Here is a 46,514-nt window from a genome sequence, read left to right as displayed (position 1 = left end):
TATTGATCCTATTACACCATTAATTATGACTAAATCTAATCAGAATTTGTATAAGAATATAAGTAATTATTTTCAAGATTTTTCATATACTCGTAAGAATATGAGTGCAAATGAAGAAAAAACTATTGAGTTATATGGTAATATTTTGGTATATCATGAATTAATCTCGGGAGAATCTATTTTAAAATACAATTATATTAATGCTGAAGATAATGGAGTTCATCATTTAAGGAAATTAAAAAAAGAAATTATAGTACCTTCTGATATAGTCGCGTCAAATATTGATATTAATATAAAAAGTCAGAATATGATTCTGAAGGATGATAGTAACTATATGCCTGAAAATACAGATTACGAAGGCTGTTTAAGGTTGCTAAATATTTTATATGAGAAATATAATTGGGATAAGACCGAGTCTAAAGGCAAAACGGCATTAGTTAAAAGTAAAGAGCAATTACAATATTATGCAGTATTAATGAGTGCGTGGATTGCAACAAAACCATTAAAAGTTATATTACAAGCGTGTATGAATCATTTTTGGCATAATGGTAGACCATTGAAAATTGAACTTCTTGATTTTGATGGAAAGAGAAAAATTGTTGATTTTGATATAAAAAATCCGCTGCATATTAATACGGTGATTAATAATATTGTTAAGGATATAGAAAATAAAATAAAATACAAAATCAAAAATTATGTTTCAAACTATATGGATTTATATTCTTATAAAAATCAGAAAAAGGTGCCTGACTGGGAAGCCTATTTAGAGTATGGAACTAAAGATCCGATAATAATTGAATTACAGAACTGGGGTTTTTCAAGAACAGTTGCTAGTCTTTTGAAGAAGGAATTTGCAGAGTTCCTAAAAAAAGATTGCTTTGGTGAGTTAAATATTAATGAGGCGGGGCTAAAAAAGGCGTTAGCTAATAGTAGATACAAGGAGGAATATTTAGAAGTATCTATGCTTTATGGCTGGTAGATAAAAAATCAAATTTGGTTGTATTAAGCCAATTTGTAAGCCATTTCTTTATGATTAGATAAATTTTTTTGAGGAAATGAATTCTTATAAGACGTAAATAGAAGATTAATATAGTTCCATTAATACGTATATATAGTGTTTTTTAGTGTATAATGAAAAAATATTTTATGTGGAGTTTTATAGGGTCAAAATTCCTAAACTGCGTGTCACTGGTTCGATTCCGGTTAGGCGCACCAAAAAAATAATTAATGAGCATATGTTTTTTAGTATTATGCCTTTTTAGGAGCCAAGATTTAATTCTTGGCTCTTTTTAGGTTTTGAAATTTAAAACACCGTTTCTATAGAGCAGAATAGGTTTGAAAACCTGCTTTTATCAAAAATTATTCATATGCTAATTAAACATAAGCTTTATGATAAGTATTCCTTAATAATGATATAATTAAGATATATATTCAGTTACATATTTAGTTACATATTCAGTTAAACATTATATGGAAGCAACAGTGTATAGTGGAGAGTCTATATGAGTATTTACAATTGGATTCAAGAAAAACTATTTGATGATTACGAAGAATGGCGTTTGAGGTGCCCTGATTATAATCGAAATGGTTTTAATATAGTAGGAATAGATAATACCCTAAAGGCTATGCATGATGGATTTTTCATGTATATAGAATTGTATCCACCTTATGCCATCGATGGTTGCACTGCGATGAAAGCGCGTGTAGGAAAAACACCAGATGCAGTAGATATATTCTTAGACATAGATGGTAAGACGTATCGTATGGCTGATGTAAGTTATCCTGATGCAGTGAAGATGATGCGGGCCTTTGTGAAAAAACGCAGAGCACCTGATTGTAGTTTGTGTGTAGAAGCAGCGTATCTAGATATCAATCAGATGCGACCTACATTTACAGAGTTAGCAACGTTGTTGCTAGGCGATGCTAAACAAGCTAAATCGTTTATGACCAAGGCTAAGTTGCGCTCCATGGAAGAATTAGAAGATAGTTGGTGGAATTTCTATGAGAAACTAGTAGCTAAAGGATATGCTGTAGAGCTAAGCTGTAAATGTGAATTAGAGGATTTTATTTATTATGTACAGAAATTAATACGTAACAAGTCTTTAGATACCGGCGAAGATCTAACTATTGACCTATCAGCATTAGATGAAGATCAAGTTATTATGGACTGGTGTGCTGATCTTAATTCTAAATGGGAAAACTATACGTTAGCAGGCATGGACATCGGAACCGATAGCTTTGTACTTATGGTGCTTTCAAATGAGGAATTCAAAACAGCCCAAGAACTAGCGAAAGAATTATTACATAGAATCGATGTAGCTGAACGCTCATGATATAACAGAAATTATGATGAGTAGCGTGATTATAATGTAGGAGAGAGTCATATGAGTATTGTACGTCTACCAGAATATGAAGCAGAGTTTGAATCTGAAGTATTTGAAATCTATGCATTGCCACGCAGTGATGCGAATGGGGCTAGTCCTTATTTAGATAAGTACCATAGACCACTAGTGTCTACCGATGCTATTTTAGATACTCGAACTGGCGTGCTTGACCGTAGCGAAGGCATTTTGACGTGGATTATTGAGGGTCTTGACGATAGATGGGGGTATTCTTTTGAGCCTCATGGGGTCTATAAATTGTTAGTTAAGAAAGCGAAACCCTTAGAGGACTTGGGCTATATGCGCCCGTCTTGGAATAATCGCTATTATGTGCTTGAGGTGTTAGAGGAACATGCTAAACATAGCGAGTTGGAGGTGTTGTCAGCTTATTTGAAAACTCCTAAATACCTTCATACCGATAGGGGCGACTTCCTCTTAAATCGAGAGTATCAATATTATACAGCGAGAATTGGTGATTATGCATTCACTCTTGATGTGGATGAGGGCTCTGATGAAAGCTGCACCGTAGCATTGGCTGCTTTCAATACAATCGATAATTTCAAAGCATTTGAACAACGAATTAGTACATATATTAGTGAGACCTTGTTAGAACTCGCTAATTACTGGCTCGACAATGACGATCAAGATCCGATTACATCAGACGTATTTGCTAAGCGTATTACGATGGGCGAATTGGCGTTTCGTAACGATGGCTCCATAGAGGTCTATTATGACGATGACGATATCTTCTGGGGGCACTGTATCATAGCTCATATTGATGCGGATGGGACCCCTGTTGATGCAGATATTGCAGGATAATATTATAACGGCGAGAGACCATGGAAGACATGTATAATCTAGTCAAAGATTTCTTTAGTCATGATATGGATTTAGATGATTTATTTGATTCTGAGGCTATTATCTGGATTGACTGGCGCGAGGATGACGAAGATGTGGTGCGTTATTTTAATGATATGATGGATGCGCCTATCGACATTCAAACCGTTAGCAATGGAAAGCAGTATGGTGACGATATTGTACTACAAAAGGGCAATAAAAAATTGCTAATTCCCTACGGTGATGAGAAAGACCGGGATGTGACTATCAAATATTTCAACGACTTCGTTAAACCTGATTATGAGGTGCGCTGGTTTGCTGAAAGCCTTGGCGATGATACGCTCGGATTTACTGTGCTTTCAGGGACAGAATGGCTAAAGCTAGAAGATGAGTTTGGTGCAGATATAGTTTGTTATTATTTTGTACCTATTGATTTAGAAAGCAATATGTTTAATCTCAGTATGAGCGAGGTTTCTGCGTTGTTAGAATTACGAGAAAATAAGAGATGAAATAGAGAGAATAGGCGAATCTATAAGAGGTAACAATATGGATTATTTAAAAATATTACATGAAGATTCTAACTTGGCAGCAGATTTTGATGCACTATTTGATTTCTTTCTGCTTGATGAACCTACAAAACGTGATGAGGTAGAGGGGCGATGTACCTTTTCCGTGGATGGAGTAGCCTTTGCTCGTGATGGTGCAGGCGGTGAATATCATCAACTAGAGGATGGATCAATTGGATATATGAGTAGCGAAGGTGAATGCGGTCGCATAGCTGAAAGTATAGACGATTTAATTTGTTTATTGGTGTATAGCATTTGCTGGCATGACTATTGTGACTCTAGCCAATATACGGATGTAGGAATTCTTGAATCGTATGCTAAGGAGCGATATGCTCAAATTACATCTTATACAGAAATGGACGAATGGGAAACAGTTGTTAAGGCGCTAGGCATGCCTTCTGAAGCAAACTTGGCTGCTGTACTGCAAAAGTTTTACGATGCGGCACATCGAGAACCTGTATACCAAGGCTTTTACCATGAAGAAGATGGTAGTATTACGGCTTATGAAGGTCTATTCTTTTAATATGTAAAATGGGAAAATAATCAGCAATAAAAGAGTGTTTCAAGAGGTTTTGTGTTGTAATAGGAGAATCGTATGGCAATTGATGGAGTAAAGATCATAGACAGCGATGACGGTCATGATATTTATAATGCTATTGTTGAGCGGTACAAGGATGGTATCAGTGTCGATACTATAATTTCTGAAATCTTAGGTGAGGAACAAAATTTTTGTACTGATGAGTTTTACACAGAAATTTATTGGACTGCGGTGGCCTATTCTTTATGGAAGATAGGGCATCTGTCTGAGGATATCAAAGAGAAAACCTTAGACATAATCGCTCAGGGCCCTCATGAGTTTTGGCTAGACATTGATAGTAAGGCACTTAAACAGCGCCAAAAGGTATTAGATAAGTTAGCAGTACAGCTACAAAGTGAAAATCCAAAGCCTATTAAGGTTCGTAAATCTAAAACGAGGAGAGAAACTCATTTTAAGGTGGGCGACGTATTAGCTGTTAAGTTTGAAAACGACTATGGTGCCGTCTTTGTATCTGACGTGGATCAATCACCGCGGAAAATCGAATATCATTTAGCCTGTACGCGGCTTTTACAAAAAGAAAAACCTACAATGGAACAGTTTCTAAACAGCAAAATTGCCTGCCGGAAAGATAATACAAATTTCGGTATCGATACAGATTGCTGGTTTAACCATAAGGATTTAGGTTTGTTACTGAATAATTTGGAAATTATTGGGACCGTTGAACTATATCCGTGCAAACTATGGAAACTAGCACCAGAGGGAACGCTAGAGGATATCTATGAGGAGATTACAGATGAGCCAAGAATAGGTAGACTTCGCCTTATAGAAACGTATGAATTGGTGAAAGACATTGTTCATCAATAATTACTGTGTCAATAAGAGGGAGTAGATGTGATGGATGTAGCCACTCAAATATATATAGAAACTGTACAAGTCAGTGATATACCGTGGCATCGGTTAACCACAACTTACGGTCGTGCCACAGATTTTCCTACAGAGCTTGATGTGTTGTGGAGCATGAAAAGTATTGATGCTGTTGATGCGGCTGGTGAAGAGCTAGCACAGAATATTGAGCATCAATCGACGTTGTGGCATGCTACACCATTTGCTATGATTTTCTTGCTTCGTATTTTTAAGAAAGCCCTAGAAGAGAGAACTCAGAATGAAGTAGCTCATTATTTAGCAGAACAATTGGTAGACCTATTTACTGTGATTGCTGAGTGCATCCGAGATGGTCTCGTGCTAGAGCATGCAGATCCATTACCTCATTTTGTGGATATGCTTAACGAAGAATACCTTTGGTCTGAAGAATACGATGAAGACGAAGATGTTCTTAGATATGAGGAAGAAGACGTATTTCCTGATGATTTATTCTTTAGCTTCTATTACTACTCCCTGGAAGTGCTTTTATTAGCTATTCCGTTATTAGATAAATCTCATGAAGGAGAAGCTAATTTACTAGACTTACTGACAGAGATAGAGTACTAAATGAGAGATAGAGTACTAAATATCTAAAGGGATAGCAGATTATTACATATCTACTGAGATTACAGGATTAGGAGGTTATGGGCTATGGGATTAATTGCAAATTATAACTGTTTAAGCGATGCGAATTTAAAAGAACTTAAGGCGATGGGCTCAGAAGAAGAGGGAATCCTTGATAGCGTTGAAGAGTGGGGAGAAAATGATGAGTTATTGCTTGATATCGACAAGATGTGGGATGTACTCCATTTCGTGCTTACCGGAGTAGGAACTGACCATAAGGACGATAATAACCCTCTTAGCCAAGCGGTATTAGGCGTAACGGCTGTGGAGGATGTATCAGACTATGTAGCATATACAGAACACAATCATTTAGCCAATATCGTGGTGGCCTTAGAGAAGTTTGATATTGAAAATGCTCTGGAATCTTTTGATATGAAAGCCTGCAAAGAGGCAGAATTATATCCAAATATCTGGGACTACGATGAGGAAGAGGAAGAAATCAGAGACGAACTTCTTCATGATTTCGAGCAAATGAAACGCTTTTATAAACAAGTGCTTGAAGCTAATAGACATGTGCTTGTATCGATTTGTTAAGTTCATAAAAGGAAATTATTATCATGGATAAAGCACGTAAAAAAGAGTTGCTGAAAGCTTATGCAGACGAGCAAAAGCAATCGTTTAAAGATAGTTTACCTATGGATGAAGAGTTGTTTTGGAATCTCTTTGATTATGTAGACGAGAAATTAGAGGAAAATGACGGTTGCGATCATAGTTTGACTTTCACTAGGGAATTCTTGGAAAAACAAAAGGTAGATGTAGAAATCGTATTAGACTGGATCGTCAACGAAGGTGGCGGTTGTGACTGCGAGGTTCTCTACAATGTAGAAGAGAGATTTGAAGAGTAATATCTATGTAATTGGGAAGGTTTTCGTATACAGCTTGTTTTTGACTTAGAGCAAACTGTAAGCAGTCTAATGTAAATTTATTTGTGATTTTGGTAACCAAGTAATCTTTGGTAAAAAATCATAGTATACTAGAAATGTTAAATACTGCCGGCGATATTAGCGATTTTGTCTAAGAAGCGCCGGCGTTTTTCGTCTGAGCTATTTTCTGTGCCAGCCAACTGGGTATGTGTAACCGGTTTAATGCCACAGGATTTCAGAACTTGATTTTTTAACACCTTGCCATAGTCCTGAATAAACGGCGTCAAAAAGGCGGGAGTATTGTGGGTGGTGATGATCCAGGCGGATTTTCCCTGTAAATGACCTATAAGCCCTCTTTTTCCATATGAATAGGCAAAGCCCGCTGTAAATACGCGATCAATAAAGCCTTTGAGCATTGCCGGCATACCACTCCACCAAATTGGGTAGATAAAGATGATTTGGTCTGCCCAAGTAATTAAGTTGCGATACTTTTCCATGTCCGGCACAGTGCTTAAATCTCGACGTTTGTGCGTATCATCAAATCGCAATATGGGATCGAACTGCTCCTCATATAAATCCAAGGTGTTCACATTGTGGTCTTTTGAAAGATTCTGTTGCACTACTTTCAGAATAGCGTCATTAAAACTTTGATGATTAGGATAGGTGTAAATGATTAAAATATTCATGGCTAGTTCCTTTCTTGTTAATCATCGTCAGGTTGAAAGAATCTGTATAGTAAAATGGTATCTATATTAAGTTAAAGTCTAGTGAAGAGCACCTATTCTAAACGTAAATAACGATAAATGTTGGGAAGAGTGTATTGTTAATTCCTTTTGTTTGCGGGTGTTGTTATAAAGGTATATAGTATAGATATGTGGTGTATTTTATCGCATATCTATTTTTCTTTATAAGGAGGACGCTATGCAACACGTTCAAACCCGCAGTACTACGTCCGCGTTAGTACTCACAGCCGTATTGATTGCCCTCGCAACATTGTTTACCATGTACACGAAAATTCCAGTACCTGGCATTCGCGGCTATTTCAATGTAGGAGATGTCGTTATTATGACGTCAGCTCTATTATTAGGTCGAAAATATGGCGCCTATATTGGTGCTATCGGCCCGGCGCTAGCTGATTTATTTCTCGGCTATGTAGTCTTTGTACCCATCACCTTCGTGGTGAAAGGACTTGAAGGCTATCTTGTCGGTACTGTCTATAAGAATAAGACAACTACCTCTGCCTTGGTAGCAACTATCGTAGGCGGTATTGTTATCGTAGCCGGCTACTTTATCGCCGAATACTTTGTATTCGACCCAGGCGTAGCCATTGCCAGTATTTTAACTAATACTATTCAAGCTGTTATGAGCGTTATTATTAGCATGATACTCTATGCGATCTTGCGTAAAAGACTTGGATAGTAAATTGACAGTCTTTAGAATTCAGACTATACTATAAGTACAAAAGAGCCAATTAACGTGTTCTAGGCGTTAGGCTCATCAAAGAATTGTGAATTTGATAAACCTAACGTGTCTAAGTATTGCCGTACTTAGTCTTAAACGTTAGGTTTATCTTATTTTATAATCAATATATTGATTATTTCTTAAGAATTAACACTACGAGGGTAGCGAATAAAAGGGAGACTCTATCAAGAGTCTCCCTTTGTTAGTTATAAATAGACTAATATTTATTAATAGATTTTTTATTGCATAGAACATAAGTTCGGTTTATAATGAACGTAAGATAGTCGAACGAGGTTGGGCCACCCTTTTTCTTTGAAGGGGGTGAAAGCCTATGAATGCTTATGAAGTCATTATGATTGTCCTCGGGATCTTAACTGTCGTTATTTCCTTTGGAGCATTGATAGTGCTGATTTGTCGTAATAACGACAAATAGCCCTTCGTTACCAACTGGTAGCTGAAAACGAAAGGCCATTTTTGCATGCTTTATAATGTTTTGGGATGAGCCTGACGGAACCACTCGTCGACTATCTCTTTATTACATTATAATGAGATTGGCGTATATCGTCAATCTGGAGTCAATGGTCATCATATTAATATAGAGCCCGGTTTCCAAGGTATGGTATAATACTTTCATTATGTAATAAACAAAGGAGATCTAAATGGCAAATTTACCTAACTGCCCTAAGTGTGGCGACGAGTACACATACGAAGACGGTCATATGTTTATCTGCCCTATGTGTGGCAACGAATGGACAGCGGCCGATGCGCAAGCTGCAGCTGAAGCGGGTATCATTCGCGATGCTAACGGCAATGAGCTCGCTGATGGCGATACAGTGGTTGTTGTAAAAGACCTCAAAGTAAAAGGCGCTGGCGTATTAAAACAAGGTACGCGTGTAAAAAATATTCGCCTCATCACCGATGCAAGTGATGGTCACGATATCGATTGTAAAATTGATGGCTTCGGTGCGATGGCATTAAAATCTGAAATGGTTAAGAAAATCTAATCTAAGAAATCCCTACCGATAAAAATTCGGTAGGGATTTTTTCGTGGTATAATCAACTTATAATGCATATAGTATGAGAGTATTTAGATGAGAGGAAACTATGTTTAACCGTGTTATATTGTTGGCTTTATTAGTGTCTGCGATGAGTCCTATTAGTTCTATAGCTGCAGATATAAAGCCTGCGGACAAGCGTAATTATGAATTGCAACAACAGATTTCTTATAATGTGATCATTCCACCAGAGGCTTTTGAAACGAGTGCAGATGGAACATTAATCGTTCCTATAGAGATTAAGACGGATGATAAGGGTAATATTGTAGCTGTTGAAGCAGGTCCTAATAATTGGAAACTAGATCGTGAAGCGTACCCTATCTTTGAGGAGGCTGCTAAAGAAGCGGCTTGGAATACTAAACATGTTGATACTGATGAAGCGCTTGTTGTAACGATTCCCGTTAGTATTGTCATGCTACCTGATACTAATTCTAAGAAACGATAAAGGAGGGCTTATGGAAACTACGAAAGATTTAGAGAAATATACTTATGATCTTCTCGCTGAGCGTGGTGTCACATTAGATGACATTGCAGAGCTTGTTTTTTACGTACAAAAACCGTATATGCCGAATTTAAAACTAGAAGAGTGTCGCACAAGTGTGGCTTCTGTACTATCTAAACGCGAGGTGCATAATGCGATTATTACGGGTGTAGAGCTTGATAAGTTAACGGAGCAGAATAAATTATCTCAGCCATTGCAACGCATTGTTGCTAATGATGAAAGCCTGTATGGGATTGATGAAATTTTAGCCTTTTCCATCGTTAATTTATATGGGTCCATTGGCTTTACAAACTATGGCTATTTAGACAAGGTGAAGCCAGGTATCATCAAAAAACTAGATAGCGAAGAAGGGGGACGCTGTAATACATTCCTCGATGATTTAGTAGGTGCTGTAGCGGCAGCAGCGGCAGGAAAATTGGCACATAATGAACCAAATCGCGTGCAACATGCTATAGCAGAAGAATAGAAGTCCGTCATATATCTACTTGTCGATAAAGTATGAGGTGGGCTTCGATGACTCATTGATAACACTTTCACAATAACTTGATGACACTTTCACAACAACATGATAACAATGTATAGAGTTGCTAGATACTATTGATGGTATAAATAATAAAGAGTATAAATAATAAAGAGTATAAATAATATTGATTGGAAATAAGTACTTTGTTTTGTAGCTATATACAGGAGGAGCTATGCAAAAGGTTCTAGTAGTAATCGATATGCAAAATGATTTTGTAGATGGTGCCCTTGGTTCATTGCAAGCACAGTTAATCGTAGATAATGTGCGTAAGAAAATTGAAAGCTTTGATGGTCCTATTATTTTTACGCGTGACACGCATGATAGAGATTACTTAGAACACCAAGAAGGAAAGCTTTTACCAGTGCCACATTGCGTTAAAAATACCGAGGGCTGGCATATTGTGGATGGCTTGATTGAGGCTGCAGAAGGTCGATCAATTATGAGTCCTGTGTCCTTTGTAGATAAACCAAACTTTGCCTCCTTTGAGTTGCTTACACGGCTAGAGGGCATGGATAAAGTAAATCCTATTGAGTCTATTACGCTCATCGGATTATGTACAGATATTTGTGTTGTGTCCAATGCGATTATGCTGAAAGCAGGCTTGCCAGAGATTCCGATTCACGTCGATTCAAGCTGTTGTGCTGGCGTAACAGAGGAGTCCCATCAAGCGGCATTAACAACTATGAAAATGTGTCAGTGCATTGTCGAATAATTTGTATATATCTGTATATGTTTTTATGTAGAACTATGTGTTATTGCTGAGTAAAAGTCACTTAACAATCAACTAATGAAAGGCTGTGGGAGCTCCCATGGCCTTTTTATGTTAGTGTTTTATATTGACGTTTTTCTATATAATGTGTACAATTAGATAAAGAATGATAATTCATATCAATTTATTGGTTAAAAAATATATCTTAACTTCTGGTTGAAGTTAGGATAATACGTCTCTTCTTGAAGTATATATGCTATGCTAGTAGATTGATTCTATAATACCGATGCAGGTGCATCGAATCGCTTTCACAAGAACGATGATACGAAATAATTAGCATTGTTCTATGCCCTAATTATAAGGAGGACTACTATGAAACCTTTCGAACTCGCACCATTACCGTATGCTTATGATTATCTTGAGCCTGTTATCGACGCTGAAACAATGAAATTGCATCATGACAAGCATCACCAAGCGTATGTTAATAATTTGAACGCGGCCATCGCGAAATATCCGGATCTTGCGTATGGTTGTGTAGACTGCATTCTCGGCGATATTGCTAATGTGCCAGAAGATATCCGTCAAGCAGTTATCAATAATGGTGGTGGTCACAAGAACCACACTATGTTCTGGGAAATTATGACAAAACCAGATACTTCTAAATTGCAAGGTCCTTTGAAAGAGGCTATTGACGCTGAACTTGGTGGCTACGATGCGTTTGTTGAAAGCTTCTCTACTGCGGCAGCCACACGCTTTGGCTCTGGTTGGGCTTGGCTTGTAGTTAATAAAGATGGCAAGTTAGAAGTGACATCCTCTGCAAACCAAGATAATCCTTTATTGGAAGGTAAAAAAGCAATTTTATGTTTAGACGTTTGGGAACATGCATACTACTTGCACTACCAAAACCGTCGCCCAGACTATATCAAGGAATTCTTCCGCGTTATTAACTGGGACAAAGTTTCTGAAAATTACGAAAAAGCATTGAAACCACATCATGATTAAGTGGTACACTTGTTAGAAACAGAAACAGAAACAGAAACAGAAACAGAAACAGAAACAGAAACAGAAACAGAAACAGGCATAATAATATAATATAATGTAACGTAAATACCGGATAGTTGGTCTACATGATCGATTATCCGGTGTTTTATTACTGTTATTTCATCTTATAAATAACTTTCAAAAGTATAGCCACGGATACAGATTTTCTAATCGATATCGTTTATCATAGAACCATAGGTCATTACATATAGACCTTTTACAGTAAATAGATAGCCTTGTATACGAGATTTTTACGTATAGGGGCTCATTAATATCAGTAAGTATATTATAAAGATTTTGACACGAGGGGAACAAAATGGAAAAGAAATTAGATTTATCCAAATCGGTATATGATTTGGTAAAAGAATATCCTGAAGTAACAGATATTATGAAGGAATTAGGATTCAGCGAAATCACAAATAAGGTGATGTTGAATTCTGTTGGCAAAATCATGACTATCCCAAAAGGGGCTAAGATGAAAGGTGTATCCATGATTGATATCGTGGGTGCTTTTATGAAAGCTGGTTTTACCTTAGAAGGTGAAATGCCAAACCTATCGGGTGATGATGCGGAATCTACGGGTCATCCTGGCGTGGCACCTACTGCAGCGGTTACAAAGTCTAATGTTACGGATGCATCTGCTAAGGTAGCTTCTAGTACAGTTGCAGCAGACGCAGTAGAAACAAATGCAGCAGCATCTACTACAGCGAAAGCTAACACGGAAGAAAATTCCGAAGCTAAGGCTGAAGATGCTGTTCAAGATAGCGAACGTGTAGAGCAACTTAAAGGATTCCTGAAACGTTTAGGCACAGGCGAAGACCTGGGTGCCGTTCGTGAAGATTTTGCTAGTCAATTCGCCCATGTTGAGGCTAGTGAAATTATGAAAGCTGAGCAAGGTCTCATGCGTGAAGGTACACCGTTAGCTGAGGTGCAACAATTATGTGACCTTCACTCCGCCTTGTTCCACGGTTCTACCATTCATGAACAAATGGAGTCAGAACATGCTAAGGTTGAGGCTGTGCTAGAGGCTCAAGAGAAGAGCAAAAGTGTGGTATCCTTGATTGAAACTGTAGGACATCCACTCCATCAATTAACAGAGGAAAACAAGGCTCTTGATGCGTTAATTGAATCCATTCGACCTAAGGTGGCAGATAAAACGGCAACCGTTGATGATGTAAATGCAGTGCGTCAAGTATCTGTTCACTATGCTAAGAAGGGTGACCTTTTGTATCCGCATTTGAAAGTAGCCTATGATATTTCTGGTCCATCTATGGTTATGTGGACTGTTGATGGTGATATTCGGGACCAACTAGGTGATTTAGCTAAGTCTAGCCAAAGTGTAGATGATTGGTATAGACGTTTTGATGAGCTTCTTACACGTGCACAAGAAATGATCTATAAAGAACAAAATATTTTGTTCCCAATCTGTGCAGAAAACTTCAGCACTGAAGAGTGGTACCAAATCTACAAAGATACAGCACAGTATGAAGAAATTTTTGGGGTAAAACGCACTGCTTGGCCAGAGGCTGAAACCGCATTAGCAACACAAACAACAAAAGCAAGTGGCGATGATAATACCATTGCTCTAATCGGTGGTAGCTTGACTGTGGATCAATTAAATGCCATGCTTAATACAATGCCAATGGAAGTAACCTTCGTTGATCACGAAGACATTAACCGTTACTTCAACGATGGTGAAAAGGTCTTCAAACGCCCTACGACAGCTATTGGTCGCGATGTGTATTCCTGCCATCCACCAAAGGTAGAACCAATCGTACGTGGTGTTATTGATTCCTTCCGTAAAGGTGATCGTGATAATGTAGCAGTATGGCTTGAAAAACAAGGCCGTCCATTCTATGTTAATTACATGGCTGTTCGTGACCAAAACAATAACTATATTGGTACATTGGAACTCGTACAAGACATGCAATTTGCAAAAGATCATTTCGCTAGAACTAAATAAGACCCTATATATGTGGTAACCTGAATAGGTAACATATATGAGACATATATAGAAAAGTAAGACATATATAGAAAAGAGGCTGCTCTACACGATTTGATGGTAGAGTAGCCTTTTTCTATGCCTTATAGTTTACCGCACATACATCGCTGTATGTACTAAGTTTGTGTAGGGAATAGTATGATTGTATACAATTACTATGCTTAATATAGCTGATATGTTAAATATTTCTAATAATGCTGTAGGTAGCGGTTTTTATGTTTTCTAGGCTCGTAGCTAAGTTCAGACGTACAAATGTTGCGTAGTCCTCGCCTCCGAACCATTCGCCAAAGCTAGGTGCGAGGCGGCATTTGTTTTCGAATAGGTCGTGCATATCTTCGGCCCTTATATAGGCACCAAAATCAATCCACGCTAAATAGGTGCTATCCATAGGGCTGATGCGGATTTTTGGTAATGCCGTACAAAGCTCTCGGCACAGATATTCATAGTTTTCACGAACGACGGCCAGTACATCTGTTAACCATACTTCGGCCTCTGGGTGAGTGTAGGCTGCTGTGATGGCAGTTTCGGCAATAACGTCTGAGTCTGTATGGTATACATGAGCCTTATAGGTGTTGAATTGGCTTCGTAGCTTTTCATTAGGAATGATAACCTCTGCGTGGTGCAAGCTAGCCATATTGAATGACTTGGACAAGGAGGACATGGCAATCATGTTATCTGTATAGGCTCCGTTCTTTACGGTCAAGGCTGATGTAAAGGCTGTTGGGCCTGTAATAAGGTCTTGATGGATTTCGTCGCTTATGATGAGCACATGGTGGCGCTTACAGATGCCAAATAATTGGCCCATTTCCTCTTCAGTCCATACATGTCCGATAGGATTATGCGGATTGCAGTGAATGAACAGCTTCACATCATGCTCGGTGATAGCCTTTTCAAATGCATCGTAATCCACGGTGTAGCGATTATCTTTGTTACGCATCATAGGAACAGCGATGATTTGACGTTGTGCATCGCTAGCGCTCGTATCAAAGGCGCCGTATACAGGACTTAGAACTACGATGGCGTCGTTTAGTTTTGTGAAAGCCCCAATACACCACATAATACCGGTAATTACATTGGGGGCGCTAGCGAGCCAGTCCTGTTCAATACCGCAGTTGTGACGTCGTTTGTACCAATTTATGACGGCCTCTATATAATTTGGATTTGTCATAGTATAACCTAACGGATTGGCTTTCACATAGTTACAGATGGCATTTTGGATGCACTGAGGTGGCATAAAGTCCATATCTGCCACCCATAATGGTAATAGGTCGGTGCGACTGAATTTTAAATGCTCACCGTCCCATTTTCGGGAATGAGAACCGCGGCGGTCTATATAGTATTTGCTAGTGAATTCTGCTGTGTTCATAAGAAACCTCATATAAGGATATACCTTGGCTTTTATATCTTTAATTCTTATATGTATGTATATATTCAATTACGAAATAGATATTTCTATTCTGTAAGGTGTATCTCTAATTCTTATTACTGTATCTATTATCAGTATACATGCATCCTATTATATGTAAATGGACTTGTATAAAATCTATGCAATCCTTGCATGAATAGGGGCTATATTCGTATACAAAAGGTGCTATATTTGCTTGACTGTTGGGACTTTCACAATTTAGAATATACTATAGAATAGTGTGAGTCTGACCAGTGACCACACGTCTATCGAATGGTTACAAAAGATAAATGTTAGCAGCATGTGGCGGCGTCCCTATGTGAGAGGGCTCATCGGAATGCTTAGGTGCATGCAACGCTGTAAGTATAGTATACTGGATCCTTGTTAGGAGGCATGTGCCATGAGTAACGAATTAAAACCACTACATTTTGATGCGGATTATACGATGGAGGAAGCGCTCGCGGAGGCGAAACGTTGTCTAAATTGTCCAAAACCTTTATGCCGTATGGGTTGTCCTATTGAAAACGAAATACCTCGTTTCATCCAAGCTATCGCACGTGGTAATTTTGGTGAAGCTAATGATATCTTAGCGGAACGAACAAATTTACCGTCTATTTGCGGTCGCGTATGTCCACGTGAAAATCAATGCGAAGGCAACTGTATTATGAATAAGGCGAAAAAACCGCCTATTAACATCGGTAAATTAGAACGCTTTGCTGCTGACTTTGAAAGTATCAATGAACTTCGCAAACCTAAGAAGATTAAACAAGATCTTGGTAAGGTAGCGGTAGTAGGGTCTGGTCCTGCAGGTTTGTCCGTAGCAGGTGATGTGGCTAAACTCGGTTATGAAGTAACTGTCTTTGAAGGTCAATCTGAACCAGGGGGCGTACTCTTATTTGGTATTCCGGAATTCCGCTTGTCTAAAGCCGTTGTACGTCGTGAAATCGCTCGCCTTGAAGGGTTAGGCGTTAAGTTCGTATGCAATACATTTATCGGCCAAGATAAAACTTTGGACGATCTCTTTGCTGAAGGATATGATTCTATCTTCATCGGTACTGGTACGCATATTCCTCAAGACGTGCGCATGGAAAACGATGAAGTACCTGGTGTATTCCAAGCAATGTACTTGTTGACGAATGTACAATTGGTAGAAAATGGGGAACTTGATGAAAATCAAATTCCTGTTAAAAAAGGTGACCGTGTTATCATCATCGGCGGTGGTAACGTAGCGATGGATGCAGCTCGTACATGCGTACGTTTAGGCTGCGAAGCGGTAACAGTAGCATATCGTCGTAGCCAAGAACAAATGCCAGCCTTGTTGTCTGAATACGAAGAAGCCCGTGCTGAAGGCGTTCAATTCCAATGGTTCGCTTCTCCAGTAGGCGTAGAAGGTACAGATAAGGTTGAAGGCTTCAAATATGAAGTGATGGCGCTTAATGAAGATGGTGCAGGTATCCACGGTACTGGTAACTTCCAAGTCATGCCTGTTGATAAAATCATTATCGCCGCAGGTCATAAACCAAATGCTCGTCTTGTAGGTGAAGGTAATAACTTAAAAGTAGATGAAAAAGGTTATATTATTACATCTGAAGATCCATATGGTATGACTAGTCGCGAAGGCGTATTTGCAGGTGGTGACGTTGTTCATAAACCTGCTACCGTAGTATTGGCTATGCGTGAAGCTAAAAAAGCCGTTGATGGTATGGTTAAATACATGGAAATCAAAAAAGCACAAGAAAGCGCAAATCAATAATTTTATATAAATACATAGAAAGGACTATACAGTTCAGCTGTATAGTCCTTTTGTATTGTTAATAGACTTATTATTTCTAAATGTATTTTAACAATATTGCGTATTTACTATATATCGCATTTACTATATATCGCATTTACTTTATATCGTATAGTCTTCTTGTATTATAAATAAAACTAGGTAATTTTATAAATCAAGTGTATGCATAATGTATGAATACTGTAAAAGAATTGCAATATATAGATAATACCTGTATTTTTGATTTACTATCTGTATTTTTAATGATAATAACTTTTATATATACTAAAATTCCACGAAATGATGAAATCCTACGCAATGAAATCTGCATAGAACAAAAGCCTTAATTAAAATGATTTACACATTAGTTTTTGTTAAGGCTTTTGTGTTATCGCTTTTCAACCACTACTAGGAAATGATTGAGCCCAGATTTATAGTAAAGGCATAAATATGTGTTGAGGGAGAAAGTAGATAGAGGTTGGCATGAATCCTATCGTATGTTGTCAAGATCTACAAGTTCGACAAGAAGTTCACAAGCTTGGTGTATTGATTTTACTTTGGCGCAGACAATTGGGAATGACTCAATATCAATTGGCAGATAAATCTGGTTTAGCCCAATCTTATATTAGTGACCTTGAAAGTGGTGCCGTAGATCCTCGGTGGTCCACAATTTACAGAGTCGTGTATGGACTTGGAGAAATGAATATACAAGATTTTTTGAATGGGCCGCAAACCATTAGAAGCCTAAAGATTCATTAATGATGATGACTTCCATGGTTTGCATATTGCGCATCTTTTTATAGTAAATCGTTAATGCATTGCATATACGATCTGGAGAACCACAGTCATAGCATTTTTCTTCTAATCTAGCACATGGATTGAGAGAGCTCTTTTTATTCTTTTTGCTGTTGAGCGGAGCGGCCACATTGCGTGCACGATAGATGGCGGAAGCTAAATCCGGCGTGATTTTGTTGATGCCTAGCACAAAAAACACCTCTTGAGAGCCAAAGAGTGAGGCGGCAACACGATTACCCGTACCATCAATATTGACCATTTCCCCCGTTTGAGCAAGAGCATTGACTGAGGTAAGGAATACATCACGTCCCATGGTGCGCAATGCGGTGTCGCGGAAGCTTTCACCAGGAAGGGGACGTTGGATATCCGTTACATCTTTGTTGACTTCGGATAGGGCTTCATAAGCATTGAGTTTTAGTAACGTGCGAGAGTCCCCGATGGCTACATGTTTGTTTTGAATACGATCTTTTAAATAGGAAATAGCTTCAGTACCAGTTTCGAAATAATGGACTACAAAATTATTGCGTTCCAAGGCTTTAATTGTTTTCTCTATGTCTATAGGTGTGTCATTGTATTTTGGATGTATAACAGCGTTGATTGTTGTCTCTGTATTCGCCATAAGACCTCCTAAATGGGTGTATAAGGAATATAAATTGGCATTTGGCTATCCGTATTTTGTTTTTATTATTGTAGCGTATTATGTGTAAAGAGTTCAATTATTGGTATGTAGTTCATAGATAAACATTAATTGAAGTGCTGTATGTTTAAATTTAAAGTAAAACTTTAGGAATCTAATCCAATTTTATGCTTAAAATAATAAAAATTTGGAGTGAAATCCAACTTTATGATAAAATTAATATAAAGTTGGAATGGAATCCAAATTTATTAGGTAAGTGATATGATATCTGATATTACTAATACATGGGTTCCATCTATGAGAAGGTACATAGATGAGGAGGCCCTTATGAAGTTAATTCAGCGCCAAGGATATCTAGATTTTTTACGGCGTAATCGAGAGCGGCCTATTATTAAGGTCGTTTCAGGCATACGCCGTTGTGGTAAATCTACATTGTTTAGGCTGTTTAAAGATAAGTTATTGGCAGATAATGTGAAGCCTGAACAGATTATTTCCATTAATTTTGAAGAATTGGAATACGAGCATTTGCGAGATTACCATGCGTTGTATCAATATATTTTAGAACGTATGCAGCCTAATGAAACGAATTACATTTTTCTTGATGAAATTCAGCATGTAGATCAATTTCATCGTGTCGTAGATAGCTTGTTTGTAAAAGAGAACACAGATTTATATATTACGGGCTCCAATGCATACTTTATGTCTTCTGATATCGCCACATTATTGACTGGACGATATGTGGAAATTCAGATGTTGCCATTGTCCTTCAGTGAGTTTTACCATAGCAAGTATGAGGGTAATCAGTATTCTTTGATTCCTGCCTATGAGGCCTATCTTCGTGAAAGTTCCTTCCCTTATACTCAGCAATTAGGGGGCGAAGACTTTGATATTCAAGAATATTTACGTGGATTATATAATACTTTGTTATTGCATGATGTTGTGGCTCGATTGAAAATTAATGATGTCACAATTTTACAAGATATAGTGCGGTATATTATGGCGAATGTTGGTAGTTTACTTTCACCAAATAAAATAGCCAACTCTCTCGTTAGTGCAGGTCGAAAAATCGATAATAAAACTGTAGAACGGTATTTACAAGGATTACAGGATAGCTTGTTGTTATATAAGGTAAATCGCTATGACGTACGAGGTAAAGAATTACTACGTATCAATGCAAAGTATTATAGTGTTGATGTAACATTACGAAATTTGCTAGTGGGGAATGCGAGTCGTGATACAGGTCATATTCTAGAAAATATCGTTTTTCTAGAGCTCATTAGACGAGGATACACTGTATATGTAGGGCAACTTGCTAAGGGTGAAATAGATTTTGTAGCACAAAAAGGGGGGATTACCGAATATTATCAAGTTAGTGAGACCGTACTTGACTCTAATACTTTGAGCCAAGAACTAGCACCGCTTGAGGCGGTACAAGACCAATACTCTAAGTTTTTGCTCACCTTAGATGAACTAAATAAAAATGCCAACTACGATGGAATTCAACAACGAAATGTTTTAGAATGGTTGTTAGAGAGTCGTTAACTTGCTATAATAATAGTATTGATATGGCGTAAAGCCAATGTTAAGGAGGCAAAAATCGTGGATTTAATTCAAAAATTAAAAGACCAAGTAAAACCATTAGGTAAAAAAATCGTGTTGCCAGAATACAAAGATGAACGCGTATTGAAAGCAACTGAAATTATTTTGAAAGAAGGTTTCGTAACACCTGTACTCGTTGGTAATCCTGCTGAAATCGCTGAAGCTGCTAAAGCTGTTGGTGTATCCATCGAAGGTGCTGAAATCATTGATCCTGCTAACTATGATCGTTACCAAGAAATGGTTGATACATTCGTAGAATTGCGCGCTAAAAAAGGTATGACTCCTGAAAAAGCTGACGCAACTATGAAAGGCGATTGCTTGTTCTTCGGCGCTATGCTTGTTCGCCTTGGCGCAGTAGATGGCATGGTTGCTGGTTCCGCTTGCCCAACTGCAAACGTATTGCGCGCTGCATTGCAAGTTGTAGGTACTAAACCAGGTCTTAAAACTGTATCTTCTTCCATGTTCATGTTTACAAGCAAAAAAGAATATGGCGACGACGGTATGCTAGTATTCTCTGACTGCGGCGTATTGCCTAATCCAACTAGCGAACAATTGGCTGATATTGCAGAATCCACTGTAGAAAAAGCTCGCAAAGTTGTTGGCATGGCTGACCCTCGCGTATCCATGTTGTCCTTCTCCACAAAAGGCTCCGCTTCCACTCCAGAAGTAGATAAAGTGGTTGAAGCTGTTAACATCTTGAAAGAACGCAAGGTTGATTTCAAATTCGATGGCGAATTGCAATTGGACGCTTCCATCGTTCCTTCCGTAGCAGAAAAGAAAGCTCCTGGCTCCAACGTAGCTGGTAAAGCTAACATCTTGATCTTCCCTGATCTTCAAGCTGCTAACATTGGTTACAAATTGGTACAACGCTTCTCCGGCGCTGACGCTCTTGGCCCATTGATTCAAGGTTTGGCTAAACCAGTTCATGACCTTTCCCGTGGCTGCTCCGCTCAAGACGTTGTAGACGTTGCTGCTATCGCTGCTGTTGAAAGCATCTAATAGCTGCATAATTTCATATATAAACATATGTCATATATGTTTTGATATGCTGAAAGCTGGCTCTATAGGGCCAGCTTTTTGTATGTTCAACATATACCCATATATTTTATATTCATCACGCCATGTTATTTCCTACAGCATTATCATTATTGTTATGTTACTTTCAAATTCGTAGCCACTGCGACAGACAGAATCCATGGTTGGTCGTATAGTATAACTATAAGAAAACAGATCGGCGTAAACCATTGGAGGTGTATCTTATGAGTTTTGGGACTATTAATAAATCCATGACCGTAGCTGATGCGGTTAAAGTAAATCCAGAGTTAATGGATGTATTAGCAAAAGATGGAATTGATTTTTGCTGTGGTGGTGGACATCCTTTAGCTGAGGCTATTGCAGAAAAAGGTAAAGATGTGGATGCATACATTGCTATGCTAAATGATGTACAAGTTGCTCAGAAATCTTCTCGTGCAGAGGTGCTTAGCTATTCTAAAGACCAATTGATTGATTACATCGTTCATAATTACCATCGAGAACAATTAAATATGATTGATGAAATTGACCAAGGGTTGGCAAAACTGCTAAATGTACATTATGACCATCATGGTGAGGAATTGACAAAGATTTATCAAATCTTTTTGCAACTTAAATCCGCTCTTGTACCTCATTTCCGGCATGAAGAGCATGTAGACTTCCCTGAGTTTAAAGCGGGTAAACCCGTAGACTTTGATGAACTTCGGGCTGAACACGAAGCTGCAGGTGTACTTTTGGAATCCTTAAGTGCATTGACTAATCATTACACAGCACCAGCAGATGGTTGTGCTACTTATGTGTATGTATTTAAGACCATGAAAGCCTTAGAAGAAGGCCTTCATGAACATATTTTCTTAGAAAATTCTATTTTGTTTGACATGAAATAGGTTATATTCTCATTTCTATAATGACAAGGAGCTATTGTAAAATGTCTCCTTGTATGTAGTAAAGACACCAATCGAATGGTTGGTGTCTTTTGTTTTCTTGAGAATCATGAGTTTGTAGCTATAGTATGGGGGAAATACATCATTTGCGTAAATTCATATAGAAGGTGTATGATTAAGTTAACTATATTTGATTAATATCTTTAATCAATATATTGAGTAAATGCACTTGATATATACAGGTGTAGGTATGTTTGAAGTCGTGAAAAGGAGAGGGCTATGATTTCTGTATTCGACACAAATCCTGTTGTTTTTGAAAGTACGGATCGTATATTAACGGTTAGTTACAATGGTGTACTCTGTAAAGATTCGAATGGACAAGTTATAACTGACATTGATTTTGATGATGTAAATGAGCTTCATCTTACAAGATATTTAAATTCAAATAGTAACTATTCGATTATATTTAGAGACCATAATTGGAAAAATATAGAAGGTCAAGATTTAGATACTGACCGTACAGATTATAATACTGGTCATAATATTCGTGAAACCAAAGCAATCATTGCTGCTTTTGCTCGCCATAAATTGACAGCGGACTTCCCTGCGAATTTAGATACTCTTCAATTGCCACTAGATTACTCCTATATGGGTAAACGAGAAATTACTATTAAAAACGGTGTTATTTCGAATGGTAAGGTAGATATTCCTATTAATGAAATTCGTCGCGTAGTGTGTGCATCTAATGGTACAATTAGTAAACTATTAGTATATAAAGAAGAAAAACCTAGTTCTTTCTTTAAAAAGATTTTCGACAAATGTGATATGAAAATTACGTTGAATGCCATTACGTTGCCTTTGTTGGAAGCTATCGTAACGCGCAATACAGGTCATGGTATCGATTTCACTCGTGGTAATGGCTTTGATCAAAAAGATTCCAATTATATTATCATTCGCTATCTTGATTCTGGATTCTTCCTTGAAAAAGATGGTACAGCAACAACAGAATGGCAAAAAACTGCGGCGGAAACAACGGCAAAATTTAATTATGATGTGAAAACATTATTAGTGTAATAAAGATTTTTAATTTAAATTAGGAGATTCCATGTCTGTATATCAATTTTCCCTGCCTACTAAGTCTGGTGAATTACAATCCTTACAAACTTATGAAGGTAAGGTTCTTATCATTGTTAACACGGCAAGCAAATGTGGATTTACTCACCAATATGAGGGTCTAGAGGCTCTTTATAAGCAATATAAAGAGCAAGGATTAGAAATTATTGCTGTTCCTTCCAATCAATTTGGAGAGGAAGAACCTGGTTCTAATAACGAAATCCAATCTTTCTGCAAATTGAATTACGGTGTTACTTTTACCGTTATGGGGAAAGCAGATGTACGCGATGAAAGTGCATTAGACCTTTTCAAATACATGATACGAGAACAACCATTCCAAGGCTTCCCACCTAGTGATAAAACTGAAATGCTTACAGATTATCTCAATGGTATCGATCCTAATTATTTAAAGGACGATGAGGTAAAGTGGAACTTCACTAAGTTTGTTATAGATCGTAAAGGTAATGTGGTAGGGCGCTTCGAGCCTGTTGTAAAACCGATGGAAATGGAAGCTTTCATTAAAAAACTCATTTAGTAGAGTCATTAGTATGGTAAAGAAAAGAACCGCTAGTTTTTGTAACTAGCGGTTCTTTTGTGTAAATAAATAAATACATATATATTTATTTATTTTTGTTTATACATAGTAATGTAAGGTTTTATGTGAATAGGAAATAAAATTTCCTAGGAGATTTTTGTATCTTTATGGGCTTAAAGTATGTTTTGAGGCTCATCCTCAAAGATAAATCCTGTCATCGATAGGGAACCCAAACTATAGGTTTGATTAAATACAGTCGGTTTTGTACTTTCACTAGCACCCATAATATAGATTAATGGCAGATAGTGATCTGGTGTAGGTGCAGCATAGCTAGCCTGAGGATGTCGAGTGTAATTAACAATAGCATCTATATCGTTTTTTAAGACGGCCTTAGAAATATATTGGTCAAACTCAATTGTGGCAGAGGTGCCGGATGGATTATCCCATTCTATGCGTCTTAGATTATGAACGATGTTGCCGCTGCCCATGATAAGATAGCCTTCATCGCGTAATGACTGAAGCTTTGTTCCTAGTTGATAGGCTTCTTTTGGGCTTAGGTATTTATTGATAGATAGTTGGACAACGGGAATCGATGCATCAGGGAACATGTGAACTAACACAGTCCACATGCCGTGATCGATACCCCAAGTGTCATTTATAGAAACGGAGTTACCCAGTAATTTTTGTACTTTTTTTGTTAAATTGCTGTCACCCTTTGCAGGATACACAACTTCGTAAAGTTCTTGAGGGAATCCATACATATCGTAAATTTGCTTTGGGTTCTCTGCGCTTTGAACATAGGTGTCATCTGCATACCAATGGGCAGAGATGGCAAGTATGGCTTTTGGTTTGCCATAGTTGTTAATTATATTTTGTCCTATACTTTTGAAAGTATTTGTTGTTTCTGTATGTTCTAAAGCCATCATAGGGCTGCCGTGACCGACGAATAGTGTAGGCATGCGTTTCATAATATCACCTAATCCTTCAATTGATAATGTGTAATCTGTTTAATGCTGTAAAATTGATACAATTGTTTAGCTATAAATGTTGATGACTAAATCTAATAGTTATTGATTCACCAACCGATAATTGTATTTAGTTAGTAAGTTTATTATATATTGGTGCAAATATTTTGAATAGTAGAATTATTTGAGATAGGTACTATCAAATATAATAGAATTGTGATATTTACTGATTAAAAAATTTTCAAAAATTTTTGTACCCTAAAAAATGATACTATAAAATACTTGCAATTCTAAAAAATTGTGATATGATTTGAACTACATTAAGTGGAAATATTTCTAATACCGAAATAGAAATTGTAGTGTAGCTATAAAGAGTAGCTTAGTTATAGATGTTAATTTTGTTATAACAAGCTACTTAAGCTAGATATATAAGGAGAATGACAATGGCAGAGCAACTTGTAAATGTTCATGATTTAGTGGGGCGGTGTCCTTTTGCAACGAGCCAAAAGTTATTGGCTGGCAAATGGTCTTTGTTGATTATGCATGAATTATCTGAAGGTCCTGTGCGCTTCCGTGAATTAGAACGGAGATTACATCCAATCACACAAGCAACACTTACAAGAGCGTTGCGCCAAATGGAAGATGATGGCCTTGTACATCGTGAAGTATATGGAACCATTCCACCAAAGGTTGAATATAGCCTTACCGAAGTGGGGGCTGGTTTTAAAACTGTGTTAGCTTCCCTTGAAAACTGGGGTAACCAATATATCGACTATATGAAAGCCGCTGGCCGCATCTAAGAAATGCCAGCGGCATTTCTGCCCTTATTATGATACATATGGGGCACTATATATTTGATAAGACTTTAAAAAAGTTCTTTATATGTGTCATGAATAGCCATTTGTTTATGCCATGCATTTAGAAAAATATGGTATAATAAAAAATACGAATGATATAAATTCTCAATAAATTAGAGGTATTGATAATAATGTTACATGTTACTTTTTTAGCGCATAGCGGATTCCTTGTAGAGGATGGTAAGCGTTGCTATGTGTTTGATTATTATAAGGATCCTAATAATATTGTTTGGCAGTTGGCTAAACGAGGTCGTGAACTTTGGTTCTTCGTAAGTCACACTCATGGAGATCACTTTAACCCATCCATTACGGAGTTTGATGGTCCTCAAACGCGCTATATTTGTCATCAAGATGTGCCGTTAGAGGGCAAGGTAAAAAAATGTATTACCATGCGCCCTGGCCAAGATGCACTATTAGATGATGTAGGCATCCATATGTATGGCAGCACCGATGAAGGTGGCTCTTTTTACATAAAGACAAATACGGCGAATATCGACTCTGACTCTATCTTCCATGCAGGAGACCTTAACTGGTGGCATTGGCTTGGTGATACGCCAGAAAACAATGCGGATGCAAAGCGTATGGCTTGGCGTGAGTTCAAGGAATTAGAGGGCTTGTCCGTAGATGTAGCGATGTTCCCTGTAGACAATCGTTTGGAAGACGCTATGGAATGGGGCAGTATTGAATTTTTGCGCCGTGTACAGGTGAATAAAGCCTTTATTCCAATGCATTTGAATGGTCCATTATGGACACCGTCTGTGTACTTTAAAGCTCTCTTTGGGGAGGTGTCGATTTGGGAACCTCAAAAAGATGGCGATGAGGCTACATTTTAGATTGTAGATATAAGTGTGAAAGTCCGTAGACCTCGAGGTCACTACGTTATATAGGAACAGTCTATATGCGTAATTGAGTAAGTTAGGATCAAGTGATGATGAAAACTAAACCAGTGGCAACCACCCTGTTGGTTGTCATGGCTATTATATTTTTAATTTCATATCCGCAGCGACATGATACATTTTGGGCCTTTATCATGCATATCTCTGGGGCAGCTATGATAGGCGGCCTCGCGGACTGGTATGCAGTAACGGCTCTCTTTACGAAGCCTTTAGGCATTCCTTTCAAAACGGCAATCTTGCCGCGCAGTAAGGAACGATTAATTCAGATAGGCCGCACTATGCTCAGCGAAGAGCTATTGCGCGTGCCACAGATGTATTATGCTATCAAAAAAGAACGTGTTATGGTCCGTATCGTTGAATACGGCATGAGCGATGTGGGACAAGTTCAAATTCGAAATCTCTTGTACGGTGTGGGCAATCAAGTTTTATCTCATATGGATATTGAACCGATGCGCCAAGAGATTAATAAGGCCATTTATAAGGGGGTTACAAACTGGAAAGCAACACCCCTTGTTATTCTCTTTGGTCGTTGTATGCTAGAACGTCACACAGCAAGCGTGTTTTGGCTTTATTTTAACCGCACATGTCAGCGTGTTATCGCATCAAATCAGGTATATCCCTATTTGTATCGCGTCATGCTAGACATTATGAAAACTTATACAAAGGATTCTTTCTTTCGTGAATTGGCCATCGCCTTTGGCGGAGATGGACTTTCACCAGAACGATTGGTAGAAACGGTACAGAAAAAGGCCGTTCAATTCTTGAAGGAAAATGAATCTATTGACTCTGCATTGGGACGCTATGTATGGGGCCAAGCTATTCGCTTTTTCAATAATTTGGAAACTAATACAGAGTGGCAAGCTTTCATTGAAGAACATAAAAATCAGTGGATTAGAATGGTTCTTGAAGAATGGGAAGGCAAACTTATCGATGGGGATACATTGGATTGGAAACGCCTCATGGACATCGTTATGGAGCGCTTTAATGTGCTCGGTACCGAAATTTTGTTGAATCCAGACAAGCAGGCGCCTTTTGAGCGGTTCTTCTTGTTGCGTAGTATTCCGTGGTTGCAGAAATTGAACCCCCTCATCGACAGTGTGGTAGGTCAAGAATTATCCCGCTATTCGCCTGATGAAATCACTCAAATTGTTCGCGGCAAAATGTACTATGACCTTCAAATGGTGCGTATTAATGGTTCCCTTATAGGGGCTGTCCTTGGCGGCATCTTATACGGTTTGACCATCATTGTAGAGGGGGTGCTCAAATGATTAGTTATTTGAAATCCCTTACCTTGAAACAGCGTGCTAATGGCATTTTAGGCTTGACTGCCGTATTGTATTGTTTTGCTTTTGTAGGACAATTTTTCTTTGGCTATGAAAGTTGGTATCAACCGTTGTACTGGGCTGTTCAATCTGCCCTCATCGGTAGTGTGGCTGACTGGTTTGCTGTAACAGCATTATTCCGTAAGCCACTAGGTTTCCCATATCATACAGCGCTAATTCCTCGAAATAAAGATCGCCTCATTAATGGTGTTATTAAACTTGTAGAGACGAAGATGCTTACCAAGGAGCGCTGTAAAGTATTATTGAAAAATGTGCAATTTGTGCCATTGTTTGAGAAGTTCTTGTTGTCTCCTGAGGGGCAGCGAGCAGCACGCCTTGTGATTCATCAAGGACTACACCTTTTATGGAAATCTCAAACTAATGAAGAATGGGCACAATGGGGGGCAAAACGCATTCGTGGATTGCTTCAACAACATTCTCTCGTGCCCGTTTTGAAACACGTATTACTTGATTTATGTGAGCATAATCGCTATGAAAGTATGGTTGTGCAAGTTCTAAACGTGATTCAAGAACGGATTAATCATCCGGCTATGGTTACTTGGCTTACCGCTGTCGTAGCAGAAGAGGCACATAAGAAAAAGCGAAAAGGCTTCTGGTCTGATTTCCTTATTTCTATGTCCGAAGCTACCGATGTAGTAAACTATCAAGAAATGGCAGAGGCTATTGTCCAAGAGGCCTATGCGATGCTGGAAAGCTGGAAACGGCCCAATAGCCCCGAACGAACAGCTTGGTTGCGACAATGGGTAGAACCAATTCGTAATATTGAAGAGAACCATGAAGTCTGCGATGCTCTTAATGAAGCGTGGGAACGCTGGATTCGCGAACAAGATTGGGAATCTGTTATCGAAAACCATTTATGCCCTTATATAGAAGAACTATTGCTCGTAGGGGATGAAAACGGAGAAACTCCGGCTCAGGTTTTAGTTAATATTGCTCTTGAATTATGGAATGTATACGGTCAATCGGACGATCTTAGAAATCGTATTGAAAAAACCTTACACGATATTGGCGACTACGTACTTGAACAAGGGTATGACCTCATTGAAACTATCATACGTCAAGTATTAGGTGGCCTCAGTACAGATAAATTTATTTACTTTATTGAATCTAAGGTGGAGGACGATCTCAGCTGGATCCGCATTAATGGTGCTATCGTTGGTGCTGTAGCGGGTCTGCTTGTATGGACCTTCTTAGAATATGTATATATGCCGTTTTGGCAACAATTTGTAGGCTAAAGTTAATTATCTATAATAAGTTGCTTTAAAATTAAATACACAAAAACTAGCATATAGAAGGAGCTTCTATATGCTAGTTTTTTATGGTTTAATTAATTCTATATTATAGGCTTTTAAGATTAAAATCGATATAGAAAAGGGACTGACCAATGGTCAGTCCCTTTTATGTTATTCTTCCGTTGTGTTGTACGGCAATCGCACTGTAAATGTAGTCTTTACTTGTGGTTCACTCGTGGCCGTTACTGTGCCATGGTGTAAGTTAATAACTTTATTTACAAAGTATAGACCTAGACCTATACCGTGATTAGATTTTTTGTTTCGCGATTGTTCCGTCTGATACATCCGATCCCAAATATGATCCAGAGCTTCAGGTTCGATGCCAATACCATTATCTGTTACGGTAATGACTAAGTCTCTGCCTACTAGTTTAGCCGAAATATCAATAGTAGAGTTTGTAAACTTAATGGCATTGTCCACTAGGTTTGTGATAGCTCGACGTAATGATACTTCGTGAGCATTCATATGTAAATTAGGCTCAATATGAGATGTAATCGTAATCTGTTTATCTGTATTTTCTGTACAGAGTCTTGTATAGTCGTGGACCATATTGGATAACATCAATGATACATTGACAGGTGCAAAGCTTAGACCTTGTGCATTTTCAAGGCGGGCTACATCAAGCAGTTGGCTTACGAGGTTAGTCATGAACTTAGCTTGCTCTAAGATATGTGTTAAACCTTCCCGTAGATCTGCTTCTGTACGACCGTATTTTAAAGCAAATTCACTTTCTGCTTTAATAACGGCAATTGGTGTACGTAGCTCGTGAGATACGTCAGAACTAAATTGTCTCTCACGATTGGAAGAATCCTCAAGACCTGAAATCATACGGTTAAATGTTGTAGTTAGTTCGTAGATTTCATCTCTCGCTGTGCGAGCCGGAATGTCGATACGACGGCTCAAGTCGTTGTTCTTACCGATGACTTTAGCTGTTTTTGTTAAAGTTCGGACCGGTTTAAGTCCTTTTTTGATGAAAAGATAACCACCTAGGGAGGAAATCAGTAAAAAAATAATATTCCCTAACAGTAAGCTGTATAAAAGGTTTTCCGTCTTTTTAGAGGCTGTTTTTACTTTTGTAACAGCACGCAAAATACCACGATAGTTTGGTTCGTTAACCGGTGTATCGTAGTAGTAGAAGGTATCATCACCAGCAGCAATTTCACCAACTTGGCCTAAGGAAAGGATTGTTTGGTTTGGAAACCCATCTGGCAAGGCGCCTTTAATAATATAGCCGTCTTGAGTTGATACAAAGAAAAATGTATTATCTTGGTACGGTTTAAACTTGCGAATATCCGTAGCCATAATCATCGCTTGTTGTTGTAAGCGTTCGCGCACTTCTTTATTGTCGGATTCATGTGTATATGCGTAAATCCATGCGGATGCAACCATCAAAATGATAAGCAAAAAGATGGTATACCAAGACATAATTTTAAAGGTTAGGGGCAGCCGATTAAATAAATCGGTGGCTGCCCCAGACATGGTATCTAGATCTCGGTGAGGATCATTAGTTTTCTGTTTTGAGGACATACCCTACTCCACGAACCGTTTGAATGAGTTTTACATTCTCATCAGTATCAATTTTCTTGCGCAAATCTTTAATGTATACGTCGATAAGGTTAGAGTAGCTTTCATAATCGTATTCCCAAACATGGTCAAGGATTTGTTGACGAGATAATACGATATTTTCGTTACTTGCTAAATAGAATAATAGGTCGAATTCTTTTGCAGTCAATGTAATTGTTTCGCCGTCGCGTTTAACAGTACGTTGAGGAACATTGATGGTAAGTGGACCTACATGGATATCGTTTTGTGCATGACGCGCATTACGACGAGCTAATGCATAAATACGAGCAGTTAACTCTTCAAGATCGAAAGGCTTTACAAGATAATCATCTGCACCAGTGTTAAGGCCTGTAACTTTATCTTGCAAGGAATCCTTTGCTGTTAAAAGCAATACAGGTGTTGTATTACCGTCGTTACGCATTTGTGCAAGAGCACTGATACCATCGAGGATTGGCATCATAATATCCATTACGATAACGTCATAGCTAGATGTGTTAACGTAATCGATCGCTTGTTGCCCATTGAAGCATGTATCAACTGTCATATTTTCTGCACGTAAATATTTAGCCGTGATACCATTCAGCATTTCTTCGTCTTCTACAAGTAAAATTTTCATTCTCTGTTCTCCTTATGTATGATTTAAAAATATAGCTCTCCAACTACATTAATTATAGTCATTATATATATATATAAACTTTCTTTTTTTGAAAGCCACAACACCATATAAGGGTGACTATATATATAATATTATATAACTTATTTATCTATTATCATACCTTATACAATAGTAATGAGCAAAAGATGAATGTACATGCGAGTTTACAAGACTTTTCTTCATTTTTGAAAGCCTTAAAAATGGTGAAAGACTGAAACTTAATGAATTCTACTAATGAATAAAATCTAACTATATCGAAGATTGCCGTATGCGCATAGATGAGGGTGATTTTATCGATTTTAGATGATGTGCGATAAATCACTAAAAAAACTTATGATAATTATTATCACAGAAATAAATGCTTGTTATGAACGGAGAAATACGATAATTTTCGATGATTAAATTCGAGGTAAATTTAGTAGGAATTTAATGGATATTAATTATTAGGAATGGTTAGCAATAATTAAAAAGCTAGTGTTTATGCGAATTCTATAGATACCAAAGGAAATAAAAATATAGAAAAATTTCGGAACCGAACTACTTTCGTAAAATCCTTAACTTCTTGTAAAAATTATTCATATAGGTAATTTTTTGACTCCTCTTTTTACCTTAAAAATGCTAAGTGAAATAAATTATCAATTAGATTAATCAAAATTAATTATGCATAATAGGGTTTAGACATGACCTGAAATGCTCTCTATAATTATAGGTAAAGAAATAAGAAAAATCGCATAAGTATGGGGTTTTTCTTGAAAGAAAAATGATTAGGTTATCAAAAATTTTTATAAGTTTTTGAAATGAGATAGTCTAACAGGTTTCTTATTAATAGGTAGTTATGAGGAGGTCATTATGGAACAGTTTGATGTTCTAGTAGTAGGTAGCGGTGGCGCCGGCATGCGTGCGGCTCTTGAAGTAGGTCGTCGCAAAGGCTTAAAAGTAGCTCTTATTACTAAAATTTTCCCAACTCGCTCTGCAACAGCAATGGCGCAAGGCGGTGTAAATGCATGTTTGAACAACGTTGCAGCTGAAGATACAGTTGAAACTCATACTTTCGATACTGTAAAAGGTTCTGACTATCTTGGCGACCAAGATGCAATCGAATTCTTCTGCTCTCGTTGTCCAGAAGGCGTACTTGAAATGGACCACATGGGTGCTCCATTCTCCCGTACTGAAGAGAATAAAATTGCGCAACGTAACTTCGGTGGTCAATCCTATCCACGTACTTGCTACTCTGCGGATAAAACTGGTCACGTTATTTTGCACACAACTTACGAACAATGCTTGAAAGAAGGCGTACACTTCTTACAAGAATGGTATCTTTTAGATCTTGTTAAATCTGCAGAAGGTCACGTTGGTGGCGCTGTTGTGTGGAACATGAAAGAAGGTAAAGTAGAACAAATTAAAGCGAAAGCTATTATCTTGTCTACTGGTGGTGCAGGCCGTATCTTCTGGACTCGTACTACAAACCCATTCCTTTCCACAGGCGATGGTATGGCAGCAGCATTCCGCGCTGGTAACGGCTTGAAAGATATGGAAATGATCCAATTCCATCCAACTGGTCTTGGTCGTACTGGTATCTTGATGTCCGAAGCGGTTCGTGGTGAAGGTGGTTACCTTCTTAACGCTGAAGGCGAACGTTTCATGAAAAAATATGCGCCTAACAAAATGGAATTGGCATCTCGTGACGTTGTAGCGAAAGCGATCGAAGATGAAATCGCTGCAGGTCGTGGTTTCGGTTCTGGCCTTAACGCATATGTAGTAGCTGACCTTCGTCACTTGGGCCCTGAAGTTATTATCGAAAAACTTCATGGTATCCGCGACTTAGCTATGTGCTTCGAACATTGCGATCCATTGACTCAACCGGTACCTATTCGTCCTACATGTCACTATACAATGGGCGGTATCGACGTAGTGGATTACAAAACTTGTGCATGTGAATTGCCTGGTTTGTTCGCTTCTGGCGAAGCATCTTGTATCTCCATCCACGGTGCGAACCGCTTGGGTGGTAACTCCTTGGCAGACGGTGTAGTATTCGGTAAGGTATCCGGTGCTGGCGCAGCTGATTATGCTGAAACACATGAACAACCTAACGTAGATGCGGAACTTGCTGCAGCTGCAAAAGCTTGGGAAGCTCGTTTCACAGAAGTAACATCCCGTGAAGGCGGTCGTCCGGTTGTAGAAATCCGCGATGCATTGGCTGATGCAATGTGGAATAAAGTAGGTATCTTCCGTAATGAAGAAGGTATTACTGAAGCCTTAAAAGAAATCGAACAATTGATTGAAGATTATAAAACTTGCTATGTAGGTGACCCTGAACGTACTTACAATATGGCATTCGTAAACTATTGTGAAATCGGCTCCATGTTAACAGTAGCAAAAGCTATTGCTATGGGCGCTTTACACCGCCGTGAATCTCGTGGTGCTCATATTCGTGAAGACCATCCTAAACGTAATGATGAAAAATACTTAAAACATTCTTTGATCAAATTAGGTGCTGACGGTCAATACGAATTAACAGAACGCGACGTAGTGTTCACTAAATACGAACCACAAGAAAGGAAGTACTAAGATGAGACAAATCACCTACCATATTCACCGTTACCAACAAGGTCGCGCGTTTGTACAGACTTTCAAATTTGATTACGAACCTGACCGTACAATCCTCTGGGGCCTTCAAAAAATTAAAGATACACAGGATCCAACATTGACATTCTTGGCAGCTTGCCGTTCCGCAGTTTGCGGCGCTTGCTCCATTCGTGTAAACGGCGAAGCGATGCTCGGCTGTGAATCTAAAATCGATGAATTAACAGAACGTTATGGCACAGACGAATTGACAATCGCTCCGATCGGCAACTTCCGTGTTATCCGTGACTTAGTTGTTGACTGGGAATCCAAAGTTGATCGCTTGAAAACAGTTGCTCCTTGGATTTTCCTTAAAGCTGAATTCAACGAAGGGGACAAAATCGTTCGCCAAACTCCAGCTGACTTCAAAAAATTCGTTGCTGGTACAGAATGTATTCTTTGCGGTTGTTGCGCATCTGAATGTAACAAATTGACTGCACGTCAAGATGACTTCTTAGAACCATATGTATTCACAAAAGCTAACCGTTTCGTATTGGATAGCCGTGATGATGCACCTATGGCTCACATTCAACCTGCATTCGACAATGGCCTTTGGAAATGCGTTCATTGCATGAACTGTATCTCCCGTTGCCCTAAACACTTAAAACCTGCTCAAGATATTTCCAACTTGCGTAAAGAAGCTACAAAAGCTGGTCTTACTAACAGCAAAGGCGTTCGCCATGCAGTTGCTTTCAAAGAGGACCTTTACAAAACTGGTCGCTTGAAAGAAGTTTCTATGAGCTTGAAATCTGATGGTGTTGTTGATTCCGCTAAACAAGCATTCTATGCTTTACGTTTGTGGAAACACAGCAAAATCAATCCATTCGAACTTGTAGTACCTCAAAAACCTGTAAATGGTATTGATGGTGTTCGCAGACTTATGAAAGCAGCTGAGGAGGTAAGCAAATAATGAAATACGCATTTTTCCCAGGTTGCGTTCTTGAAAGCGCTGCCAAAGAAGACTACTTAGCAACAGTTGCTGTAGCTAAAAAATTAGGCATCGAGTTGGAAGAACTTGACGGTTGGACTTGCTGTGGCGCGTCCCACGTTCAAGACATCGCTCCAGAAATTACACTTGCTACAAATGCTCGTAACATTGCATTGGCAGAAGAAAAAGGTTTGAACCTTTTAACTGTATGTAACACTTGTACTTTGATGCTTCGTGAAGCTAAAAATGAACTTGATGCAAACGAAAAAGAAAAGAACGAAGTTAATAAAAAATTAGCTCAAATCGGTAAACAATACCGCGGTACAACTGATATTACTCATTTCTTATGGGTATTGATCCGCGATTACGGTTTGGATAAATTGAAAGCTAAAGTTGTTAAACCGTTAACTGGTTTACGTGTAGCTGAATACTATGGTTGCCATATTCTTCGTCCTCAAACTGAAATGGGCTTCGAAGATTATCAAATGCCTACATCCTTAGCAGATTTAATCTCCGCTATCGGTGCTACACCAATCGACTTCTCCCGTAAACTTGATTGCTGCGGTTTCCATGCTGTATACCCTGCACATGATTCCGTAATGCAAATGACTGGCTCCATCAATAAAGATGCGGCTACAGAAGGCGCAGATTGCGTAGTTACTCCTTGCCCACTTTGCCAAATGCAACTTGATATGTTCCAAAAAGAAGCTAAAGAAGTTGTAGGCGGCGGCAAAGATATGCCAATCTTGCACATGTCCCAATTAGTAGGTCTTGCTCTTGGCATTTCCCCTGCTGAAATGGGTATGCCTAAACGTCATTTAACTGATACTGCAGCAGTGACAAAATTTGTAGGTTAATTCGTTTGATTTAGACATGATCAGAGTTGGTCTATATAGTAGTCTGAATCTAAACCTATTATCATAATTACCAGAAAAACCCCCTAGCTTAGGCTAGGGGGTTTTTCTTTTCTAAAAATGGAATTTCAGTAATGTTAATAGTAATAGGTTTGGATTTAATTGTACTGAATTATAAATCGTGAAATGTATATAAATCGATAAATGTAAAATAAATACAGTAAAATACTAACTTTATAAATAAATTTGATTTTGATATCGATTGATAATTGTAGTATAATAAGTACACAAATTGTATACACTTATATGAGTAATAGCTAATATGTTGTAATTCATAAATTATTATAATGCTATATATATACTAGACTATACAATATAATTTTGGGAGATATTATATTGGACATGCTAGTCATTATGCTTTGAGAGGGCGATTAGCATTATAGAGTGTATATACGGGGGGAAATAATGAATGATATGCTATTAGAATATATTGATCGAATGATTGATCAAGAGACAGAACATCGTGTTTTTTCTGTGGATTTTAACAACAAACAGTACTTTGTAAAACAGGATATAAGTAACCATCGCTCTAGTTGGATTAAGCCCGCACCTAGAGCTTCTTTTGATTATGAGTTTTACAAGATTTCTTTTGTGAATACGCAATTGCCAGTAGCTCCTGTTATTGTTGGTTTTAGAGAACATTATTTTGTTACAGAAGCTTGTGGTAAAACGTTAACATATTATAGCCAATTGCCCGCTCAACATCCAGAGGATGATAGTTTGCAGGATATGTTAAGTCATATTTTTTATATGTTTGGCAAGACATTAGGTCAGTTGCATGATTATGGCTTGAGTCATGGCCGTCCTGCTATGCGCGACATTACCTATGAGCCTGAACTAGATAAGATCACATTGCTCGATTGGGAGAATAGCCGTCGTTGGCCTGAGTTAACACCGCAAGGCTGGGATTTACTCGTCTTCGTTCACAGCTTCCTTCGGGAGGATAATTTACCTATTTCTTACCTATATGCTATGATGAATGGCTATAGCTCAGCCTGTACAGCCCGTGAGACAGTGCTACATATAAAAGACATTTTGCGTAAACATGAATATCTTTTTAAATTCTGTCGTATGTTAAATCCTCTACATTTTGTGGACACTGAAGCTGCTGTTAAAGCATATGACTTTATATTGGCGTTGAAAACCGAATAATATGTATTTGAATAGTACTCGTAATAAGAGCACTTTATAGACCTTTACTGGTGATATCTAGAATATTAATCTTCTAGATATCATTAGGTAGAGGTCTTTTTCTATTTCAATTTATAGTATTACAGTCAGAGTTCAGCTACTTTCACCATAAGTACCTTAAATAACGGCAAGGGGGTTGTCGAACAAGGCCCTCAGGAATATAAGAGGGTGAAAGGAGGTGATACGATGGCTAACATTAAACGCACTAAATTGGTGTTGCGTTTTAACATCGGTACCGAAGATGCGCCGAAGTACAAAGACGTAACTTATACTCGTGTTGCAGAAGAAGCGTCTGACGATAATGTGAAAACCGTTGGTAATGCGCTGGCAGCCTTGTATGACCACAGCTTGTCCGACGTGGTCCGCGTCAATGAAGTATCCTTAGGGCATTAAGGGTAGAGTTTCTACTCATTCTTGTTTTAGGTGCTCCAAACACATTTTATTGCTAGATTCGTACATTCTCAGATAGTCGTAAAGAGGTGTAGAAATAGCAAGTCCACACATTCCCATCCTTATTGATATGAATCGAAGATACGTATACTTGTAATCTAACATGTTTACAGCCTATCTAGATTCGATGAACTTGTTTATGAAACGTGAAAGGAGGCGCCCACATGGCGGAAAAACGCGTTGTATATCTTACATTTTCTACGGTCGGTGGTAAAAGCACATCAGTCACAATTAGTGCTCCTCGTGCTGGAATTACTTTACAAGATGCTAAAACAGCGGCTAATGCGTTAGTGGCTAATAAAGTAATTCTTGGTTCTGGTGATGCAGAATTAGCAGCATTTACTACAGCTCGTGAAGTAAAGACACAAACTACTGAATTGCAATAGTACTGCTTCTATGCTGTAGTCTAGAAAGGTACAAATATAATCTAAAGGTAGTATAAAAGCGATCATGGAGAAATCCTGGTCGCTTTTTTTGCGCATTAATTGAGATATAAATTCAAAATTATTTCAGATTCATAGATTATAATGTTCTCTAAAGTGCTTGTTATACATATAAGATTGGAAAATGTAGTATGATGTGATAGACTTATTAAGTGATTTTATTTATCAGTTTAAAATAATTTGTTTTAATTGAATAGAGTTTGTTAGGGGCGAAAATAAGTTTATAGAATTGAGCTGTTAATAAAGGAGGTTTACGATGAAAGAGGCTTGGGAATTATTTTTACATGGTGGATTTGTTATGTGGCCGTTATTAGTGGCACTTATCATTGCCGTGGCTATAGCGATTGAACGTATAGCTTATTATCGACAATTGAAGCGGGAAATGTTTGCTCTGAATGATGCATTAGAAGAGAGCGAAATGAACTGGCAATCCTTATTAACTACCTTAGAATCTAAATATACAGCTAATATTTCGTATAATCTACCTCGCGTGCTTGGACAGTGTCAGGATCGTAATGTATTGCAGTCTAAAATGGAGGATATGATGGCTCATGTTTATACGCACGCTTCTCGTGGCCTTGATTGGCTCTCTACCATTGTTACGATAGCACCATTATTAGGCTTGCTTGGTACTGTAACGGGTATGATTGGTGCCTTTCAGGTATTCGGTGCTGACGGTACGGTACCTACTGCTATTACCGGTGGTGTGGGGGAAGCCCTTGTCGCAACTGCTTCCGGGCTTTGCGTGGCTATTGTAGCGTTATGTTTCCATGCTGCATTTACCCATCATGTACGCATGACGATATCTCGTTTAGAAGATTCATTTTCTCGTGTTTTAGATTCTTATGATCGGGGGCATGCTGCATGAAACGAATGAGTCGTATGGAGGGAGAAAAGCCTACTTTAATGGTTATTCCTATGATTGATATCATCTTTTTCTTGCTCGTATTTTTTATGATTAGTACCATATATACAATTCCACAACAATCCTTATCTATTATGCTGCCAAAAACGAAAACGCAGCAGTCCGCTGAGTTGCGTCCGGTTTTAATTGATTTTGAAAAATCTGGGCAGCTGATGATAGATGATGGGTATGTGACGAAAGAACAGCTTATTAGCTCTGTGAAAGCCAAGATTGGAGAGAATAAAAATCAAAATTTCCTTATTCGTGCCGATAAGGATTTGAGCTATGGCAAGGTCGTGGAGTTAATGGATGATATGAAAGTAGCCGGCGCTGTAAGTATTAGTATTGCCACTGTTAATAAATAGGTGATGCTATGCCGAAAAAATATGTAGATGTGTGGAAATATCCACATATGACCTATAAAAAAGCTTTTGTTATTGCTACTATTATCAGTATTATTACGGTTGGTGTTGCTTTTATTTCCTTTTCTGATTATATCGAATCTCAAATGACCGGATCTTTGCAAATTAATTTTCTAACGGAACAGGAAGCGGAGAAACAAGTAGAAGAAATTAAAGAGCAGATTAAAGAAGAGAAGGTTCATGAGCTTCAATACCAAAAAGAATTGGAAAATAATAAAGTTCAACCTGATAACGGTGGAGCCGGTCACGGAGGACAAAATGGGAACTCTGCTGTTCCTACAAAAAGTGATGTAAGTCCGTCTAGTCAACAAGCGCGTGTTGGTGAAACAGGTACTATTAAACAATCTTCTGTCGGTAGCAATACGGGGAGTGGACTTGTCGGGCCTGAAGGTCCTGGAATTGGGTATGCATCAACAGGAAGTGGAGAAGGGCTTAGCGATCGTGAGGGTACAGGAAGCACCGAAGTAGATGTCGGTGGTGGCGGCACATTTAGTTATGATGGATATTGGAGTAATTTACAAAGTGCAATTAATAGTAATTACCCTACAGATGCATACACTATGGGAATTCAAGGTGATGTAACACTAAGAATTTATTTTGCCCCAGGTGGCAGTGTTGCCAGTGTGGAAGTTCTTAATTCTGATGATCCTATGTTATCAGAGCATGCTATGGAATATGCTCATAGTGTGGGTGGCGCTGAAAATTCTACAGGTACACAACAATATGCAGATATCACAATTCACTATAATTTATAAGTATAATGAAAAACTAGTGTCTTTATGGATACTAGTTTTTTTATATGTATATATATTACTTTGATAACATAAAATAATATTGATAGTTATTCCTGATGAATATATAATTGAGATTAGATATCGTTTTATACTATTAGAGCCCTAATATATTTTCTGGAGGTGTGTGATGAAAAAGTCATGGGCAGCACTATTGTGTGTTGTATATCTAACGTCTGTTGCAGGTGTGGTAGGTGCAGAAAATAATAGTTCTACAAGTGTAGATAGTGTGAATGAATCTCAAAATACTGTAAGTGATGAGCAGTCAAGACGCATGAAAGATATTACGGTTACGGCTACTCGTACGGAGGCATTAGTTCGCGATGTGCCAATTGCGACAACGATTATTTCACAAGAAGAAATTAAAGATCGCCAATATCGTAATTTAGAGCAAGCCTTACAAAGTGTGCCAGGCGTTGCTTTCAGCACCGATGCTCATGGTGGACAAAATATTACGATGCGTGGCGCCGAATCTCGTCATACATTAATTCTTATTGATGGACGACGTGTTACGGGAGAGTTGACGAAAACGAGAGCTAATGCCATGGGCTGGCTTCGTCAAGGCATGGATAATGTGGAACGCATTGAAATAATTCGTGGTCCGTCGAGTGCCCTTTATGGTTCCGAGGCGAACGGTGGGGTTATTAATATTATTACAAAGCAATCCAGAAAGCCAAGTGTAGAGGTTAATACTGAAATCTCTCGGCGTGATGCATCGAGTGCGACGGGATATAACTTCAATGTATTGGCTCGTAGCGGACAACAAGGAAAGTGGAACGGGTCGATCGGTGCCGGTATTCGCAGAAATATAGCGGGAAATAATGATTCTGGATCGGATAATAACTATCATGGTGACAGGATACCGCTTCATTTTGACGTATCTTATCAAGCAGGAAAACGGGATAAATTTTCTTTCTTTATAGATCGAGAAACTGAAGACTTGGATATGTATACGAGAAAAGGCAGTGCTTTAACTCAATCGGTTGATAAAAATACGACTACTACAAGCACAGGTCTTCGTTGGAATGGTCGTCGCGGTCGGTCATCGCTTATGGTGCAGTCTTACTACAATCATTACAAAGACACTTATGACCAATATAAGCGCACGGGTGGCATAAAAAAACTATCCATTTGGGATGAATATTATAATAAAGAATGGATTACAGATGCACAGGTTAACACGGCAATCGATAAGAAGAATCTATTGACTTATGGCGTTCAATTCCGCCGTCAAGAAGCGATTAGTACGCGTATTAATAACGGCTCCATTGCATGGTCGAGAACTCGAGAAGGCATTACAGATACCGCGGGTAAGGCAACCATTAATTACGGTAGTTACTTTGTGCAACATCAATGGAAACCTAGTCGCAAATGGGTGATTATTCCTGCGGTTCGTTATGATACGTCAAATACATTTGATAGCCATTGGTCGCCTAAGATTGGTGTTACCTATAAAGCAAATGATAGTCTTCGCTTTAAAATGAACTACGGTGCAGGCTATTCCACACCTGGTATGACAGAAATGTATCATCATTGGCTTATGGCATCTAATGTACCGAGAGGGCGATTAGGGGCTTTCGATATATATTTGCAAGGTAATCCTAATTTGAAACCTGAAAGCTCTTATAACTTTGATTTCTCCGTAGAAAAAGATTGGAAACGGACAAATGTTAAGGCGTCCTACTTCCACAATGTTATTAAAAATTATATTGAAAGCGGTGCCAGTCGTATTGATATGGCAAATCGTCGTATTTATATTTCGTATTCCAATTTACCTCGTGCTGTATTGCAAGGTGTGGAATTATCTGTAAATCATAAACTCAATGATAAATGGGATGTATTCGGTAACTATACTTATTTGGATGCAAAGAATGACGTTACCCATAATCGTCTGTTAAACCGTGGTCGCCATGTATTTAGTGGTGGTGTTAATTATCATCAAGGTCGCTGGACTGGTGCGTTCTGGGGTAACTATTACATTAATTATCTTGATGGAATCGATGCTATCGTTGTTAACCCACGTCTCAGCATTCCGAAAAAGAAAAATATTCAAACTTGGAACGTCATGGTTACTCGTCAGTTGAATGATAATGCATCCATGTATGTAGGGGTTGAAAATATATTTGGTGAAAAACAAGACTTACGGGATATTCATGGCGCCACTTATCGAATGGGTCTTAACTTGCGTATGTAATAGTGAGATATTAATGTACGCATGAAATGCTGACCTTAATGTATGAATGAAATAGATGCGTATGTATTGGCGTATGTAATATAGTCGCATTAATTTGAAACTATAATGTATGAGGTTTAGCTTGCATAAGTAATCTGCGAGGTGATCATTATCAATAAGCCGTTATTATGTTTATTGGGGATTGTTGCTGTTGTGGGAGCTTTCACTACGGCTATAAGTTTTGAAGGTAAACGTGAGGTATTCAGCGAGGCAGGTGCTATTCAGATTGAAGATGATACGAAGCAAATTGTGTCGTTGCCAAGTGTAGCAAGTCGTGTAGTATCTATTTCTTCGGCGGATAGTGAATTACTCATCGCTTTAGGTGTTAGCCCCGTAGGCGTAGTAAATTCAAGGGAGTTACCGGCAGATGTACAAGCTAAAATTGCACAGTATCCGAATATGAATAGTGCTGTATCTCCAAGTATTGAACGAATTATTATGTCCGACCCGAATCTCGTTATCGGCATTGCCATGCCGTTTCAAACGGCGTTGCGCAAAGCATTTAATGCGAATCATATCCCTAGCTTTTACCATCTATCCTCCAATTATGATGACATCATGGACCATATTCGGCATGTGGGCACCATGACTGGTCATGATAGGGAGGCGGCTGCATTGGTCCAGAAATATAATGATATCCTATCAGAAATCATACAGCGGCATAAAGATGAATCTGCGCCGCGTGTCCTCATCGTTTTTGGGACGCCTACGAGTTATCAACTAGCCTCCAGTAAAACATATGTGGGAGATATTTTCCAAAGATTAGGAGCAAAAAATGTGGCTGATGTATATTTGCCACAAGATGTATCGGAGAATGCTTTGGATGGATATATTCCGCTTAATCTGGAGACGATGGCCGTTCTTGATTGCGACAAGGTTATCTTGATTAATCATGGCAGTAGCGGTGAGAAAGATATAGCAGCTTTTAAAAAGGCTTTTAAAACGCCGGCATGGCAAAATGTACCTGCTATTGCTAATGGGAATATAGAGGTCTTGCCGGGTCCGTTGTTCGCGTCGGTGCCGACCGCCCGAATGGATCAAGTGTTATTATATGCGGAAAAGGTGTTATATGGACAATCTCATTAATGTGCAGGAACGTCGTGGCTTACGCGTTTTTGTGGCTGCGCTGATTCTGTTAATAGCAGGTGTGTTGCTGAGTATGAAATTGGGCGCTGTTCCATTAACTTGGAGCGAATTATACCAAATCATAACTGGTGGCGATACATCAAAAATTGGTCAAATTATCATGACTATACGCTTACCACGTGTTGTAGTGGGCTTTTTAGCGGGCATGAATCTTGCCTTAGCTGGCGTGATTTTACAAGGTATCTTGCGAAATCCTTTGGCAGATCCCGGCATTATCGGTATTACCTCTGGCGGTGCTTTGGCGGCTATGATTATTATGATTCTCATGCCTACTTACGTTATGCTTGTTCCTATTGGTGCTTTTGTTGGTGCGTTAGTGGCATCGTTTTTGGTTTACGGTATTTCTTGGCAAGGTGGACTTAATCCGTTGCGCCTTATCTTAGCCGGTGTGGCTGTAGCGGCTTTCTTCGGCGGGTTTAATACGATTCTGTCCGTGTTTTATCCGGATCGTGTTCAAGGAACGGTGAGCTGGATGGCAGGTGGTTTTGTAGGGCGCAGCTGGGACGATGTGATGATGATCTGGCCTTATACGGCTATAGGTATTATTGGATCTATGATATCTATCAGATGGCTTACATTACTCAGTTTAGGCGATGATACAGCACGTACCTTGGGGGTGCATGTTGAAAGATGTCGATTGTCCTTGCTCGTATTAGCCTCTTTGTTAGCCGCATCAGCAGTGAGCGTGTCGGGGATGTTGGGATTTGTAGGTCTTATAGTGCCTCATGTGGCGCGCCTCATCGTAGGTGTGGATTACCGTTACTTGATTCCTACGTCCATGGTCTTTGGTGGTATATTAATTGTTTATGCAGATACATTGGCGCGCATGATGATTGCGCCTGGTGAAATTCCTGTAGGCGTACTGATGAGCTTCTTGGGTGCTCCATTCTTCTTGTATCTATTGAAAGGGGTGGGGCGAAGATGAGTGTGTTAATCGTCGATAATATAACGGTAGGCTATGGAAAACGATTGATACTGGAGAATCAATCCATCGTTTTTGATAAACCGGAAATAATATCTATTATCGGTCCAAATGGTTCGGGAAAATCAACGTTTTTGAAAGCTTTGGCGCGGCTTATCAAGATAAAACAAGGGACTATATCGTTAGATGGAAAATCTTTACATTCGTGGAATACAAAGGAATTAGCGCGTCATATAGCTTTGTTACCGCAAATTACGACCGCCCCTGAAGGAATGTTAGTTGAGCAGTTGGTTCGATCCGGACGAAATCCGTATGTATCGATTTTTAAGGAACTATCTGATGTGGATTTAGCTGCTGTGGAGCAGGCGATGAAATGCACAGATGTATGGAAATATCGGTATCGGCACATAGGGGAACTATCCGGCGGTGAACGGCAGCGCGTATGGCTTTCATTAAGTTTGGCGCAAGAACCGAATATTTTACTTCTCGATGAACCGACTACTTATCTTGACAGTCGTCATCAAATTGAGTTGATGGAGCTAGTTAAACGCACACAGCGGGAACGAAATATTATGGTCGTTATGGTGCTCCATGATTTGAATCTGGCTTTGCGCTATAGTGACCGCATTATTGCCATCAAAGAGGGGGCTATCGTCGGTGATGGAGCTCCGCATATGATGATGACCGCAGAAAATCTAGCGAATTGGTTCGGCATTAAAGCGGATATTTTACAAAGTCCTCGCAGTGAAGAAACATGTCCTATTTGTGTACCGTATGGCCTTGCTTAAATAGAGGAACTTAAGTGCCATATACCTAGCTGATTGGCAGCTGTTTTTAGCGAGATGTACACAATAGCAAAAAAAGTCCATTACGAAAATCGCATACTGTTTATACCTTAAAGAGGCCCCACCTGTGGTGAGGGTCTCTTTATTATGGTAAAATATATGGTATACCAAATGGTTGGGTGAAATTTTCACGAAAACGATGTACTGGAATTAGTACATTATAGAACCCGGATGGGGATTATTTAATGAGGTAAAACAGTGGAATATATTATTTCGTTTATGGAAACATATGGCTATACGGCCATGTTTATTGCAATGGTTCTAGAAAATGCTAACGTTCCTATTCCGAGTGAAATCGTACTTGGTTTTGCGGGGTATTTGATAGCTCAAGGCATATTTGATATGCATACGACAATGGTGGTAGGTATCTTAGCAGGGATTGTTGGTTCTATAGTATCCTACTGGATGGGTGAGCATGGTGGGCGCCCTTTATTATTGAAATATGGTAAATATATATTTTTTAATGAACATAAATTTGAACTGGCAGAAAAGATGTTTAATAAATATGGCGGTGTAGCTGTATTTTTTGGTCGACTTTTACCCGGTGTTCGTACCTTTATCTCCTTCCCAGCAGGAATGGCACGCTATCCCATGTGGCATTTCATCATCTGGACGGTACTCGGTACGATTCCTTGGACGATTTTGCTCGTTTACTTGGGCAAGGTACTTGGTGAAAATTGGCAAGACCTTATCGAGTACAATCATGAGTTCTTGATTGGTATGATCGTTGTATTTGTCATTATAGCTGCAGTACTGGGCTTTAGATACTATCGTAATCGTCGATAAGGAGACCCCTTATGAAAATCTCTCGATTAACACCAGTCGTATTTATTGTGTGGCTAGTGTTTTATATGTTTGGCAATAATATGTTGCCTGTTACAGATCCCGTTGAATCTAATTATGCGTTAACGGCAAAGGAAATGGTTCTTTCTGGTGATTGGCTATCTCCGCAGATTTATGGTACTTATTGGTACGATAAACCAATCATGATTTATTGGCTCATTGCTCTTGGCTTTAAAGTCTTTGGAATTGCTGATTGGGTGGTGCGCCTACCGAGTGCTATTTTCGGTGCTTTGTCGGTGGCGACCATGTATCAATCTACGCGTACCATGAGCGGTAAGTGGGCGCTTGGTCTCATTGGGGCATCCGTTCTAGGCACATCTCTCATGTTCTGGACCGTAGCTCATGGCGTTATTACAGATATGGTGCTCCTTTATACGACATTGATGGTCATGATTTACTCCTGCAAGGGTCTGATGGAACAGAAACCATATGCTATGATTGTAGCTTATGTATTCGCTGCGTTAGGTGTACTCACTAAAGGTCCGGTAGCCATTG

The 46,514-nt window shown here is 38.7% G+C and carries 47 protein-coding genes and 1 pseudogene (1 of these 48 running past the window's edge); 42 read left to right on the top strand and 6 right to left on the bottom strand.

Features of this window, described 5'->3' with window-relative positions; genetic code table 11:
* The 9 genes and pseudogenes from VPHSUH08_RS09530 to VPHSUH08_RS08625 all read left to right on the top strand — a co-directional run.
* Nucleotides 1-979, top strand: a pseudogene (locus VPHSUH08_RS09530) (helicase); the annotation flags it as partial.
* A gap of 523 nt (nucleotides 980-1,502) precedes the next feature.
* A complete protein-coding gene (locus tag VPHSUH08_RS08660) occupies nucleotides 1,503-2,333 on the top strand; it encodes a DUF6630 family protein (RefSeq protein WP_105087243.1) in 831 nt (276 codons plus the stop codon).
* A gap of 51 nt (nucleotides 2,334-2,384) precedes the next feature.
* On the top strand, nucleotides 2,385-3,200 hold the full coding sequence (locus VPHSUH08_RS08655; protein WP_105087242.1) for a DUF2262 domain-containing protein: 816 nt from the start codon (nucleotides 2,385-2,387) through the stop codon (nucleotides 3,198-3,200).
* A 29-nt stretch (nucleotides 3,201-3,229) separates the two neighbouring features.
* A complete protein-coding gene (locus VPHSUH08_RS08650) occupies nucleotides 3,230-3,727 on the top strand; it encodes a hypothetical protein (protein WP_233189896.1) in 498 nt (165 codons plus the stop codon).
* Nucleotides 3,728-3,764: 37 nt separating this feature from the next.
* A complete protein-coding gene (locus VPHSUH08_RS08645; protein ID WP_008602078.1) occupies nucleotides 3,765-4,307 on the top strand; it encodes a hypothetical protein in 543 nt (180 codons plus the stop codon).
* Nucleotides 4,308-4,379: 72 nt separating this feature from the next.
* Nucleotides 4,380-5,186 (top strand): hypothetical protein, encoded by an 807-nt coding sequence (locus VPHSUH08_RS08640; protein ID WP_105087240.1) that lies wholly within the window; start codon nucleotides 4,380-4,382, stop codon nucleotides 5,184-5,186.
* 30 nt (nucleotides 5,187-5,216) lie between these two features.
* Complete coding sequence (locus VPHSUH08_RS08635) at nucleotides 5,217-5,810, top strand: hypothetical protein (protein ID WP_105087239.1); 594 nt, start codon at nucleotides 5,217-5,219, stop codon at nucleotides 5,808-5,810.
* Between the two features lie 84 nt (nucleotides 5,811-5,894).
* The gene (locus VPHSUH08_RS08630; RefSeq protein ID WP_105087238.1) at nucleotides 5,895-6,401 is read left to right on the top strand and encodes a YfbM family protein; all 507 of its coding nucleotides are present in this window, start codon (nucleotides 5,895-5,897) and stop codon (nucleotides 6,399-6,401) included.
* Between the two features lie 23 nt (nucleotides 6,402-6,424).
* A complete protein-coding gene (locus VPHSUH08_RS08625) occupies nucleotides 6,425-6,712 on the top strand; it encodes a DUF2695 domain-containing protein (protein ID WP_105087237.1) in 288 nt (95 codons plus the stop codon).
* 137 nt (nucleotides 6,713-6,849) lie between these two features.
* Here the strand turns inward: VPHSUH08_RS08625 and VPHSUH08_RS08620 are convergent, their stop codons facing one another.
* Nucleotides 6,850-7,416 (bottom strand): NAD(P)H-dependent oxidoreductase, encoded by a 567-nt coding sequence (locus tag VPHSUH08_RS08620; RefSeq protein ID WP_105087236.1) that lies wholly within the window; start codon nucleotides 7,414-7,416, stop codon nucleotides 6,850-6,852.
* 235 nt (nucleotides 7,417-7,651) lie between these two features.
* On the opposite strand from VPHSUH08_RS08620, the gene VPHSUH08_RS08615 reads away from it, so the two are divergent.
* From VPHSUH08_RS08615 to VPHSUH08_RS08585, 7 genes are all read left to right on the top strand, one after another.
* Nucleotides 7,652-8,149, top strand: coding sequence for an ECF transporter S component (locus tag VPHSUH08_RS08615; protein WP_105087235.1), 498 nt, complete (start codon nucleotides 7,652-7,654; stop codon nucleotides 8,147-8,149).
* 701 nt (nucleotides 8,150-8,850) lie between these two features.
* A complete protein-coding gene (locus VPHSUH08_RS08610) occupies nucleotides 8,851-9,195 on the top strand; it encodes a zinc ribbon domain-containing protein YjdM (RefSeq protein WP_004698208.1) in 345 nt (114 codons plus the stop codon).
* A gap of 100 nt (nucleotides 9,196-9,295) precedes the next feature.
* On the top strand, nucleotides 9,296-9,691 hold the full coding sequence (locus tag VPHSUH08_RS08605; protein ID WP_008602090.1) for a hypothetical protein: 396 nt from the start codon (nucleotides 9,296-9,298) through the stop codon (nucleotides 9,689-9,691).
* 10 nt (nucleotides 9,692-9,701) lie between these two features.
* Nucleotides 9,702-10,214 carry a phosphatidylglycerophosphatase A gene (locus VPHSUH08_RS08600; RefSeq protein ID WP_024061508.1) on the top strand — a complete coding sequence of 171 codons (513 nt, stop codon included), beginning with the start codon at nucleotides 9,702-9,704 and terminating at the stop codon, nucleotides 10,212-10,214.
* 229 nt (nucleotides 10,215-10,443) lie between these two features.
* Nucleotides 10,444-10,983, top strand: a complete 540-nt coding sequence (locus VPHSUH08_RS08595) for a cysteine hydrolase family protein (RefSeq protein ID WP_105087234.1) — start codon at nucleotides 10,444-10,446, stop codon at nucleotides 10,981-10,983.
* A gap of 369 nt (nucleotides 10,984-11,352) precedes the next feature.
* A complete protein-coding gene (locus tag VPHSUH08_RS08590) occupies nucleotides 11,353-11,982 on the top strand; it encodes a superoxide dismutase (protein WP_008602097.1) in 630 nt (209 codons plus the stop codon).
* 355 nt (nucleotides 11,983-12,337) lie between these two features.
* On the top strand, nucleotides 12,338-13,984 hold the full coding sequence (locus VPHSUH08_RS08585; protein ID WP_105087233.1) for a DUF438 domain-containing protein: 1,647 nt from the start codon (nucleotides 12,338-12,340) through the stop codon (nucleotides 13,982-13,984).
* Nucleotides 13,985-14,201: 217 nt separating this feature from the next.
* Here VPHSUH08_RS08585 and VPHSUH08_RS08580 read toward each other — a convergent pair whose 3' ends face one another.
* Nucleotides 14,202-15,389 (bottom strand): MalY/PatB family protein, encoded by a 1,188-nt coding sequence (locus tag VPHSUH08_RS08580; protein ID WP_105087232.1) that lies wholly within the window; start codon nucleotides 15,387-15,389, stop codon nucleotides 14,202-14,204.
* A 439-nt stretch (nucleotides 15,390-15,828) separates the two neighbouring features.
* On the opposite strand from VPHSUH08_RS08580, the gene VPHSUH08_RS08575 reads away from it, so the two are divergent.
* Nucleotides 15,829-17,181 carry an NAD(P)-dependent oxidoreductase gene (locus VPHSUH08_RS08575; RefSeq protein ID WP_004694624.1) on the top strand — a complete coding sequence of 451 codons (1,353 nt, stop codon included), beginning with the start codon at nucleotides 15,829-15,831 and terminating at the stop codon, nucleotides 17,179-17,181.
* A gap of 501 nt (nucleotides 17,182-17,682) precedes the next feature.
* Nucleotides 17,683-17,958: a helix-turn-helix domain-containing protein gene (locus VPHSUH08_RS08570; RefSeq protein ID WP_004694625.1), complete on the top strand. Its 276-nt coding sequence runs from the start codon at nucleotides 17,683-17,685 to the stop codon at nucleotides 17,956-17,958.
* Here the strand turns inward: VPHSUH08_RS08570 and VPHSUH08_RS08565 are convergent.
* A complete protein-coding gene (locus tag VPHSUH08_RS08565; protein ID WP_105087231.1) occupies nucleotides 17,936-18,613 on the bottom strand; it encodes a lactate utilization protein in 678 nt (225 codons plus the stop codon). The two genes, VPHSUH08_RS08570 and VPHSUH08_RS08565, sit on opposite strands and share 23 nt — an antisense overlap.
* Before the next feature lie 345 nt (nucleotides 18,614-18,958).
* Here VPHSUH08_RS08565 and VPHSUH08_RS08560 point away from each other — a divergent pair, with 345 nt between their 5' ends.
* The 5 genes from VPHSUH08_RS08560 to VPHSUH08_RS08540 all read left to right on the top strand — a co-directional run bounded on the left by VPHSUH08_RS08560 (nucleotide 18,959) and on the right by VPHSUH08_RS08540 (nucleotide 23,794).
* Entirely contained in the window at nucleotides 18,959-20,173 is a 1,215-nt protein-coding gene (locus VPHSUH08_RS08560; RefSeq protein WP_105087230.1) for an ATP-binding protein, read from the top strand.
* Between the two features lie 57 nt (nucleotides 20,174-20,230).
* Nucleotides 20,231-21,229 carry a phosphate acetyltransferase gene (pta, locus tag VPHSUH08_RS08555; RefSeq protein ID WP_024061513.1) on the top strand — a complete coding sequence of 333 codons (999 nt, stop codon included), beginning with the start codon at nucleotides 20,231-20,233 and terminating at the stop codon, nucleotides 21,227-21,229.
* Between the two features lie 260 nt (nucleotides 21,230-21,489).
* Nucleotides 21,490-22,149: a DUF542 domain-containing protein gene (locus VPHSUH08_RS08550; protein ID WP_105087229.1), complete on the top strand. Its 660-nt coding sequence runs from the start codon at nucleotides 21,490-21,492 to the stop codon at nucleotides 22,147-22,149.
* Between the two features lie 276 nt (nucleotides 22,150-22,425).
* Complete coding sequence (locus VPHSUH08_RS08545; protein ID WP_008602116.1) at nucleotides 22,426-23,220, top strand: hypothetical protein; 795 nt, start codon at nucleotides 22,426-22,428, stop codon at nucleotides 23,218-23,220.
* A gap of 31 nt (nucleotides 23,221-23,251) precedes the next feature.
* Nucleotides 23,252-23,794, top strand: coding sequence for a glutathione peroxidase (locus VPHSUH08_RS08540; protein WP_004694635.1), 543 nt, complete (start codon nucleotides 23,252-23,254; stop codon nucleotides 23,792-23,794).
* A gap of 173 nt (nucleotides 23,795-23,967) precedes the next feature.
* On the opposite strand, the gene ygiD is transcribed toward VPHSUH08_RS08540, so the two are convergent.
* On the bottom strand, nucleotides 23,968-24,762 hold the full coding sequence (ygiD, locus tag VPHSUH08_RS08535) for a 4,5-DOPA dioxygenase extradiol (protein ID WP_060918948.1): 795 nt from the start codon (nucleotides 24,760-24,762) through the stop codon (nucleotides 23,968-23,970).
* Nucleotides 24,763-25,202: 440 nt separating this feature from the next.
* Here ygiD and VPHSUH08_RS08530 point away from each other — a divergent pair, with 440 nt between their 5' ends.
* From VPHSUH08_RS08530 to VPHSUH08_RS08515, 4 genes are all read left to right on the top strand, one after another.
* The gene (locus VPHSUH08_RS08530) at nucleotides 25,203-25,559 is read left to right on the top strand and encodes a helix-turn-helix domain-containing protein (protein WP_004694640.1); all 357 of its coding nucleotides are present in this window, start codon (nucleotides 25,203-25,205) and stop codon (nucleotides 25,557-25,559) included.
* A gap of 188 nt (nucleotides 25,560-25,747) precedes the next feature.
* Entirely contained in the window at nucleotides 25,748-26,449 is a 702-nt protein-coding gene (locus VPHSUH08_RS08525; RefSeq protein ID WP_105087228.1) for an MBL fold metallo-hydrolase, read from the top strand.
* Nucleotides 26,450-26,544: 95 nt separating this feature from the next.
* Nucleotides 26,545-27,780: a DUF445 family protein gene (locus tag VPHSUH08_RS08520; RefSeq protein ID WP_004694645.1), complete on the top strand. Its 1,236-nt coding sequence runs from the start codon at nucleotides 26,545-26,547 to the stop codon at nucleotides 27,778-27,780.
* Nucleotides 27,777-29,090 carry a DUF445 domain-containing protein gene (locus VPHSUH08_RS08515; RefSeq protein ID WP_004694647.1) on the top strand — a complete coding sequence of 438 codons (1,314 nt, stop codon included), beginning with the start codon at nucleotides 27,777-27,779 and terminating at the stop codon, nucleotides 29,088-29,090. Before VPHSUH08_RS08520 ends, VPHSUH08_RS08515 begins: the two co-directional genes overlap by 4 nt.
* 168 nt (nucleotides 29,091-29,258) lie before the next feature.
* Here VPHSUH08_RS08515 and VPHSUH08_RS08510 read toward each other — a convergent pair whose 3' ends face one another.
* Both VPHSUH08_RS08510 and VPHSUH08_RS08505 read right to left on the bottom strand, forming a co-directional pair.
* Nucleotides 29,259-30,674 (bottom strand): HAMP domain-containing sensor histidine kinase, encoded by a 1,416-nt coding sequence (locus VPHSUH08_RS08510; protein ID WP_038150483.1) that lies wholly within the window; start codon nucleotides 30,672-30,674, stop codon nucleotides 29,259-29,261.
* The gene (locus VPHSUH08_RS08505) at nucleotides 30,652-31,326 is read right to left on the bottom strand and encodes a response regulator transcription factor (protein WP_004698139.1); all 675 of its coding nucleotides are present in this window, start codon (nucleotides 31,324-31,326) and stop codon (nucleotides 30,652-30,654) included. The genes VPHSUH08_RS08510 and VPHSUH08_RS08505 overlap by 23 nt, the downstream gene beginning before the upstream one ends.
* 888 nt (nucleotides 31,327-32,214) lie before the next feature.
* Between VPHSUH08_RS08505 and VPHSUH08_RS08500 the strand changes: the two genes are divergently transcribed.
* The 15 genes from VPHSUH08_RS08500 to VPHSUH08_RS08430 form a co-directional block, all read left to right on the top strand.
* Nucleotides 32,215-33,933, top strand: a complete 1,719-nt coding sequence (locus VPHSUH08_RS08500) for an FAD-binding protein (RefSeq protein WP_105087227.1) — start codon at nucleotides 32,215-32,217, stop codon at nucleotides 33,931-33,933.
* A gap of 1 nt (nucleotide 33,934) precedes the next feature.
* Nucleotides 33,935-34,897, top strand: coding sequence for a succinate dehydrogenase/fumarate reductase iron-sulfur subunit (locus VPHSUH08_RS08495; RefSeq protein WP_004698188.1), 963 nt, complete (start codon nucleotides 33,935-33,937; stop codon nucleotides 34,895-34,897).
* Nucleotides 34,897-35,772 (top strand): CoB--CoM heterodisulfide reductase iron-sulfur subunit B family protein, encoded by an 876-nt coding sequence (locus tag VPHSUH08_RS08490; protein ID WP_058948263.1) that lies wholly within the window; start codon nucleotides 34,897-34,899, stop codon nucleotides 35,770-35,772. The genes VPHSUH08_RS08495 and VPHSUH08_RS08490 overlap by 1 nt, the downstream gene beginning before the upstream one ends.
* Before the next feature lie 462 nt (nucleotides 35,773-36,234).
* Nucleotides 36,235-36,981, top strand: coding sequence for a serine/threonine protein kinase (locus tag VPHSUH08_RS08485; RefSeq protein WP_021148714.1), 747 nt, complete (start codon nucleotides 36,235-36,237; stop codon nucleotides 36,979-36,981).
* A gap of 225 nt (nucleotides 36,982-37,206) precedes the next feature.
* On the top strand, nucleotides 37,207-37,413 hold the full coding sequence (locus VPHSUH08_RS08480) for a DUF1659 domain-containing protein (protein ID WP_009352393.1): 207 nt from the start codon (nucleotides 37,207-37,209) through the stop codon (nucleotides 37,411-37,413).
* A gap of 221 nt (nucleotides 37,414-37,634) precedes the next feature.
* Nucleotides 37,635-37,856 carry a DUF2922 domain-containing protein gene (locus VPHSUH08_RS08475; protein WP_021148713.1) on the top strand — a complete coding sequence of 74 codons (222 nt, stop codon included), beginning with the start codon at nucleotides 37,635-37,637 and terminating at the stop codon, nucleotides 37,854-37,856.
* 313 nt (nucleotides 37,857-38,169) lie between these two features.
* Nucleotides 38,170-38,781: a MotA/TolQ/ExbB proton channel family protein gene (locus VPHSUH08_RS08470; RefSeq protein WP_105087226.1), complete on the top strand. Its 612-nt coding sequence runs from the start codon at nucleotides 38,170-38,172 to the stop codon at nucleotides 38,779-38,781.
* Entirely contained in the window at nucleotides 38,778-39,182 is a 405-nt protein-coding gene (locus VPHSUH08_RS08465; protein ID WP_105087225.1) for a biopolymer transporter ExbD, read from the top strand. Before VPHSUH08_RS08470 ends, VPHSUH08_RS08465 begins: the two co-directional genes overlap by 4 nt.
* 8 nt (nucleotides 39,183-39,190) lie before the next feature.
* Entirely contained in the window at nucleotides 39,191-39,994 is an 804-nt protein-coding gene (locus tag VPHSUH08_RS08460; protein WP_105087224.1) for a cell envelope integrity protein TolA, read from the top strand.
* 166 nt (nucleotides 39,995-40,160) lie between these two features.
* Nucleotides 40,161-42,224: a TonB-dependent siderophore receptor gene (locus VPHSUH08_RS08455; protein ID WP_105087223.1), complete on the top strand. Its 2,064-nt coding sequence runs from the start codon at nucleotides 40,161-40,163 to the stop codon at nucleotides 42,222-42,224.
* 141 nt (nucleotides 42,225-42,365) lie between these two features.
* Nucleotides 42,366-43,349, top strand: coding sequence for an ABC transporter substrate-binding protein (locus VPHSUH08_RS08450; RefSeq protein WP_105087222.1), 984 nt, complete (start codon nucleotides 42,366-42,368; stop codon nucleotides 43,347-43,349).
* Nucleotides 43,333-44,334: an iron ABC transporter permease gene (locus VPHSUH08_RS08445; protein ID WP_105087221.1), complete on the top strand. Its 1,002-nt coding sequence runs from the start codon at nucleotides 43,333-43,335 to the stop codon at nucleotides 44,332-44,334. Before VPHSUH08_RS08450 ends, VPHSUH08_RS08445 begins: the two co-directional genes overlap by 17 nt.
* Nucleotides 44,331-45,119: an ABC transporter ATP-binding protein gene (locus VPHSUH08_RS08440; RefSeq protein WP_105087220.1), complete on the top strand. Its 789-nt coding sequence runs from the start codon at nucleotides 44,331-44,333 to the stop codon at nucleotides 45,117-45,119. Before VPHSUH08_RS08445 ends, VPHSUH08_RS08440 begins: the two co-directional genes overlap by 4 nt.
* 255 nt (nucleotides 45,120-45,374) lie before the next feature.
* On the top strand, nucleotides 45,375-45,962 hold the full coding sequence (locus tag VPHSUH08_RS08435) for a DedA family protein (RefSeq protein WP_004694680.1): 588 nt from the start codon (nucleotides 45,375-45,377) through the stop codon (nucleotides 45,960-45,962).
* Nucleotides 45,963-45,973: 11 nt separating this feature from the next.
* Nucleotides 45,974-46,514 carry the start of a glycosyltransferase family 39 protein gene (locus tag VPHSUH08_RS08430; protein ID WP_105087219.1) on the top strand. 1,091 nt of this gene lie beyond the right edge of the window, so the window shows 541 of its 1,632 coding nt (coding positions 1-541); its start codon is at nucleotides 45,974-45,976; the stop codon falls past the right edge of the window.

Source organism: Veillonella sp. S13054-11 (genome assembly GCF_002959795.1).
GTDB classification, from domain to species: domain Bacteria; phylum Bacillota; class Negativicutes; order Veillonellales; family Veillonellaceae; genus Veillonella; species Veillonella parvula_E.
This window is presented reverse-complemented; position numbering and strand designations above follow the sequence as displayed.

Coding starts and splice junctions, on each gene's coding strand:
- VPHSUH08_RS08660 (WP_105087243.1), top strand. CDS start 1,503: ATGAGTATTTACAATTGGATTCAAGAAAAACTATTTGATGATTACGAA.
- VPHSUH08_RS08655 (WP_105087242.1), top strand. CDS start 2,385: ATGAGTATTGTACGTCTACCAGAATATGAAGCAGAGTTTGAATCTGAA.
- VPHSUH08_RS08650 (WP_233189896.1), top strand. CDS start 3,230: ATGTATAATCTAGTCAAAGATTTCTTTAGTCATGATATGGATTTAGAT.
- VPHSUH08_RS08645 (WP_008602078.1), top strand. CDS start 3,765: ATGGATTATTTAAAAATATTACATGAAGATTCTAACTTGGCAGCAGAT.
- VPHSUH08_RS08640 (WP_105087240.1), top strand. CDS start 4,380: ATGGCAATTGATGGAGTAAAGATCATAGACAGCGATGACGGTCATGAT.
- VPHSUH08_RS08635 (WP_105087239.1), top strand. CDS start 5,217: ATGGATGTAGCCACTCAAATATATATAGAAACTGTACAAGTCAGTGAT.
- VPHSUH08_RS08630 (WP_105087238.1), top strand. CDS start 5,895: ATGGGATTAATTGCAAATTATAACTGTTTAAGCGATGCGAATTTAAAA.
- VPHSUH08_RS08625 (WP_105087237.1), top strand. CDS start 6,425: ATGGATAAAGCACGTAAAAAAGAGTTGCTGAAAGCTTATGCAGACGAG.
- VPHSUH08_RS08620 (WP_105087236.1), bottom strand. CDS start 7,416: ATGAATATTTTAATCATTTACACCTATCCTAATCATCAAAGTTTTAAT.
- VPHSUH08_RS08615 (WP_105087235.1), top strand. CDS start 7,652: ATGCAACACGTTCAAACCCGCAGTACTACGTCCGCGTTAGTACTCACA.
- VPHSUH08_RS08610 (WP_004698208.1), top strand. CDS start 8,851: ATGGCAAATTTACCTAACTGCCCTAAGTGTGGCGACGAGTACACATAC.
- VPHSUH08_RS08605 (WP_008602090.1), top strand. CDS start 9,296: ATGTTTAACCGTGTTATATTGTTGGCTTTATTAGTGTCTGCGATGAGT.
- VPHSUH08_RS08600 (WP_024061508.1), top strand. CDS start 9,702: ATGGAAACTACGAAAGATTTAGAGAAATATACTTATGATCTTCTCGCT.
- VPHSUH08_RS08595 (WP_105087234.1), top strand. CDS start 10,444: ATGCAAAAGGTTCTAGTAGTAATCGATATGCAAAATGATTTTGTAGAT.
- VPHSUH08_RS08590 (WP_008602097.1), top strand. CDS start 11,353: ATGAAACCTTTCGAACTCGCACCATTACCGTATGCTTATGATTATCTT.
- VPHSUH08_RS08585 (WP_105087233.1), top strand. CDS start 12,338: ATGGAAAAGAAATTAGATTTATCCAAATCGGTATATGATTTGGTAAAA.
- VPHSUH08_RS08580 (WP_105087232.1), bottom strand. CDS start 15,389: ATGAACACAGCAGAATTCACTAGCAAATACTATATAGACCGCCGCGGT.
- VPHSUH08_RS08575 (WP_004694624.1), top strand. CDS start 15,829: ATGAGTAACGAATTAAAACCACTACATTTTGATGCGGATTATACGATG.
- VPHSUH08_RS08570 (WP_004694625.1), top strand. CDS start 17,683: ATGAATCCTATCGTATGTTGTCAAGATCTACAAGTTCGACAAGAAGTT.
- VPHSUH08_RS08565 (WP_105087231.1), bottom strand. CDS start 18,613: ATGGCGAATACAGAGACAACAATCAACGCTGTTATACATCCAAAATAC.
- VPHSUH08_RS08560 (WP_105087230.1), top strand. CDS start 18,959: ATGAAGTTAATTCAGCGCCAAGGATATCTAGATTTTTTACGGCGTAAT.
- VPHSUH08_RS08550 (WP_105087229.1), top strand. CDS start 21,490: ATGAGTTTTGGGACTATTAATAAATCCATGACCGTAGCTGATGCGGTT.
- VPHSUH08_RS08545 (WP_008602116.1), top strand. CDS start 22,426: ATGATTTCTGTATTCGACACAAATCCTGTTGTTTTTGAAAGTACGGAT.
- VPHSUH08_RS08540 (WP_004694635.1), top strand. CDS start 23,252: ATGTCTGTATATCAATTTTCCCTGCCTACTAAGTCTGGTGAATTACAA.
- ygiD (WP_060918948.1), bottom strand. CDS start 24,762: ATGAAACGCATGCCTACACTATTCGTCGGTCACGGCAGCCCTATGATG.
- VPHSUH08_RS08530 (WP_004694640.1), top strand. CDS start 25,203: ATGGCAGAGCAACTTGTAAATGTTCATGATTTAGTGGGGCGGTGTCCT.
- VPHSUH08_RS08525 (WP_105087228.1), top strand. CDS start 25,748: ATGTTACATGTTACTTTTTTAGCGCATAGCGGATTCCTTGTAGAGGAT.
- VPHSUH08_RS08520 (WP_004694645.1), top strand. CDS start 26,545: ATGATGAAAACTAAACCAGTGGCAACCACCCTGTTGGTTGTCATGGCT.
- VPHSUH08_RS08515 (WP_004694647.1), top strand. CDS start 27,777: ATGATTAGTTATTTGAAATCCCTTACCTTGAAACAGCGTGCTAATGGC.
- VPHSUH08_RS08510 (WP_038150483.1), bottom strand. CDS start 30,674: ATGTCCTCAAAACAGAAAACTAATGATCCTCACCGAGATCTAGATACC.
- VPHSUH08_RS08505 (WP_004698139.1), bottom strand. CDS start 31,326: ATGAAAATTTTACTTGTAGAAGACGAAGAAATGCTGAATGGTATCACG.
- VPHSUH08_RS08500 (WP_105087227.1), top strand. CDS start 32,215: ATGGAACAGTTTGATGTTCTAGTAGTAGGTAGCGGTGGCGCCGGCATG.
- VPHSUH08_RS08495 (WP_004698188.1), top strand. CDS start 33,935: ATGAGACAAATCACCTACCATATTCACCGTTACCAACAAGGTCGCGCG.
- VPHSUH08_RS08490 (WP_058948263.1), top strand. CDS start 34,897: ATGAAATACGCATTTTTCCCAGGTTGCGTTCTTGAAAGCGCTGCCAAA.
- VPHSUH08_RS08485 (WP_021148714.1), top strand. CDS start 36,235: ATGAATGATATGCTATTAGAATATATTGATCGAATGATTGATCAAGAG.
- VPHSUH08_RS08480 (WP_009352393.1), top strand. CDS start 37,207: ATGGCTAACATTAAACGCACTAAATTGGTGTTGCGTTTTAACATCGGT.
- VPHSUH08_RS08475 (WP_021148713.1), top strand. CDS start 37,635: ATGGCGGAAAAACGCGTTGTATATCTTACATTTTCTACGGTCGGTGGT.
- VPHSUH08_RS08470 (WP_105087226.1), top strand. CDS start 38,170: ATGAAAGAGGCTTGGGAATTATTTTTACATGGTGGATTTGTTATGTGG.
- VPHSUH08_RS08465 (WP_105087225.1), top strand. CDS start 38,778: ATGAAACGAATGAGTCGTATGGAGGGAGAAAAGCCTACTTTAATGGTT.
- VPHSUH08_RS08460 (WP_105087224.1), top strand. CDS start 39,191: ATGCCGAAAAAATATGTAGATGTGTGGAAATATCCACATATGACCTAT.
- VPHSUH08_RS08455 (WP_105087223.1), top strand. CDS start 40,161: ATGAAAAAGTCATGGGCAGCACTATTGTGTGTTGTATATCTAACGTCT.
- VPHSUH08_RS08445 (WP_105087221.1), top strand. CDS start 43,333: ATGGACAATCTCATTAATGTGCAGGAACGTCGTGGCTTACGCGTTTTT.
- VPHSUH08_RS08440 (WP_105087220.1), top strand. CDS start 44,331: ATGAGTGTGTTAATCGTCGATAATATAACGGTAGGCTATGGAAAACGA.